The organism is Marinomonas profundimaris (genome assembly GCF_000508165.1).
Taxonomy (GTDB): Bacteria; Pseudomonadota; Gammaproteobacteria; order Pseudomonadales; family Marinomonadaceae; genus Marinomonas; species Marinomonas profundimaris.
Genome location: NZ_AYOZ01000007.1, coordinates 1 through 57,671, shown reverse-complemented (window position 1 = coordinate 57,671; position 57,671 = coordinate 1). Strand labels below are relative to the sequence as shown.

Sequence of the window (57,671 nt, the reverse complement as noted above, 5' to 3'; positions counted from 1 at the left end):
TACGGCGGCATTCAGCGCGTGTATTTTTTTACCGATTTACGTGGCATGTCTGGTAGTCAAGTGATTCACCGTTGGAAATTAGACGGTGAAGAGCAAGCGGACGTTTCCTTTGATATTGGTGGCGATCGCTGGCGTGTTTGGTCTAGTAAACGTTTATTACCAGGCTTTGATGGTAAATGGAGTGTGGATATCGTCCAAGATGGCGCTGTGATGGAAACACACTCATTTGATTATGTTGATGATTATTAACGCGTAAAATACGCGGGAAATAACGCTGTTTTAACAATAAAAGAAGGGTTTATATGCCTCATATACGCGTTAGAGGGTTGGCGTTTGACGAGCTAGAGTCTATTTCTGATATCTTGATTGAAAACCTTGCAGAGATAACGGACACACCGAATTCTCACTTTACACTTGAATACCAAGCGACCACGTACCTTGCTGTGGGTGGCGCTTCTCCAGCGTACCCCTTTTTTGATGTGCTGTGGTTTGATCGAGGAGACGAAGTAAAACGCAAAGTCGCCTTAATCATCGAAGAGTTAGTCAGACCTTTGGTGGACAGCGGGCAAGATATCACCGTTTTGTTTCATGATTTACAAGGCAAGGATTATTACGAGAATGGCGAGCATTTTTAAGCGATCTTTTCTCGACGACTGCGCTTGCTAACACTTTGTTAAAAATAGACTCGTTTTAGCTTCGCTCGTTACATCGAGAAACGATCTCTCATGCTATAAATAATTGTATTATGATTTGTCGGCAGTCTTTTGCATTAACTGTATCCTACCGCTGAAATTCGTAAACGCTTCCAAGATCCATTATCTGTGTCAGTTCATCCAGTGCGTTGCGGCTTTCGATCAGCAGTTGAGGATCCGCAAGATCCGCTTCGTGCAATTCATCGCGATAATGTGCATCGACCCATGTGTTCAAACGTTCAAACAAGACGTCATTCATTAGGGTTGATGGGTTAATCGCTTTTTGTTCTGCGTCGGTTAATGCGACTCGAAGTCGAAGGCAAGCAGGGCCGCCGCCGTTGCTCATGCTTTGTTTTAAATCAAATACTTTCACTTCATTGATGGGCGATTTACCTGCGACTAAGCTGTTCAAATAGGCCCAAACAGCCGAGTTATTTTCACATTCGCCAGGCACCACTAATACCATGTCGTTGTCGCCACGGCTTAATAGTTGGCTGTTGAACAGGTAAGACTGAATGCAATCTTGAACCGATACAGACGCTGTAGGCACTTCAATCAGGTGGAATTCAGATGCTCTGTCTCCCCACGCTGTTAGCAAGTCTTGTTTCATCTTAGCGGTGTCGAGAAATGCTTCTTGATGATAGAAGTGCGCGTTGCGATTCCCCACGGCGATCACGTCGTTGTGAAAAACACCGGCGTCGATAACCGCAGGGTTCTGCTGCGCGTAAACCACTTGATCGGGTGTTAATCCGTGACGACGAGCAACTGCTTGTGATGCTTCTAGTGTATGGCGAGCCGGAAATTTTTCTGGGCGAGGCGCATTCATGTTAAACGCTTCCATACCATAAACAAAAAACTCGATGCCTTTTTCACCATATCCATGGCAAAAACGTGTGTGGTTTGCAGCGCCTTCGTCACCAAAGTGATCAACACTTGGTAAAGCAGAATGATGCGCAAAATGTTTATCGTCTCGGAAAGTAGCTTGTAAAATCGCGCCCGTGGTTTCGTGCTCGATGGAGCGATGAAACTTATTTACGAGGTTTGCCGGTGAAAAGTGAACTCGACCGTCTTGGGTATCACCACTAGGGGAAACCGTTGCGGCGTTGGCTGTCCACATACAAGATGCTGAGCTTACAGCGGCCAGTAACTTTGGTGCTTGTTTGGCAACTTGTTGCAATACCTGAGCGTCCGTTCCGCTGAAACCGAGTTTACGCAGCGATGGAATATGTGGTCGTTCGTGTGGTGCTAATACGCCTTGCACAAAACCCATGTCCGCCAAGGCTTTCATCTTGGTTAAGCCTTGTTTCGCTGCGGCTTTTGGGTTGGATGGGCGCGCTGAATTATTTAACGAAGCGACATTACCAAATGAAAGGCCGCTGTAGTTGTGGGTTGGGCCCACTAAGCCATCAAAATTGGCTTCTGTCGCTGTGTTCATAATTACCTCAATGTTATCGGTTGTAAGACGCTAAAACGATGCTTTGCACTATAGCGTCAAGCCATGCCCCAATTTTTCTGGCATGGTCAAACTGTCTGCTTCAATACTGGATACTGGGTAAGCACAGTAGTCAGCCGCGTAGTAAGCGCTCGCTCTGTGGTTGCCACTTGCACCAGTTCCACCAAATGGTGCGCTGCTTGCTGCCCCTGTTGTTTGACGGTTCCAGTTGATAATGCCAGCACGACTGTGTTGTAAAAACCACTCGTATTCGCTCTTGTCATCGGACAATAATCCCGCAGACAAACCATATTGTGTATTGTTCGCAATGGTCATGGCGTGATCTAAAGAATCATAACGAATCACCGTCAACAGAGGACCGAAGTATTCTTGGTCTGGCAAGGTGTCGAGCATGTTGGTCGCATCGATAATGCCCGGCGTCACAAATCCTGTTTTACTGTCACCACGGGTCATTTCTAACACGGGCGTTGCTCCTAATGAGATCAATTTTTCATAGGCTTGCATCAAGCCGTCAGCGGCTTGAGCGGAAACAATCGGCCCCATAAAAGGTTGTTCTTCGGCATCGAAACGGTCAATTTTGAGTGCCTTTGTGGCGGTAACAAGGGATTGCAAAATAGCATCACCAAGTGGCCCCGTTGGCAGCAGCAAACGACGTGCGCAAGTACAGCGTTGGCCTGCTGAGATAAACGCCGACTGGATGATTTCATGTACAGCGGCGCGTTGATCTGCGATTTTTTCGGATACTAAAAGTGGGTTGTTGCCGCCCATTTCTAATGCCAAGATTTTCCCTGGATGACCGGCAAAATCCTTGTGCAGAATGTGTCCAACTTGTGGGCTGCCAGTGAAGAAAAGGCCATCGATACCTTGATGATTGGCCAAGGCAACGCCTGTGTCACGCTCGCCTTGAATCATGTTTAATACGCCTGCAGGCAAGCCGGCTTTTTCCCACAATTGCAGGATCAAATCGGACGTTGCAGGGGCTTGTTCGCTGGGTTTAAACACAACCGTATTGCCAGCAATCAGCGCTGGGACGATGTGACCGTTTGGCAAATGACCGGGGAAATTGTATGGGCCAAAAACCGCCACAACACCGTGTGGACGGTGGCGTAAGCGGGCCGTAGCACCCGGCATTGGCGTTGTTTTTTCGCCAGTTCTTTCGTGGTAAGCCTGCTTTGAAATGGCGACTTTACCAACCATCGCCGCGGCTTCGGTACGGGTTTCCCAAATTGGCTTGCCGGTTTCGCGGCTGATGACGGTCGCGATGTCTTCGCTGTGTTCTTTTACAAGGGCGGCAAACGCATCGATGATGCTCAGACGCTCCTCCAATGGACGATTTGCCCAAGTTGGGAAAGCGGTACGCGCGGCGTTAATAGCTTGGTCGACTTGATTCGCTGTCGCCGCATTGGCTTGCCATACTAGGCTGGCGTCCGCTGGGTCGATAGAGCGGAATGTTTGGCCTTCGCCTGCTAGCCATTGGCCATTGATGTAATGTAATTGTTTCATGGAGACTCCTTTTCTAAGACCCTTGCTTGTGACACTAGGGCAAGGGTTTTAGGGTGATGATAATGAGTGAATTAGTGTCTTGAATACGGCGACAATTCGACGATTCGTACCGGCTCTTTCGTCGTGATGCAAAGTGCATCGGCTTCTTCTTGCGTTAAGGTTAAGGCGCTGCCTGGTGGTACGGAACGTTGGATCAAAATACAACGGAAGTCAGTAACTTTTGCGTTAGACACTAAGTAATGGCTGCCTTCGCCAACGCCTTTTGGTTGGCCAATATTGGCAAGGCACAAGCGACTGTCGCGAACGGCTCTAATGTCTTGAACACGGGCTTCTAAACTAGGGCCGCCGTCAAAAATATCGACGTAGTTTTCGTAGCGGAAACCTTCTTGTTCCAACAGGCGGCGTGCTGGAACGGTGTTTGTGTGAACGTTACCTAATACGTCACGGGCTGCTTTTGGCAATAAGTTCACGTAAACCGGGTTGTTTGGCATCAATTCGGCAATGAATTGTTTGTTGCCTTGCGCAGTCAGTTCATCGGCTTCTTTAAAGTCGATAGAGAAAAAGTGACGGCCAAGGCTTTCCCATAAAGGAGAGACGCCATTTTCATCGCTCACACCGCGCATTTCTGCGAAGACTTTTTCGGTGAAGCGTTCTGGGAATTGTGCCATGAACATAAAGCGCGCTTTTGAAAGCAGCTGACCGTTTTTAGAATGACGGAAGTCTTCTTCTAAAAATAAGGTGCAAATTTCACTGCAACCAGTGAAGTCGTTGTTCAAAATAAGCGTTGGCACCGCGTTATGAACACCCAGCTCACGTGAGGCGTGTGTGATGGTGCCTAAATGGTAGCTGTAAAAAGGTTCATCTAAACCGACGGCCGCTAAAATGCCGCAAGTACCGACAATTTCACCTGTCGTGCTGTCTTCTAGCACCATTAGGTAGTCTTCATTGGTCGGTTTGGTGACGTTTTCTTTGGAAAAAGAGCGAACTGCGCCATCGATTTTCTTTTGAAGAATGGTTTCATCTGCAACCAGAGAGGTAAAACCCACTCCGGTTTTTTCTGCAAGTCGATAAAGTGACTTCAGGTCATTTTGACAGATTGGGCGTATGACCATCATGATAGTAATCCTCTCGTAGTAATATAATCCGTTTTGAAACGGTACAGAGCGCGTGAACGACAATGGCGTTTATGGCACTCTCTAAAAATGTTGTTTTACAGTTCGACCCACTGAATGCGGTGGCCTGCTGAAATAGCGAGCTGTTCTTGTGTTTCTTTCTCTACGGCCAACCCCGCAACTTGAGGTTCTGCCGGCGCCGCTGTAACGCGAAAATGCTCCAGATGCCCTGCCGATATAAGGTGCATTGCGCCTTTTGATTTTTCGGTCAGAGACAACGCCTTGCCTGTTTTTTGCTGAGTAATGGTGTGAAGACTTTCTGTTCTGGCTTCAATGGTTGGCCCTGCATCGAAAATGTCTACATAGCCTCTAAACTCGAAGCCTTCTTCCAATAAAATGTCTGCGCTTTGGCTGGAATCTTCATGAATGACGCCAATCACATCTTGCGCCGCTTCAGGTAATGTCGGTACATAAATCGGGTAACGAGGCATTAAATCTGCAATAAAATGTTTGTTGCTCACCGCTGAAAGGTAGTCGGCTTTTTGAAAGTCCATGGAAAAAAAGTGCTTTCCAAGAGCATCCCAAAAGGAAGAATAGCCGTGTTTGTCACTTTCACCACGAAGCTCTGCAAACAGACGCTTGGTGAAACGTTCTGGATAACGGGCAATAAAGAGCAATCTGGCTTTAGATAGCAAGGACATGGCAAGCGGGTTTTGATGCGCCTTATCGACGACCAACGCAATAAGTCGACTGGTGCCACTGTAGTCATGGCATAAATACAGGGCAGGAATTCGGTTATGAATTTGCAACTGCGGCGAAGCATGAACCACTTCATCAATGCGATAACTGTAAAAAGGCGCATCGGCTCCGACCATGGCATCGATGCCACAACAACCGACTATTTGTTCATTGCTGGTATCAACCAACACAAACAAGTAGGATTCATCGCCCGGTTGAACGACATCGGTTTGAAGCGATCTACGTGATGACGCAATTTTGTCGTTTAAGCGTTCTCGGTTGGCTGGAAAATTTGTAATGCCTATACCGGCTTGCTGAGCAAGGCGTTCCAGTGCGGGAAGATCTGCAAAATCTACTGGACGTACTAGATACATATACAATTCCTAAAAATTCGTTGTAAGCGTTTATGTGCTAAGTATTATCACTGAGTTCGATAAAGTGCGTAAGAGACACACTTTCTTATTAGCGACAGATTTTTCCGAATATTGGCTAATTGTGGTCGATTTTTTAAAAGTACAGAGGAATAAACCATGAAAACTGGCGTATACCAACATTATAAAGGCGCTGAATATTGGGTTGAGCGTGTGGTAAAACACAGTGAAACAGAAGAAAGTCTGGTTATTTATCAGGCTTTATACGGTGAGTTTGGTTGGTGGGCGAGGCCGTTGAGCATGTTCAAAGAATCGGTTGAGATCGATGGGGAAAGTATCCCGCGTTTCGACTGGGTAAGAGCCGAACGCGACGCAGGATAATGTTGTGTTGGTTTAATCGGGCAAGTGCATCCATGGGGATTCACGCATAAAGAACACAATTTGTTCTCTGAGCCAACGGTGAGCGAGGTCATTATTGAAACGCTCATGCCAAAATATATGAATGGGGTGGCGTCCATTGAAGTCGTCGATTTCCAATACTTGTTTGGGAATGGGGAGAAGCTTGACTGGGTAAAAGTTGGCTTTTTCACACATGACATTGATAAACAGGTCGCCAATAGAGCGGGATGTGACTAAGGCCATTCCGCGCTTTACTGCCTGCATGGCGACCATCAAACTGTCTGTTTCGAGCGTTGGGTTAATTACATAACCTTGTTGCTTCAGTTTTTGCTCTGTTTTGGAAAACGAGCTGCTGCGGTGGCTGCGTAAATGATGCGTCACCACCTTGTGCGAAAGCAGTTCATCGAGGCTGACTTCATCTTTGTGAAAGAGCGGGTGGGCTTCGCTCAATACAATACAGGCTTCCATATAGCCGATAAGCTTGCTACGCACATTGCTGGGCGTGTCGTTTATTCGCATAATGCCCAGATCAACATTGCCCGAAGTCAATTCGTCTAAATGAGTGTCTCCCCATGTACTGATAGACAGTCTCATTGCCGGCGCTTGGTATTGCAGTGACGCTAGGAGCGGCTCGATAAAGTTTTCAAGATCCCCTTCATCGACGCGCAATTTAAAGCGGCGGTCCAGATTTTTTAAATCCAAGGAATTCGGGCTCATCAATTCGGATAATGAGCTCAAAATCGGCTGAATCATATCTTGCAGTTCAGACGCTCTGGCTGTGGGCGTTAACCCATACGCTTGGCGAGTGAACAGTGAATCTTTAAACAACTCTCTGAGTCGCTGTAAACTTTTACTTAATGCAGGCTGCGTAACACCTAGCCGTTCAGCAGCACGCGATACGCTGCCTTCTTCCATGATGGTAACGAAAGCGACGAGTAACTTAATATCCAGTTTTAATACGTCGTCTAAATGCATAATTGTCTCAATAGAATAAAGGGGAAAACAGAGAGTCTTAGCACGCTAAGGTGTTAAGACTCTCTGTGGTACTGCGGCTTACAGATTAATGAAAGTCACGGTATGGGCGGTATTTTACACGGAACAAGAGTGTGTAAAACACTGGTACGGCAATTAACGTCAGTATAGTGGCAAACCCTAAACCGAAAGAAATAACCACGGCCATGCCTTCAAAGAACGCATCAAAAAGCAGAGGGATCATACCCAGTATGGTGGTGATCGCGGCCATACAAACAGGGCGTACACGACTCACGGCTGAGTTGAAAATCGCTTCGTATCTTTCGGTGCCTTGATCAAACTCGTAACTAATTTGATCGGCGAGGACGATACCGTTTTTGACGGTCATGCCTGACAAACTCAAGAAGCCTAACAATGCCATAAAGCTGAACGCGGAGTTCATGACAAGCAAACCGGTAGACACACCAATCAACGCCAATGGCACACAGAACCAAATGGTTAATGGCACACGAATCGAGTTGAATAGTAGAATCGTAATGATGAACATAAACAAATAACCCATAGGCAATGCCTTGAATATATTGGCTTGTGCATCGGTACTGCTTTCGTATTCGCCACCCCATTCTAGGCTATAGCCCGGTGGTAACGTGATGGCTTCAATTGCGCCTTTGGTGCGTCCAAAGATCGCCATTGCGGTTTCATCGCCCAAGATTTTTGGATCGGCCATGACGGTGATGGTACGTTTACGGTCGCGGCGTTCAATGATTGGATCTTCCCATACGGTTTCAAAACCAGATACCAAGGTCGATAGCGTGACATAAGAACCAGACGCTGGGCTGTAAATCTGCAAATCACGGATTTGGTCGATCGACACCCGCTCGCTGGCTGGGGCTTTTCGAACAATCGGAAGAAGATCTGTGCCTTCACGATACAAGCCAATTTGCGAGCCTGTGAAGTTAGTCAGCAGTACATCGTCTAGCTCGGTTTTGCTGATGCCTAAACGTCTCGCTTGTGCGTCATTAAAGATAGGGCGAAGCACCTTAACAGGCTGACGCCAGTTGTCTTTAATATTTTCTAGCCCACCATCTGAGCGATAAATCTCTTGGATTTTCGCGCTGAATTGACGCAACATTTTAGGATCCGGTCCGCTGATGCGTGTTTCAAGTTTCGCACCACTGGCTGGCCCTAACTGTAAACGCTGCAGTTTTACTTCTAACTCTGGGTAGTCTTCCTGCATTTTGAAATAAAGATCTTTCAATAAGTCAGGAATGGCTTCTTTTTCTTTTGTGCGAACAATGAACTGCGCGTAGCTTGAGTTTGCTTGTTCCGCGTTGTACGTCAGCATGAAGCGCAGTGCGCCTTGACCCGTAGTGGATGTCACATATTCAATACGGTCGTCATTCAGTAATTCTTTTTCAATCTCACTGACTTTTTCGTAGGTATCTTCAATGTGAGTGCCTTCAGGCATTTGGATGTCCATGTAGAACATCGGCGTAGTAGAAGGTGGGAAGAAAGCTTGCTTCACAAATTGGAACGCCCAGCCAGAAGTCACCAAACAACCGACCAACAACAGAACGGTGATCCATCTAAAGCGCATGGCTTTGTCTAATAACCATTTGTAGCCAGTGAAAATAAAGCCTTTGTAAGGGTCTTCAAGTTCTGCCACTTCACCGTCGTCATTCGCTTTCGCAATGCTGTCTTTGAAGAACAAGTCACAAAAGAAAGGCGTTAACGTAATGGCCGTGATCCAGCTTAATAAAAGCGAAATCAACAACACATAAAAGAGCGAGCCAACAAATTCACCCACCGCGTCTGGCGACAAACCGATCGGTGCAAACGCCGTAACCGCAATCACGGTCGCGCCCAATAATGGCCATTTTGTTTGTTTCACCACGGCGCTGGCCGCTTGCACTTTTGTCATGCCGCGTTGCAGACCGATCAAAACGCCTTCAGTGACCACAATGGCATTATCAACCAACATTCCCAAGGCAATAATCAAACCACCCAAGGAAATACGTTGTAGGTTAATTTTAAAATAATCCATGACAATAAAGGTGCCAAGAATCGTCAGCAATAGAACGATACCGATCAAGATACCAGAACGAATGCCCATGAAAACCAGCAACACAAGAATCACGATACCAACCGCTTCCACCAAGTTAAGCAGGAAGTTGGAAACGGAGCGGTCCACTTCTTTTGATTGGAAGTAGATCGGGTCCATGCTCAACCCAACAGGTTGTTGGTATTCTAATTCTGCGATTTTTTGTTCGAGCGTCGCACCAATTTTTACAACGTTCACACCAGAAGCAAACGACACACCAAGCAAAAGCGATTTCGCGCCGTTAAAATCCACCATGTGGGTTTTAGGTTCGACGTATTCACGTTTAATTGTTGCAACGTCTTTTAAGCGTATTAAGTTGCCGTCGATTGGCGTACCAACAATCAGGTTTTCAAGTTCAGAAATGTCCTTAAATTCGCCCGTTGGACTAATGCGAATGTATTCGCTGCCGACCTTGACTCGTCCCGCATTAGAGACGCCGTTTTGATTCTGCAATAGCGTTTCGAGTTGGCTTGGCGCAATGCCCATGTTGGCCAGTTTCGAACGGGAAATCTCGATCGTTACTTGCTCGTCTTGCTCGCCAGCCACGGTGACTTTTGCCACGCCGTCTACAAGCACCAGTTCACGCTTCACATAATCGACGTAGTTTTCTAGGTCTTTGTATGGGTAGCCTTCGCCGTGAATTGCCAGCATGACGCCATACACATCACCGAAATCGTCTAATACAATCGGCGTACCGACACCGGACGGAAAGGTGCCTGTGATATCGCGAATTTTCTTACGAACTTCGTCCCAAATTTGTTTGAGTTCTTTGGCGCGATAAGTGTCTTTAATCGTCAGTTGAACCTTCGAATAACCCGCTTTTGACGAAGAAGTAATCTTGTCAACGTACGGCAAATTCTGTAATTCACGTTCGATCGGGTATGTTACTTCTTCTTCTACTTGTTCAGGCGATGCGCCTGGGTAGTAAGTGATGATAAGAGAATCCTTGATGGTAAATTCAGGATCTTCTAATTGGCCAAGGTTGGTAAACGCAATGGTACCGCCGATCAATAAGATCAGTGTCAGCATCCAACTCGTGACTTTCCGGTTAATAAAATAGGCAGCAATATCCATTATAAGCCTCGCTCACGTGTCCAAGGGCGAACTTGCATCGCGTCGGTCAAGCTGTGAACGCCAGCCGCAACAATCTGATCCCCTGACGCCAAGCCAGATTTGATTTCAATCAAATTGCCTTGCAGTGACCCTAATTCAACCGAACGAGATTCGACTCGTTTGGTGCTTTTATTGAAGACCCAAACCGTGCTGTTTGATTTTCCAGTACTGGTGTCTTCATGGCGAAGCACTGCTTCAACTGGAATCACAACGTGTTTTTGCACGCCCAAAAGGGAATTAAGGTTGATGTCAATGTTCGCAGTCATGCCTGGCAATAAGGTATGAGATTGCGCGTCTTTTCTGATTAAGTGCAAAATCACATCATACGCCATTGTCGTTTCGTTTGGCGTTGTGTTGTGTTCTTTGTAAGTGCCGTAAAGCGCTTCATCGGGCGCAACATCAACGATGACTCTCGGCATGTAATCTGATTGCGTGCTTTTGATGCTAACCACTAGGCTTTCAGGCACTTGGAATTCAACGTCAAGATTGTCGATGTCTTGAATGTGCATAAGTGTCTGGGTCGCACTGACGTATTGGAAGTTTTCGGTTGCGACGGAAGAGATAACACCAGTGAACGGAGCGTAAACCTTGGTGTATTTAAGCTGATTTCTGGCCGTTTGCAACGCGTTGTTCGCTTGATCCAACGTGGCTTTTGTTGAATCGTATTGAGATTTCGTTGTCGCGTTTTGCTTCAACATGGTTTGAATACGTTTGAATTGCGCTTCCGCAAGGCGTTGGTTGGCTTCCGCCAGTTCAACTTGCAAGGTGAAATCGGTTGGGTCCAAGGACGCAAGAATATCGCCTTTGTTTACACGTTGTCCTGCAACCACGTGAAGCACTTTTAGTTGTCCACCCACACGAAACGCTAAGTCGGCTTCTTTGCTGGCTTTTAGTTCTGCAGGGAAGCGACGAATGTTGATGGCGTCCGTTGAATCGATCGTGATGAGTTTGACGGGTCGAATGATTTCTTTCTCTACAGAGACTTCAGCTTCATCTGACGAGCAGCCTGTTAGTAATAATGTAGCGGCAATTGTGGCGCCAGCTAGCATATTTATACGCTTTACGCGGTTCATTGATTACTCCGTAAATAATTTGAAAATAATTAGATGAAAGTATTTTATATCTCTTACCTAAGGATATGAATTTTTAAATATATATTAAAGATATGCTATTTGTGACTATCTCTTCTTGTTGTGGTCTTATTTTTAACATAGTTGTTATATTTACGGATCGAGTGTTGTTTGATTACTGTGTTTTTTCCAGTTCTTTTAAGAAGGTTTCTAAAATAAGATTGGCTCGCGCCCCTTTTCTAGTAATAGCGGAAAACTGAGTAATGTAACGACATTCATTCGGAAGAATTGCGCGCATTCGTCTATCTCGTATCCAATGTTCGGCAACATGATCGGGTAAAAAACCAATGTAGCGTCCGGTTAATATCAAAAAAGCGATGCCTTCTCGGTCGGTTGCGGTCGCACTCGCGGTTAAGGGTTGGTGCTGGGTTTTTATATCTGGTGTTTGTGCATACGCCGGTAGAACGGCATCAAACTCTTTGAGTTTGGCTTTGGTGATTTTTTTGTCATCCAGAGAAAACAAAGGGTGAGTGTCGCTGCAGTAGAGCTTGGACTCTTCTTGGTACAAATGGTGATATTCCAAACCGCTAAGAATCTTAAGATCCGGCACAATGCCGATTTGCAGTCCGCCATCTAAAACGCCTCTTTCTACATCGTTGGGTGGCGTCATTCTAATATTAATGGTGACTTGTGGTCCTTTGTCCTTCAAACCCGCTAATGCTCTGGTGATCCGAGTGTGAGGCAGTGTGACCAAATTGTCGGTAATGCCAATGTTGAACTCGCCTTTTAAATGCTGATGAAGCGCATTGATGTGCGTGCGAAAGTCTTCGATAGAAGACAGCAGTTGCAATGTGTAGTCATACACTTGGCTGCCTTCATTCGTTAATGAAAACCCAGATCGACCACGCTGACAAAGCCGAAATCCGAGGCGCGTTTCTAAATCTGAAATAGCAATACTAATCGCGGCTCGGCTAATGTTGAGCTCGACTTCTGCCGCGGAAAAACCACCGCATTCCACAACCGTTTTAAAAATACGCAAAATCCTAAGATCTGCATCGCTTACCTGACTTTTGAACTTCTTCATGGTTGGTCCTAATTAATAATAGACACAACAAGGTTATGCCATTGTTTACTGTGTCTGTGGTGGAGGATTCTTAATGATTTGTTTTTAGTTAAGTAAAAGATTAACTAAGCGTTAATAGATTCATCTTTTTATAATCTATTCCTCTTGGCATAGTAGTGTCAATGCGCAGTCGGTATTGTCGCCGAATCGGTCACCTCAACGTCGGTTGAGAAAATGATTTGGCCTAATGATTTAACTTAATAAATAGGGAACGCTCATGGAAATCATCGGACATTTGATCGACGGTAAACATTCACAGCAAGCCGCGCGTACTCAAGATGTGTTTAATCCCGCGACGGGAGAAGTGGCGAAGCAAGTGGCGATTGCCTCAAAAGAAACCGTAGAAGAGGCCATTTCAGCAGCGCAAGCCGCGTATCCAGAATGGCGAAATACGCCGGCATTAAAGCGCGCGCGTGTCATGTTTAATTACAAAGCATTATTGGAAAAACATTCAGATAAAATTTGTGAATTGATTGGCGCAGAGCACGGGAAAATTTGCCATGACGCTGCAGGCGAATTGCAACGTGGTATTGAAAATGTCGAATACGCGTGTGGCGCACCAGAACTATTAAAAGGCGAGTACAGCAAAAACGTTGGACCAAATATCGATTCGTGGAGCGAATTCCAACCGCTCGGTGTCGTGGCGGGCATTACGCCATTTAATTTCCCTGCCATGGTGCCGTTGTGGATGTTCCCAATGGCGATTGTGTGTGGCAACACGTTCATCTTGAAACCCTCAGAACGAGATCCGAGCACGGCGTTGTTTATCGCCGAACTATTGCATGAAGCCGGTTTGCCAGCGGGCGTTTTTAACGTGGTAAATGGCGATAAAGTCGCGGTTGATACCTTATTGGAAGACAAACGCGTCAAAGCCGTGAGCTTTGTTGGCTCCACGCCCATTGCGGAATACATTTATAGCAAAGCCAGTGCGAATGGCAAACGTTGTCAGGCATTAGGTGGCGCGAAAAACCACGCGATTGTGATGCCAGATGCCGACATGGATAACGTTGTCAGCCAGTTACTGGGCGCGGCATTTGGTTCCTCCGGTGAACGCTGTATGGCGCTGTCGGTAGCGGTTGCAGTGGGTAAAGCCGCTGGCGATGCGCTTGTCGGTAAAATGGCGGAAGCGATGAAGCCACTGAAAGTTGGTGAATGCTCAGACAAAACCAATGATTTTGGCCCTGTTATCACCAAAGAACACAAAGAAAAAGTGGTCGGCTTTATCAACAGTGCGGAATCACAAGGCGCAACGATTGTCGTCGATGGTCGTCATCCGAACGTCTCTGGTTATGAAAAAGGCTTTTTCGTGGGAGCCACACTGATTGATGGTGTTACGAAAGAGATGGAAAGCTATCAACAAGAGATTTTCGGTCCCGTTCTGCAAGTGGTTCGCGTGGATACCATGGAAGAGGCCATGACACTGATCAACGATCATGAATACGGCAACGGAACCTGTATTTTTACGCGCGATGGTGAAGCCGCGCGTTACTTCTCAGATCATATTGAAGTCGGCATGGTTGGTATTAATGTGCCTTTGCCGGTGCCCGTGGCGTATCACAGCTTTGGTGGCTGGAAACGGTCATTGTTTGGGGATTTGCATGCGTATGGCCCAGATGCGGTACGTTTTTACACCAAACGCAAAACCATTACCCAGCGCTGGCCATCGGCGGGCGTTCGAGAAGGAAAGAGTTTTTCTTTCCCGTCTTAGCGGGATGTAAATCGTTATCCCAGGCATTTCTATTTAGGTTGTTAGAAGTGTTTTTAATGGTCGCTTACCACTTGGTAGCGACCATTTTTTTTCGCTTGATAGAGAGCGGTATCGACACGCTGTAACGCGGCTTCCGAGGATTCGTTATTTTTTACTTGAACCAGACCAAAGCTACAACTAATAGAGTTGTCCCAGTTTTCTAGCACAACATGATTTGGCATGTCGTGGCAGATTTTTTCGATACGTTGCTGTATTTGGTTCAGTTCAACGTTCGGGAAAATGAACAAAAATTCTTCTCCACCCCAGCGGATAGATATGTCGGTTTCACGCATGGATTGAGATAGGTAGTTGGATATCTTGATCAGTGCTTCGTCGCCTTTGTTGTGCCCCAGTTGGTCGTTTACTCGCTTGAAAAAATCCACATCGACTAAACTGATGCAAAAAGGTGCTCCATTTTTTCCTTTTTGATTAACGTAATAGTTCAGTGCTTCAAGCCCAAAGCGTCGATTAAAGAGTTGCGTTAATTCGTCTTTTTCTGCAAGTTTTGCCATTAAAAAGTATTGGCGTGAATAGATTGAACGAGAAAACGCCGCGGTGATAAGGAAGGGAATGCTGGCACCCGCTAAATTGAGTAGAAACAGAGTGGAGTATGATGACTCTGATATATCCACGTGTGTTCGGCAAAATAGAGACAGTAATGTAAACGTGGTTAAATGGGCAAAGGCAAGGATGCTAGACCACGCTATATTGAGCGAAGGAATTGCCATAATGAGCAATGCCATTGGCCAAAGATAATACTGAAACCCTGCATCCGCACCCAATATACTGGTGGAAAATAGAGCATGGCCAAATACTTCTACACTCATGATGAAAATAGAAATGTCATGGCGTCGAATGCGATTAAACCAAAATGTCAGTAGCCATGCTGAGACACTTAAGGTATTAATCCAAGCAAGTGTTGTTTGCTCAAGATAGAAAAAAAGGAAGATAAAAATACAGTGGGCAATGGCGCCTGTACTGGACGCGATATTGAAAATGTAAGACGTTTGTTGAAGGCTATTGAAAACGTGATTGGACGTGTATGAAGTAGGTTGTTTTAATTGGCTATTGTCTAACACGGTCGATGCAATCCTTGACTGGTTGAATATATATAATAGGTTAAGAGTGGATAAAATGGGTTGTCGCCAAGGTGCAGGTTAAACACTATGAAATAAAATGCACTCAAACTCTGAGAAACGAACGTTCTTCTTTAAACTACCGGACGTAATATGGAAAAGAAAAAATGCAATGTGGCACCATTATCAAGATTTTCATGTTTAATCATAGCGATATTTTTAACTGCTTGTTCAGGAATGGTAGAAACCAAAAAAGCCGAAGCCGAAGCGTCGGAAGACTTAGTTGTTGATGTAGAGGGAAATTCTGCTTATTTGTCTGGTGTTTTAGGTAGCGATCTCGTTCAACAATTAAGCGATATAGTGCGTAAAAATCCGAACGTCACAGATTTAGTCTTGGTGGATGTTCCAGGCTCGACCGATCAGCAAGCGACGATGGATGGCGCACGTTTGATTCGCCGATTAGGACTAAATACGCGGATCGCGCCGACAGGCTATGTGCTTTCTGGCGGTGTTGACCTATTCTTAGGAGGAGCCGAAAGAACCATTGGCGCGGGTGCGGGCGTTGGAGTACATGCTTGGTCTGATGGCTCAAGAATGAAAGCGGTTAATAATAACGTCGCCGAGTCCGTTCATGCTTCGTATGTGAACTTTTATCTGGAAATGGGCGTGCCAGACCGTTTTTACTGGTTCTCGCTGGATGCGGCGCCCGCCGATAGAGTGTACTTTTTATCACCCGAAGAGGTGTACGATTACCAACTCGCGACACAATAAAATGTATTGTGATGCGTTCAAAAATAAAACAAACAAAAGCGAGGGACGATGGAACAAATTGAATTGTTCGCCATAGAAAGCCCTTGCCGAGGCGTGTGTGAAAACAGTGCGAAGGGCTTTTGCAAAGGCTGTTTACGCAGTCGAGAAGAGCGCTTCCATTGGTTTTCATTGTCCAATGAAGCGCGTCATCAAGTATTGGATCTGTGTAAACAGCGTCGAGTGCGTTTATTAAAAGCCCGTCAAGAGCGCCTAGAAGCAGACTCTGCGAGAGCGCTTCCCTACGGAATGGAAGACGAACTCATGACAGATTTGTTTGAATTAACCAATGACTAATACGCCATTTTGATGGTTAATCTTCAAAAATCGCATCCAGCGCTTCGGACAGTCGATCGACGCCAATCACCTTCATGCCTTCAATGGGCTTTTTCGGACAGTTGGCTTTTGGTACAACGGCTCTGGTAAAACCGTGTTTCGCCGCTTCACTGATGCGTTCTTGCCCAGACGGAACCGGACGAATTTCCCCCGACAAACCGACTTCACCCAGAACCACCAGATCATGAGGAAGCACTCTGTCGCGAAAGCTTGAGACAACGGCAGCAATAGCCGCTAAATCGGCGCTGGTTTCCAGTACTTTTACGCCGCCCACCACGTTCAAATACACATCTTGATCTGACGTTAATAAACCACCGTGTTTGTGCAAAACCGCCAGCAACATAGCGAGTCGATTGTGATCGAAACCGACCGTGACACGCCTTGGGTTGCCCAAGGCAGAATCGTCGACCAGTGCTTGAAGTTCAACCAATAGTGGACGTGTGCCTTCCCAGACCACCATCACAAGGCTGCCTGCAGCAGGGTGATTGCTTCGGTTCAAGAAGATCGAACTGGGGTTTTTGACTTCTTTCAGTCCGTTTTCGAGCATGGCAAACACGCCCAATTCATTGATCGCACCAAAACGGTTTTTCATGCCGCGCAGGGTGCGAAAGCGAGAATCTTCAGAACCTTCTAATAACACCGAACAGTCGACCATGTGCTCAAGCACTTTGGGACCAGCGAGGGTGCCGTCTTTTGTAACATGGCCAACAAGCAAAACAGCGGTTTGAGTTTGTTTGGCAAAACGGGTTAACACCGCGGCACTTTCACGAACCTGCGACACGCTGCCCGGTGCAGATTCGACACCATCCAAATGCATGACCTGAATGGAGTCAATCACCATGACTTTGGGTTTCACTTGCTGAGCGATGGTTAGAATCGCCTCGACGTTGGTTTCGGACAGCATCTTAAGGTTTTGCGTTGGCAACCCAAGACGTTGTGCGCGCATGGCAACTTGCTGAAGGGATTCTTCACCCGTTACATACAGAGCGCTTTGCTGTTCTGCTAGCCAGCACATGGTTTGGAGCAATAGGGTACTTTTACCTGCGCCAGGCGAACCGCCAATTAATACCACGCCGCCAGGCACTAAGCCGCCGCCTAGAACGCGATCAAACTCGTTCGCGCCAGAGCTGAAGCGAGGAACGTCGCCCAAATCAATGTCGGATAAATTTTGAATGCCGGTGATGGCGCCTGCATAACCTTGATAGCGAGGGTCTTGCGCCGCGGAAACACGAGCAGAGGTTTTTCCAGAGGTGAGGCGAATTTCAGAAAGGGAGTTCCACGCGTTGCAGGCTTGGCATTGTCCTTGCCATTTTGCGTAGTCGGCTCCGCATTCGTTGCATACAAAGGCGGTTTTAGCTTTGGCCATGAGGGTCTCTTTTTGGTAATCGAGTGATAACGTCCATGTTATCACAGGGTAACGCGTTACTTTTCTACTTTGTATTCTTGTCGCTCTTCCAGCTCACTGAATACAGATCAGTGCGTCGGTCTTTTAGATTATTTACGGAACCTTCACTGCGTGTGAACTTCAGCTTGTCCAGATCAAGATCCGAGAACATGATCATTTCTGTGTTTGGCGTGGTTTCTGCCATAACCGCATCGTGTGGGTACGAGAAGTCAGAAGGCGAAAATACCGAGCTTTGAGAATACTGAATGTCCAAGTTTTCAACCTGTGGAAGGTTGCCACAGCTTCCGCAAATAACCACGTAACATTCGTTTTCAATCGCACGGGCTTGAGCGCAGTGACGCACACGCAAATAGCCGTTTTTAGTGTCTGTCCAGAAAGGCACAAACAGAATGTCCATGTCTTGCTGGGCAAGCAAGCGGCCTAATTCTGGGAATTCCACATCGTAACAAATCAGAATACCAACGCGACCAGCGTCGGTATCAAAGACGCGTAATTCGTTACCACCTTGAATAACCCAATCACGGCGTTCATGCGGCGTAATGTGGATTTTTTTCTGTTCTTGTACGGTGCCATCACGACGGCATAAATAGCTGATGTTATAAACCACTTCGTCTTCAATGATTGGCATAGAGCCGGTGATCACGTTGATATTGTAGCTGACGGCCAACTGAGATATCTCGTTTTTAAAGCGCTCAGTAAAGCTGGCAAGAAAGCGAATGGCTTCGGTTTGATTGCTTTGGTCTGGGCTCAAGCCAATTAAAGGGGCATTAAAGAACTCAGGGAACAATACGAAGTCACTTTTGTAATTGGACACCGCGTCAATGAAGTATTCGACTTGTTTTAGTAGTTCGTCCGCGCTGGCGACTTCGCGCATTTGCCATTGAATCGCACCGATACGAACTTGTGTTTTACGCGATTGAATCACGGAAGTTTCTGGTTCGAAAAAGATGTTTTTCCATTCTAATAGCGTTGCGTAGCCTTGAGATTTTTCATCTTCTGGCAAGTAACGCTTTAGCAATCGAGTGACTTGGAAGTCGTTTGACAATTGGAACGACAGAATAGGGTCGTAGATTTTCTTTTCACGAACCGATTCCAGATACTCAGCAGGTGTTAGATTGTGAGCGTGTTCATGGTAATTCGGAATTCGACCGCCGGCCAAAATGGCGCGCAGGTTATGTTGGCGACACAGCTCTTTTCGAGCTTCGTAAAGACGACGGCCCAAACGATAACCACGATATTCTGGCGAGATAAGAACGTCCAGACCATACATTGCATCGCCTTTAGGGTCGTTCAGAATGTTTTCTTTCTGATCGACTAAATCGTCATAAGTATGTGGGTTACTAAAGCGTTGGTAATTCGCCTGAACGGACAGGGCGATGCCGACAATATTACCGTGATCTTCTAGGCAAATTTGCCCTTCTGGAAAATCACTAATTAATTGGTGGATTGTGTGTTTTGGCCAAGAGCCACCAATGTCATGGTAAACCTTATCCATGAGTATTTTGACTTGCTCATAATCGTTGTTGGTAAGGTTACGAATTTTTAAATGTAGATCTTCTAGCATGATGTCCTCGACTGAGCGCTCTATACGCTAAGTTACTTTAAGTACTCTGTTGGGTTAGTACCCAGTGGTTAAATAGTAATTTGTCTAAGCACGATATGTTCTAGGGGTGGGTGAAAGGTGAAAGGTTTTTTCGTTCACGTTTTTCTAGTGCTGCTCTATTTTAGATAGAAAGATAATAGCGTTTATTGTTGGGTGAGTATGTTAATTTTCGTATAAATAATAAGAAAAAGAAAACCCCCGCCGAAGCGAGGGTTTTGGTATTTAAACGTATGTATTATGAGAGTGTTTAGATTACTTTTTGCTGAACTCTGGGTACGCTTCCATACCACATTCAGAAAGGTCAACACCTTCGTATTCTTCTTCTTCAGTAACTCGAACACCCATAATAGCTTTGATAATTAACCAAACTACTAGGCTAGAAACGAAGACCCAAACGAAGATAGTCAATGCACCGGCGATTTGTCCGCCAAATGTTGTGCCGTCGTTTGTAAGAGGAACCGCTAGCAAGCCCCAAAGACCAACCACACCGTGAACAGAGATTGCGCCCACTGGATCATCGATTTTAAGCTTGTCTAGAGTAAGAATAGACACAACAACAATCACACCACCAACAAGGCCGATAAGCGTCGCACCCAAGGCAGACGGTGTATCAGGACCCGCAGTGATGGCAACCAGACCAGCCAATGCGCCGTTAAGAAGCATGGTTAGATCGGCTTTACCGAATAAGATACGCGCTAGGATAAGTGCGCCGATTGCGCCACCAGCAGCGGCTGCGTTTGTGTTTAAGAACACCATAGCAACCGAGTTAGCGCTGGCGATATCGCCAAGTTTCAATACAGAACCACCGTTGAAACCGAACCAACCCATCCAAAGGATAAATGTACCCAGTGTTGCAAGCGGTAAGTTAGCACCAGGAATGGCACGAACTTCACCATTAGGACCGTATTTCCCTTTACGAGCGCCAAGTACCAATACGCCAGCCAATGCAGCAGAAGCACCCGCCATGTGAACGATACCGGACCCTGCGAAGTCAGTGAAACCTAGATCGCCAAGGCTGAACATGCCAAATACAGAACCGCCGCCCCATGTCCAGTTGCCTTCCATTGGGTAGATGAACGCTGTCATTACAACCGCAAAGATAAGGAAAGACCAAAGCTTCATGCGCTCTGCAACCGCACCAGATACGATAGACATGGCTGTTGCAACGAACACAACTTGGAAGAAAAAGTCAGACGCGCCAGAGTATATTGAACCGCCTTCAAAGCCGCCTTCACGACCAGAGAAGTCTGTTAAAGTAGACGCTACGTCAACATCCTGAATACCTGTAAGGAACCACTCGCCACCGTACATGATGGAGTAACCGCAAACTAGGTACATGATGCAAGAAATGGCAAACAAGGCCACGTTCTTAGTCAGAATTTCTGTGGTGTTTTTAGCACGTACTAAACCTGCTTCCAACATGGCAAATCCCGCTGCCATCCACATAACCAGTGCGCCACACACCAAGAAGTAAAAGGTGTCCATGGCATATTGTAAGTGAAAAATTTGATCTTGCATGTTTCGCCCCCCTAAAGGCTTGTAAGATTTGAGCCGTAATTAAACCGCTTCAACCCCAGTCTCTCCGGTACGAATACGAACCGCTTGTTCTAGGTTAACGATAAAGATTTTACCGTCGCCAATTTTGCCAGTGTTCGCTGCGCCAGTAATGGCTTCAACAACTTGGTCTGTCATGTCGTCTGCAATAGCAAGTTCGATTTTTACCTTAGGTAAAAAATCCACTACGTATTCAGCGCCGCGGTATAATTCCGTGTGGCCTTTTTGACGTCCGAAACCTTTCACTTCTGTTACGGTGATACCTTGAACACCAATTTCAGAAAGTGCTTCTCGAACATCATCGAGTTTAAATGGCTTGATGATGGCAGTTATAAGCTTCATACCCACTGTCTCCTTTAAAAGTCAGTTTTATTGTCGTATCGCAGGTAGTTAGCTTTATTCAATATACGTGCCACATATTGGAAAGTGCTTGTTACATAGGCTTTGTAAGGATTTTGTCTGTTTTTAGAATTTAAAAAGCGTCACCGCTGTCTTTATTTAGTGCAGCATATTGGGGTGTCTTTATGGCGTGTTGCGTCAACTTGGTGCAATTGAAGGGTCTAAGAACGAGGTATTTACCGGTGGGCTCCCTATCTTATTGCTTCTGATCAGAAATAAAACGCACCTAAAAGGTGGTAATCGTGCGTTATTAAGAAAAATGGCATTTAAAAAGAGAGTGTTTTTGTGTTTTATGCACATAAAAGAGGCGAAGGCATAGGGCTTTATACGCAAGAAAAATGCAGATCGGTGTTTGATCGACGACTTGTTTGCACCTTCCTTAGGCATCTATACTAGACAACATTGTCAATACAAAGCATGAGAGCAAGATGATAGACCAATTTATAAAGCAATTAGGGACCGGATTAGAGCACGCCGCAGAGACATTGGGTAAGCTCCCGAAAGAAGAAATTCAGGCGCAACTGCATGAAGTCGCGCGCAATACGTTAAGTAAAATGGACCTAGTCACGCGAGAAGAGTTTGAAGTGCAAGAAGCCATGCTCGCGAAATACCGTGAAAAGTTGGCGTTATTAGAAGCCCGATTAAATGAGCTCGAAAAGTAAAGCGGAAAAGAGGCGAAAAGAAAACGCTCATAAGTGTGGATGAGCGCCTTTGAAAAGCGGGGAATGCGTCGATTTTATTTCCAGCCTTGCTGCCAGTTGTCCGATGATTGCAACGCCTGCCACGGCATGTGATATTGGTTTTTGTTGATCACGGCTTCAAGGATGCACTCGATCACTGTGCCTTCTTCGTCACGAATAAGCTTAGTAACGAGAAAATGCTTTTCTTTTTTCTGCGGTGATGTGGATGTCCATTTGGATAAGTGCAACTTCTTCGGGTTTATTTGATGCATTGGGATTGTGTCGCCTTCTCTTATTAAACATGAATTAAAGACAGATACGAAAAAAGTGAAAAGCCGGATTGCTTTTTACTCTAAAAATCATCAGATCAAGGAGTGATCATGAGTTTAGCAACCATATACAGCCGTGCCCGAGTGGGCGTGGCATCGCCTTTAGTTACCGTTGAAACACACATTTCCAATGGCTTGCCGTCGTTAAATATAGTCGGCCTTCCTGAAGCCGCTGTGCGTGAAGCAAAAGACCGCGTTCGTAGTGCGATTATTAACAGCCATTTCGAATTTCCCACCCGACGTGTCACCATCAATCTCGCGCCTGCGGATTTGCCCAAAGAAGGCGGTCGTTATGATCTAGCCATCGCAATCAGTGTGCTGGCGGCATCTGGGCAATTAGGCGAAGTGAATCTGCGTGATACCGAGTTTATTGGCGAGCTTGCCTTATCAGGCGACATTCGCGGCGTTCCTGGTTTATTGCCCTCAGCGATTGCTTGTCATCATGCGAATCGACAGCTCATCCTTCCAGAAGACAATCAGCAAGAAGCCGCCTTGGTCGAAAGTGATGCCGTATTTGCAAAACACCTTACCCAAGTCACCGCCCATCTACTAAAGTTAAGTCAGTTGCCCGCTTGTGTTTCTAAACCAAGTGAACCGTTGCCTCTGGATCACAAAGACATGCGCGATGTAAAAGGTCAATATCAAGCCAGACGTGCTTTAGAGGTCGCGGCGGCGGGCGGGCATAATCTCTTGTTTATTGGGCCTGCTGGCACAGGAAAAACCATGTTGGCGTCGCGTTTACCCAGCATCATGCCAGCCATGACCGAAGCCGAAGCGCTTGCCGTTGCGTCGGTGCAATCGGTCGCAGGGCGAAAAATGGGGCTGGATTGGCATTGGTCTGAACGACCGTTTCGTTCGCCACATCATTCTTGTTCAGCGGCGGCTCTGGTCGGAGGCGGTTCTATTCCTAAACCGGGTGAGGCGTCTTTGGCTCATTGCGGTGTGTTGTTCCTTGATGAGTTGCCAGAATTTGATCGGAAAGTATTAGAAGTGTTACGAGAGCCATTAGAAAACGGTGAAGTGCATATTTCACGGGCGCGAGGGCAAATGTCTTTCCCTGCGAGGTTCCAACTGGTCGCCGCGATGAACGCCAGCAACGAAGCGTATACCGGTGGACAAGATTACTATCAGTCCAGCGCCAGCCAAAAGTACTTAAAAAAACTCTCGGCGCCTTTTTTAGATCGGATCGATTTGCACGTAGAAGTGCCGCCTTTGCCGTCTAATGTTTTAGTGAACGCGCAAGAAGAAGGTGAATGCAGCGCCAGTGTTCGCGAACGAGTAGAGCGGGCTGTCGCACGACAAAGAGCGCGGCAAGGTGTGCAAAATGCGTTGTTAAGTGGTCGTCAGCTCGAAAGTATTTGTGCGTTAAGCGATGACGATAAACAGTTTATGCAGCAGGCGTTAGAAACATTGAAGTTGTCTGCTCGGGCTTATCATCGCGTCTTAAAGGTTGCACTGACCTTGGCGGACTTAAGTAACACGGACGTGACGAGAGCGCATCTAATGGAATCCTTAAGCTATCGTAAAATGGAAAAAACATTGTCGATGGCCGTGTCATCTTAGAAGAGGATTCGAGACGTAATGGCGAAGCATGCGTTGTTTCGCGAAGAAATAGGTCGTGTGTGCTATCTATGATAAAAATACGCATTAAGAGTAATAGAGACGTCATTTATGATTAAGCTGCTGTTTGCATTTTTTCTTTTTCTGTTTGGCACTGCCGCCTCGGCAGCGCCTCGTTTGTTTGATTTGGAATTAGGTCCCTATCTTTCTTCGATGGATTACACCGAATCAGGTGGTATCTCTCAAACAGGATCAATATCCGGGTTTAATGCGCGCTATTCTGCTTATTACCCCTTTTCTGTCATGTTAATTGATCTTTCTTATGCACACAGCAAACTCGTAACTGAAAGCGCAGGAAAGATAAAAAACGTCAGTAATGAAGTGTATGACATAAGAGGCATGATTGGCCGTGCTCTTTTTTTAAATGATGCTTATCGTATTACGCCTTATTTAGGGCTCGGCTTTCGTCGCTCCACGGCAGATTCGAGAGGGAAGGTGTCGTCTTCTTCCGTGGCGGGTTATAAAAGCCAGCAAACCTATATTTACAACCCAATCGGCATCGAAATCCAAGAATTAGCAGGTGAAAAAACGTGGGTGGTTGGTGGTCGATTTGAATATGACAGTTTACTGATAGCCGACAATGAAACGCGTTTGGATGCATCAAATTCTTATAAAAACGTAAAAGTGCAGGGGAAAAAGGGCTATGGCTATCATTTTTCTTTGGACTTTAGACACTTTCTAAACGCCAGTGGCGGTGCCATTGTGATTGAACCTTTCTATAAATATTGGCACTCATCAGGAAATAATAGCGCCAGTCTCCCTAGCTCTACAGGCAGTCATTCTTCCAATGAATGGGGCCTCGCCTTGATGGTGTCTTTCTGATCTTTTGAACGCAAATATAAACTCTGTTTTAACGCTTTTCATTTCGTTACAATCTTCCCCCCTTTATTGCTTATCTTCCCAACTGTTGTTTGTGGCATCGTTGTGTTCGGTAAGAGCAATTAAAGGTCCAAATAATAATGAATTGTGGTCGTCTATTCGCTTTTTCAGGTTTTCCTATGACAAAAGTGAATGGCATAAATGGAGTTATCCCTATGGTTATTCAGCTGTTTCCTCTTTGGGCATTATTGCTTTCAGTACTTGCCTTTTTCCAACCGGATTTATTTGTTGGTTTAAAAACTCAAATCGTGCCATTGCTTACAGTTATTATGTTGGCAATGGGATTGACACTCAGTCCAGCCGATTTCAAACAAGTGTTGAAAAACGGCAAAGCCGTTGGTGTTGGTGTGGTATTGCAGTTTCTAGTGATGCCGATTGCGGCGTTTGGCGTGGCCTTTGCATTTGGTTTTGATACGGAATTGACCGTTGGTATGTTGCTCGTGGGCAGTGTAGCGGGCGGTACGTCATCGAATGTGATGTGTTATTTGGCAAAAGGCGATACGGCGCTGTCTATTTCTATGACCGCTATTTCGACCTTGATCGGTGTGATTTTGACGCCTTTCCTTGTGTCTTTGATGATAGGTCAAAGCGTGGATGTGCCTGTGGCTGGCATGTTAATGAGTCTGTTGAAAATCGTTCTTCTTCCTGTTGCGGCGGGCGTTTTGATTAATACTTTCTTCTCAACATTTGTCCGCAAAGCCGAGCCGGTTTTTCCTTACATTTCGATGTTTGCCATTGTTTTGATCATTGCCATTGTTGTGGCATTGAGCGCGTCTAAGATTGTTCAAGTAGGGCTTGTTGTTGCAGCAGCCGTTATTATTCATAACGCGATTGGTTTGACTTTGGGTTACTGGGTAACGTACTTACTTGGCTTTGATGCACGCGTATGTCGTACGATTGCGTTCGAAGTAGGTTTGCAAAACTCCGGTTTAGCGGCTGCACTAGCGGTGAAGTTTTTCACTCCGATGGCAGCATTGCCAGGCACTATTTTCAGCGTTTGGCATAATATTTCGGGTTCATTGTTGGCGAGCTATTGGAGTCGTCGACCTGTTTTGGAAAATAACAGCGAAGACACGTCTAAATAAACGTTTACGCGCGCGATAATAAAAGGGGCGCCATTCTGGTGTCCCTTTTTTGTGTCTGTTAGACCGGTTATGACAGTGCGAGTCGATGCAATGTCGGGTACACTTAGCGCTGATTTTTAACCGTCGCGTAAGCCAGAGTTTTTCCATGAGTGAGTCCCTTCCATCCATCTCCCAACGTTTGAGAAATTTGAACGAACGCCAACTCGATGCCGTTAAAAAAATCGATGGGCCCTTGTTGGTATTGGCCGGTGCAGGTTCAGGAAAAACCAGTGTAATCACAACGAAAATCGCGTATTTGATCCAAACCTGTGGGTTTAAAGCGAGTAGCATCATCGCGGTAACCTTCACCAATAAAGCCGCTCGCGAGATGAAAGAGCGCGTAGTGAGCATGCTTTCTAAACAAGAAAGCCGCGGTTTGAGTATTTCTACTTTCCATAATTTGGGGTTAAGAATCCTGCGCAAAGAATACCGTCGCGCAGGCTTGAAAGAAGGCTTCACCTTATTTGATTCTCAGGATTCGCTCAGCCTGATCAAAGAAATTCTGGACAAAGAATTTAATGGGCAAACGGACTCTGCCGCGTACTGTCAGAATACCGTATCCAACTGGAAAAACGACCTCACCACACCGCAAGAAGCGATGACCAATGCAGACACGGAAGAATATCTGTTGGCGGCACAAGTGTATGCGCAGTATCAGCGCTATTTGCGCGCCTACAATGCGGTGGATTTTGATGACTTAATTTTATTGCCCGTTAGCTTGTTGATGGCCGACGAAGAATTGCGTGAACGCTGGCAGAAAAAAGTCCGTTATTTGCTGGTGGACGAGTGCCAAGACACCAACGGCAGCCAGTATGAATTGATTCGCTTGCTAGCGGGTTTTCGACGCTGTTTTACCTTGGTGGGCGACGATGACCAATCCATTTACGCGTGGCGTGGTGCACGCCCTGAAAACCTCGAAAGGCTGTCGGTCGATTATCCGAACTTAAAACTTGTCAAGTTGGAGCAAAATTACCGCTCGACGAAAATCATTTTGAAAGCCGCGAATACGCTCATCGCCAATAACCCGCACATATACGATAAAGCCTTATGGAGTGATCACGAGGAAGGCGACCCGATCCGTATTATGGTGACGCGCAATGAAGACGCGGAATCCGAGCGAGTTGCTGCTGAAATTCAATCTCGCCATTTGCGTCACGAAATACCCTATCGAGATTTTGCGATTTTGTATCGAGGCAATCATCAAGCTCGGTTGCTGGAGATCAAACTGCAAGCGTACCGAATTCCCTACAAAATGAACGGCGGTACGTCTTTTTTCTCGCGCGCGGAGATCAAAGACTTAATGAGTTACTTACGGCTTTTGGTCAATCCATCAGACGACAATGCGTTCTTGCGCATCGTGAATTTACCGCGTCGAGAGATTGGCCCAGCGACCTTAGAAAAAGTGGGTAACCTAGCGACAGAACGCAATGTGAGTTTGTTTGAAGCCTCTGGTTACAAAGAATTGGAAGACACCATCACCGGTCGTTCGTTGAAAAGTTTGCAAGACTTTGAACGCTGGATGTCGACCTTGCGCCAGCGCTTAGAAGGTGCATCGCCCGTGCCTGTGATCGAACAAATGATCCACGACATGGATTATTACGGTTGGATTCAGGAGCAAACGTCTTCCAACAAAGCCGGCGATCGTCGTATCGAGAACGTACGCTTCTTACTGGATTCTATTCAGCGGATGATGGAATCCGCATGGGAAGAAGACGAAACCGCAGGCTTGGATCAGGCGATTAGCAAACTATTACTGATCGACATGCTAGAGCGCCAAGAAGAAGAGGAAGACGAAGACAAGGTTCAACTCTTGACGCTTCATGCGTCCAAAGGACTAGAGTATCCACACGTTTTCTTGATTGGCTGCGAAGAAGAATTGTTGCCCCATAGAAACAGCATCGAAAACGACGACATAGAAGAAGAGCGCCGTTTGGCATACGTTGGTATCACGCGGGCGAAAAAAACTTTATGCATCACCATGGCCGCAAAACGTCGACAATACGGCGAAGAAATTGACTGCTTACCGAGCCGATTTTTAGACGAATTACCGGAAGAAGACTTGGTTTGGGAAGGGCGTGGCGATGAAGGAGAAAGTGCGAAAAAAGAACGTGGACAGGCTTCTTTATCGGCATTAAAAGCCATGTTAAATGGCTAACGTATCGCTTCAAAGTCTATTGTTGGCTGTTGTCTATCATGTATTCAATAGCGTGTTTCAGCTCATCATCACTGCAATCAAAGCATAAACCTTTTGGCGGCATGGCTCTAAAGCCGCTGATGGCATCTTTTAGTAGCGTATCTAAGCCTTTGTCGATTCGCGGTTGCCAATCTTCATGGTTACCAAATCGCGGCGCCCCGGCAACTCCGCTCATATGGCACGCAATGCAATACGTGTTGAAGGTTTGCTCACCAGAGCGTTCAGCGTTTGCGGCACTGCTTATGCTAAATAAAACGACAGCGGAAACAACACCAACAAGACGCACGAACAGAACGGATTTGAATGGCATCAGCACAGAGGTTCTCAATGAAAAGGGAATCGGAAAAAGCTGAACGGAATTATCCTCGACTTTATTCGTAAGGTAAATGCCAGTGATGGATAGAAAAACAGCGTTTATCTTATGCTTAGTGTGATTAAGCACTGGAATCCTGAGTGATTTCCTTTAGAATACGCATCACAAATTTGTGATGGCCTTGTTTGCACCCAGCAACAAAATTAGTGCCACACAAAGACAATGCGCCCGTAGCTCAGCTGGATAGAGCGTCGCCCTCCGGAGGCGAAGGTCGGAGGTTCAAATCCTCTCGGGCGTACCATTTTTTTATATCTTCTTATCAAAAAAACACTCTTCATTTGCAATGAAAAAGTCATTTTTTCTGGATTTTTTCAAAAAAACACACGGTAGTTTCTCTTTAATAAGCCCAAAAAAAAGAGCCAGAATGACGTGCATTTTGGCTCAAAAAAGGAGGAATTCTTTAGGCTTAATTTATCGGCATAAAGGCATGGATTACCAGCTGTGGTTTAACGTGACGGTAATGTTTCGCCCTGGGTTGTAGTAATCCGCTGTGCCTGATCCAACAATGTGTTGTTTATCCAGCAAATTGCTTACTTTCGCAGATAGGTTTGTGTCTTTTGTTATTTCGTAAGACAAAGAGGCATCAAAGATAACCGCAGCGTTACTTTTCTTGGTGTTGGCGGCATCGAAATAATAAGTGCCGATATAGCGAGCACCAAAACCAACGGTTACATCTTGTCTAGGCAGAATGTAATGGCTCCATAACGAAGCGGTATGATTTGGGGCTATGTTTATCTGATTTCCTTCATAGCTGTCATCTTCTACCACTTTTGAATCCATGTACGAGTAACCACCGGTGATGCTTAAACTGTCAGTTAATTCGGCTTTCACTTCTAAATCCACGCCTTTAACACGGTTTTCTCCGATGATTTCACGATCAATGGTTCCGTCGTTTTGTGCCACGGCGATGTCGACGTTGTTTTTAACCAGATCATAGACCGCAATGGAAAAAAGCGCATTCATATCGTTTGGCGAGTACTTCGCACCGATTTCAAGTTGTTCTCCGCGTACAATTTCTGTTCCAGCGGTAGGTGGGGAAATGGATTCCACTTGGCTAATATAAGCTGAGACTTCTTCGTTAAATTTATAAGTGAATGCGGAGCGGAAGGTGTTTTCAGAAAAATTGTTTTTGCTCTCAGTGTTGTTGAGATAATCAGACTCAGAGAGTTTGATGTCATCATGACGGGCGCCGAGCGTTAGAATGTATTTATCATCGAGCGAGAAATTTTGTTGTAAAAAGACCGCTTTCGTTGCGTAATCTGTTTTTTTATTTTCGTAAATAATCATGCTACTTGGAGCACCGGTATAGATGATATTTTCTACATCAATACTGGTTGCTGAGCCGTAACTACTGAGGCTAGTCGAGGATGAGTCCTGATATTCGATGCCAAATACGGAACTACTATCTAGACGGTCGACGCTAATATCATATTGCCCAATGAGGTTGCCATTGAATTGTTGGGCGTCTTTTGCTGATGCAAGGTAGCCTCGGCTTACCGTGCTGCCAGTTCTCGTTGCGCTATCAGAAATATAGGTATAACCATAATTGTCTGTTAAGTCACTGTATCTCAGGCTGGACCGCACTTTGAAACCATTGTCTAGGTCATGGCTAATTTGAGCGCTGATGTTGGTTCGCTCGACATCATGATAGTTAAAGTCTGGTTCACCAAAGAATGTACTGCGGTCGTATTCTTTATCAAAAGGGTAGCCGCCACTGTTCGGTGTGGAGTCCGTGTTTAAGTAGTCCACGATCAAGTTGGCTTTAGTGTCGTTATTTGGCTCCCAAGAAAGGCCGCCCATAATGAATTGAGAATCGTCTTTTGAATAATCGTATTCTCTATCGCTGTCTTTTACTTTTCCAGTTAATCGATACGCCAGTGTTTCGTCTTCATTTAATGTGTTGCCTACATCGATTCCGACTTCTTTATGATCATTGGAACCATAGGAAATGTAGGCATTTCCGAACTCATCAAATTTGGGTTGTTTACTAACAAAGTTGATGGACCCACCTGGGTCAGCAGGGCCAAACAAGGTAGAGTTTGCACCGCGAATGACTTCGACTCGTTCAAAGGCATAAGCGTCTTCACGCACACCTCGTAATGATCCAAGTGTTAGTCCATCTCGGTAAGTGGTGGCGTCAAAACCACGGATTTGGAAGTAGTCATTTCGGTCATCGGTACTGTAGTAACCCGTCACCGTGCCTGGTGTGTATTCAAGCACTTCTTCTGTGGTGCTGGCGTTGCGCTGTTGGATTTCCTTTTCTGTGATGACGGATACAGAAGCCGGTGTGTCCAGAATACTGGTGGCGACTTTTCCGCCAACCCACAGTTCTTTAGCAACAACAGACTCTGTATCATCGTCGGCTAGTACTTGATCATTAACAATAATAGGTGAAAGTCGAAAGGTTTCTTCCTCGTTTTCAGCGTGTCCAATTGAGGGTGCCATGATTGAGTAGCAGAAGAGAGTCGCGGCTGCGCATTGGCTTTGTTTGGGTTTTAACATCGTATTCTTCTCCGTCTTCTATTTTCCAATTAATCTAAGTAAAGATCTAGGCATTAATGATTATCAATTCATATTTTGGATTCTTAGTTGCCCTCATTCCAAATGCATCTTTGCTTTTTAGTTTGGGATATTGGGCAACCCGTTCAGCGATTTAAGGCTCAATATTGACAGTGGATCTCTCTCTTATGTCATGGCCAATACCGCACGATTGATGCTGACGACCAACCTTCATAAAAATGATCGAGATAAAAGTAATAATGATAACCATGTGTAATTTGGTTTTATGCTGAACAAGTTAGATATGATAAAAGTACGAGATTCACAGTTGTTCAAAATAAGGTTTTGTTTAACCGAAGCGAGGCCTAGAAAGTACAGTGCGCCGTGGCTTTTGATGAAAAGGGCTCTCGTAATTAGATATTAAGCGGAGGGGATGATAGGACTAATCGTCTGAATATAATTGTACAAATCGGTCGTTTTCGTCTTGAGCCAATTGTTTGGGTGTCAGGCGAGAGTATTTTTTAATCAGCTTGATGTAGTGGGATTGATCGTTAAAACCTTCTTCAGGGAAGAGTTCGCCCATTTTTAGCGTGTCGAAACTGTTACGAAAACGCAAAATGTCGCAGTAACTTTTTAAGGGTAGGCCAAGCCATTTAGTGAAATAACGATTGATTTGGCGACTGCTCCAATTGGCTGATTTTGCTATTTCGGTCACCGTAATCGCGCCATTCGTGCGATAAATAAGTTCGGACATTATTTTTTTTCTGGGGTCGATCGGTGTGATTAATTGTGAAGAAAAATAAAGGCTTAGCTTTTCATGAAATGTATCGAAGCACTGTAGATCATCTAGGTGAATGCCAGCAAAACCATTATCTAGTGTGATGCGATCATTGAGAATATCTGCGACGGGCATGCCTAATAAATATTCAGAGGCTAATATTTTTAATCGAACGCCAAGCAATCTTGAATGGCTGGGCATCGTACCGACTTTCGCGTCTGTTTCGAGCCCAACAAGTGAAATGTGAAGAGGGTATTCAGCGCTATGAAAAAAATACAGATCAATACCACCATCCGGGAAAGTCGACAGTTCTTCGTCTTCATCGCTCGGATTTTCAATCATCCAAAAGCTTTCAACGAAGTGGGATAGCTCTTCACTCGGTGCTGACGAAGTAAGTTGAATGGTGTCTTTCATCGCGTAATCACAATAGTCAGGTGAATGTTGGTTGTGCAGGATGTAATGCAGAGCGTCAAAAGCGAGCGAAATTGTTATTACCGTAATACTGAGCAAATAACCGTTTGTCATTGAAGCAGACATTATAACGATTACAAAAGGATGTTCTACCTTGAATCAAGTTAGGTTCTAGCGTTAATGGTTGTTTAGTAACGCTTGGGAAGTCCAAAATCCATATCGAGATAAGCCAGAGTATGAAACTTATTCTCGGCATGGTTTTTGGGTATTAGAGTGTTTGGTTGTCATCACTGATTTTTAGGTATCAGATATTGGTCTATTTTGATCATTTATTTCTTTCTATAAAACTATCTAAATCAGACGTGAATTTTTTGGGATTTTTGAACGCTAAGAAATGATCACCTTCTTCTTTCTTTGTATAAATATAGAGCTCCGAATTAGGGATCACCGAGTTGGCCCATTGCTGGCTGCGTATGTTGTGGCTGTAATCACCGCTAAAAATGGCCGTAGGCACGTCTATTTTCATCACGCCAATCATTCATCGCATGATCGAACAGTATTTGGCTCATAGAGTCGAAATTGTTCTTTATGGTAGCGGATGCAAAGGCTTCTGAGTTTTGGAAATACAAAGAATCATTTGCGATGTATCGAGCCATGACACTCATATCGACAATGTCTTCGCTCATTGGCGTACCTGAATAGGCGGCAATCATTTTTTCAGCAGAGGTGGTCATTCCACCGGCATTGAGTCGTTCTTCTTCTGACCAATTTGAGTGTGTGTAAATGGAAATAGGCTCATCAATTAATGACAGTGTTTTTATAGATTGTGTGCCAAACAAGTCAATATAACCCCATAAAACTGAGGCGCCCATAGACCAACCACTAACGTTTACTTTTGATAGATTTAGGTGATCGACAAACTGCTTTAGGTCCATGGAATATCGGCTAATGCGATTACCGAATTTCACTCTATCGGATAGACCTTGGTTTCTCGGGTCTAAAACGTAAACATGGTATTTTTTGCTCAGCAAATACATCACGTTTATGTATTCAGCGCCATTTGCAGACCAGCCTGGAATGAAAATTATTGGTTCCCCTTCACCCGCTTCCCAGTACGCTATTTTGACATCGTCGTTTGTCGTGAAATAATTAATTTTTAGGTCTTTGAAGTCTGAGAGTTTGGTCGGTAATCCTGTTATTTTATTTGGAAAAATAAAATCGTTTTGCAGTACTTCTACTGCGGGTTTTGCTCCAACGACAGGTGCAAAAGAGTAAAGAGAAGCCACAAAAAATAGAATTATTTTTTGACGAGTTTTCATGATGTGATTCCTTGGAAATGAAAAAGTTGTCTGCTGGGAGTGTTGATTTTTCTTGTGAGCCTTTTAGTGATTTGGTTAAAGAGAAGGCGGTTTCGAAAAATAGAAAGGTATCGATTTATAAGGGCACGAATGGCATTCCGAAACGGCCCTTATCCTTGTGTTTATATCGTGATTATAAATGTTTCCATATTGGTGCAATGTTGGTGCCTTGCCCGAGGAAGAAACCAAATTGAATGTTCATCGCGCCAATTGGCTCTAAAAACCGAGCGTTCTTTAACGGACCAGCATCAATGGCGGTAAAGCCTATCGATGAAGCAATCTCAGATATGATGGCTTTTGCCGGTTCATTATCAGACGCTAATAAAACTTGTAGATGTTGGTCATGATGAGCTTCTTCGGGGAGAAGTGGGGCAAAAATAGTATTGAATGCTTTGACGACATAAGCGTTTGGCACAATGGTCTGAATCTCTTCTGCGGCAGAGGTGGTATGTCCAAGAGAAAGCTGCTGGAAATCCTCTGTCACAGGGTTGTATATATCGATCAGTGTTTTTTTATCCATATTAGAAGCGGCACTTAACACGTCTTTGATGGCGGAGAAAGGCAGTGCAAGTAACACGAGATCCGATACCGCTATTGCGGCCGAAATACTCCCGCTTTCTACGTCATAGGCAGATTTTTCAGCGAGTGCCGCAGCTTTCGCCGGATCTCGAGCGCCTATTGTTACTTTATATTTAGGCGCAAGAGCGTCAACGAAGCCAGCGGCCATATTTCCTGTACCAAGAATGGCAATGTTCATCATTATTTTCTCGTTGTAAGTTAAAAATATACTGTACAACTTGAAATGTATGAGGATAAATGTCTTCTTTGTAGCTTTACTTGAAACAAGGTGTTTCAAATGGATCGTTTATTAAGTATTGAGATTTTTGTTAAGTCTGTTGAGCTGGGGTCATTCTCTGCCGTTGCTGAAGCAATGAATATGTCATCGCAGTTGATTGGTAAGCACATTCGGTTTCTTGAGCAAAGTTTGGGTGTGAAATTGATTAATCGAACAACTCGTAGTCAGCATTTAACGGATATTGGGATCAGTTTTTATGAGAGGTCAAAAAATATTTTGGCTGAAATGGAAGTTGCTAGTGGTCTTGTTCAGGAAGTGCGTGCGGTGCCAACTGGCAAATTGAGGGTGAGCGCTCCCGTTTCTTTTGGTGTGAATGCGCTTGCATCATTACTGCCAGAATATATGGCAATGTATCCAGATATAAAAGTGGAAATGGCTTTAACCAACCGAACGGTCGATTTAATTGATGAAGGTTTTGATGTGGCTTTTCGTGTTGGAAACCTGTCTGATAGTGGTTTAATTGCGCGTGCCCTGAGACCTTATAAGTTGGTTTTATGCGCGGCGCCACACTATATTCTTGAGCATCCGACGATTTCTGAACCCACAGATTTATTGGAGCATGAATGTTTAGGATTCTCTCATACTGAGTTACGTACCCATTGGACATTTTTGACTGAGTCTGGGCCGATGTCGGTGCCTGTCTCAGGTCGCTTAATGGTGGATAGCGGGGAGGCTTTAATGAAAGCCGCGATTGCTGGGTTGGGCGTGATGCTTCAACCGTTAGAGCTAGTTGAAAAGGAGATGGAAGCAGGCAGGTTAGTAGAAGTATTGGCGAATTACCCTGTTCCAACAAGACCTATGCACTTGCTGTACGCACCGGATCGTAGAATGACGCCCAAACTACGCAGTTTTATTGACTTTACTCTGAGCCACTTTGGGTCCTGATATAGCTTATATCAACGGGTTTTACACCATAGACTGAATGTTTATTATCAACCAATGAAAAGTCAATAGGGTTCTAAAATGACCAATATTCCGATAGTCGCCGATTCAATACGTTCCATTATTTACTTCGTCGCTGCGGCGAAAGCCGGCAGTTTCACAACAGCGGCAGATGAATTAGGCATTTCAAAATCTGCGTTAGGCAAAAGTATTGCAAAGCTAGAGTTGCATTTATCCACTAAATTATTTCATCGGACGACTCGCAAGCTGAGCTTAACAACCGAAGGTGAAGCGTACCTAGCAAGTTGTGAATCGGCGTTGACAATATTGGAAACGGCAGAGCTTAGCTTAAAAAACAAGCAACAGCGACCAAGTGGCAACGTACGTATTGATGTGCCTTCCGCTTTTGGAAGGCAGGTTGTCATGCCTCTACTATTGAAAATGGCCGCGCAATACCCAGAGTTGAAGCTGACGATTACCTTTAATGATAAGCTGATCGACCCATTAGATTCTGGGTTTGATTTGGCATTTCGTTTCGGCGCTTTAAAAGACAGCGGTGATCTAATTGCAAAGCAGCTGAACGAACAGCGTCTCATATTATGTGCTTCGCCTGATTATCTTGCACAGTACGGCCTGCCTGTTTCGTTAGAGGAATTAAACGCACACCGCTGCGTGATGGCTTGGCGAGGAGGGCGCCCGCTGCCATGGTTAGTGAAATCAGATTCAGGCGATGATGTGTACTGTCACGCCACACCGCATCATCAAATAAGTGATGGCGATGCCATGGTAGATGCCTGTGTTGCTGGGGCGGGCATCATACAATTTCCTGAGTCGTTATTGCGTCCTTTTATTGTGGCGGGAGAGCTGGTCCCCATTCTGCCCGCTCTTACACCGTCGTTGACGGGCTTGAACCTCATTTGGCCAAGCAATCGACATTTGATGCCAGGTGTTAGATTTATTATTGATGAGTTTGTCCGTATTTCAGCGGAAGGTAAGTTTGCTTAATGATTGTTGAATAATTCGCTACACAGAATGGAGTCAGAGCGTATTTATTCGCCAATGCTCCTCACGTTACTATGTTTTTCATCAAGTGCAGAGATGCAAAACTAAAATGTAGACCAATGAGGAGTTACCATGCCAGTTGTAAATATTCAGATGTTTGAAGGCCGTGATAGTGCGAAAGCTCAGATCGCTAAAGACGTTACAGAATCAATAGCAAAAAACGCAGGTGTTGATCCACAGTATGTTTATGTCATTTTTAATGATGTGAAAACGGAAGATTGGGCAATTTCCGGTGAACTGTTTTCTGAGACCGTCAAGAAATCTGGTTAGATCATCTATTATAGGTGCTGTTGTTTTTACAGCATCTATTCCTTCCCCGTGTTTTTCATACAATGTATCTAGCTTTAATGCTGTTATTTATGCGCATACAAGCTCACTCCTCATTCATTAATGCCGTCGAACTTTGTTAAACGTTGATCAAACATCTCTTCTTAGTGTCATCTTTTTTTCGCCAAATACCGTATAACTTGTAGTATATGAATTAACCGCATTCGTTCACTTGTTATAAGGCAATTTAAGGAGGCAATATGATTACTGTTCATCATTTAGAAAACTCTCGCTCTCAGCGTATTTTATGGTTATTGGAGGAGCTTGGGCTCGACTATGACATTGTCGAATATAAACGCGATCCTTTGACCGCGTCAGGTCCAGAATCTTTGAAAGCGATACACCCGTTGGGCAAGTCTCCTGTGATTACCGATGGTGAGTTAACCGTGGCGGAGTCTGGAGCGATAATTGAGTATTTGTTGGATCGATATGACACAGAGAAGCGTTTAAGACCGATAGACGGGCAAGCGTTATTAGATTACCGCTATTGGTTGCATTTCGCTGAAGGGTCTTTGATGCCCCTTTTGGTGATGAAGTTGGTGATGATGAAAGTGCCAAAGAACCCGATGCCATTTTTTGCAAAACCGATTGCAAAGATGTTAACGGATAAGGTTCAGGAAAAATTCATCATGCCGCGCATTAAACCGCAAATGTTGTTTATGGAAAAAACACTGGGTGAGCATACTTGGTTTGTTGGTGATGAGTTAACCGCAGCAGACATCCAAATGAGTTTTCCGATACAAGCGTCCAGTACCCGTATGGATTTGTCTGAATTCCCTAATATTGCGCGTTTTATCAAACAAGTTGAAGCACAGCCAGCGTATCAAAAAGCGATTGAAAAAGGCGGAAGCTTTACGACGTTATAATGTGTCTTTTGGTGTGATTTTTTACGTAAGATCGGTAGAGTGATTGGGGATTTTTATGGGATTTTATTGATATCGATTCTCATTTAGTGTATTTTGATCACACTTTAAACACATGTGAAGCAATGAGGTTTTCATCCGATGAATCCTGAACAGCGAGCGACGCAGGAAGTTGGTGATTTGTATGTAGAACATCACCAATGGTTAACAGGATGGATTCGTAAAAAATTAGGCTGTGATGAGTCAGCGGCGGACTTAACTCAAGACACTTTTGTTCGATTACTGAAAAAACCAAGCTCTTTTACGTGTATAGGGGAAGCGAGAGCGTTCCTGAGTACGATTGCAAAAGGTTTGTACATTGATCATTGGCGAAGACGACAAGTTGAGCAAGCATGGTTGGAATCTCTGGCGCTCCGAGAAGAAGACTATGCGCCTTCTGCGGAACACGCTGCATCCATGATTGAGCTACTGTGTGAGCTCGATGCGATGATCGCAAAACTCCCCAAAAAAGTCGCCAACACCCTCATTTTGTCTCAAATACATGGCTTAACCTATCGTGAAATCGCGGAGCGTTTGTCTGTTTCTGAGCGCATGATTAAGCGTTATATGGCGCAAGCCATGTTACAGTGTGTTTTACTTCAATCCGATCTATAGAACGTTTCCTTTATGACATCTCTGAAATCCCCTCATTTTATTCATTTAGAAGAAGCGTCTGAATGGTTTGCCATTTTGTCTGACGAGTCGGCTTCCAAAGCAGAGCGCGATGCTTGGCAGGTTTGGCTTGAAGCAAATATAGAACACCGCAAAGCATGGAAGCAGGTTGAATCGGTTGGTGCGATGTTTTCCTCTTTTCAGGGCAACTCTTTACAGCAATCCGCAGGGCGAGTTTTGGACGCCAGTGGTTCAAGAGACATCAGCCGTCGTCAAATGATGAAAGGCGTTATGAGTGTCGCCGGAGTGGTATCTTTAGGCTGGTTCGGTTGGGAGCAAACATCGCTGCCTTCGATGGTGGCGTCTTGGACGGCTGATTTTCATACCGCCGTAGGCGAGATGAGTCACTTTTCTTTGGCGGATGGCACAAAAGTTTGGCTCAATACGAACAGTGCGCTGAATCGTGCCGCTTCGTCCTCTGTTCGCCAGCTGGCGTTGGTGGAAGGGGAAGCCTTGTTTGAAGCCGATGATCGAATAGACGCTCGTCCATTCAGTGTCGCTTGCAAACAAGCGGTGATGACGTCAGTGACTGCCAAGGCTCGTTTTTGCTTGCGCCACCTTTCAAATCAGCAAGCCATTTTGGCGGTTTATGACGGGACCGTTACATTGACACCGCTTTCATCTGGCGCTCAGAGGAAAGTAAGCGCCGGTGAAGAAGTGGTATTTGATGAGCAATCTATTGGTCATAGTCAGCCAGCGTTAGCCATTCATGAATCTTGGACACGTGGTTTATTGATTGTTGATGATATGGCGTTATCGGACTTCATTGCAGAAGTAGGTCGTTATCGTCATGGCTACATAAACCTCGACCCCAGTATTGCTTCGCTTCGCGTGATTGGTACTTACCCAGCACAAGATGCCAATTTGGTGTTTGATATGCTTGAAAGTGCCTTTCCTATTCAGATTAAACGCGTTCTACCTTGGTGGACAAGCATCTCTGCCGTTTAAATTTTCAGATAAATGAAAATAATTCTTCTTTCCATGTCCCCTTTTGAGTGCCTCGCTCGGTAATAGTAGTAATAAGCATTATTATTACGGATTTTTTTATGACACATACCTCTTCTGTGCGATTTCTAAAACGCCGCAGCGCCTTAACGTTGTTAGCGGCGAGCATTGCTTTTGCAAGTGGCGTCACCACGCCTGTCGCCTACGCCGAATCGAGTTCGGTAAATGTTCGTTATTACGATGTACCTGCCGGTGCATTATCGCAAGCATTAAACACCTTTGCCGCCATGTCGGGTGTGTTCTTAGGTGGCAGCGGCGAGCTGCTTTCGGGTAAGCGTACACTGGGTTTTCAAGGTGAATATTCGACTTCGCAGGCTTTGGATTTACTGCTTTCTGGTACGGGGTTGTCTTACAAAACAGGCGAAGGAAATAGTATTGTTCTGATTGATCCCAATGCAGTTACTGAAGGGGAGGACGGCATTACGATGTCGCCTTTGTTGGTGGAGAGTGGCCGAAGCACGACGACGCTGGGTAAAAATGTGCTTAGCTCGAGTGAAATAGAAAGTATGGCGGGCGACACGTCCAATTTGACGGATTTATTGAAAGGCAATGGGGCTGTTCGATTCAGCCGATCTTCCAGTACGTCTGCTAATAGTGCAAGTATGCGGCCAGATGAAGTGTCTATTCACGGTCAATCTCATTATCAAAATGCATACGTAATCGACGGAATGTCCGCCAATAATGACTTGAACCCAGGGGACTCGGAAGACACTTACTCTAATCCAATTTCTCCGACAAATTTGAGTATGCTATCTGGTAGTTCCTCTCAAAGTTACTATGTGGATCCCGATGCACTTGAGTCTGTCACTGTTTACGACTCTAACGTGCCGGTTGAATTTGGTGGTTTTCTTGGCGGTGTCATTTCTTCCACTCTTAAACGGTACGATGGCGAAGATTATTTGTCTGTTAAGTACGCTATCTCAAAGGATGAATGGGATGAAATGCACGCAGATGAAGATTTGGCGGAAGATCTAGCGGATGGTGATTCGATCGAAGGCGAGTATACGCCAGAATATTTAAAGCAGCGCCTTACATTAACAGGTGCTCAGGGCATTACCGATAAGCTGGGGATGACATTTACCGCATCAAGGGCAACGTCAGCTTTTGATCAGAGTTATGTGAAAAACATCGGTAATACTGTCTATGGCAAACAAGGCGTGGAGTACGATGATACGGTCGATAATGCCATGGCCAGGTTTGATTACAAAGCCAGCCAAGATTTGGACGTTGGCGTGTCTATGCTTTATGCCAATCGATACCACGATGGTGTCACCAATGCGTCTTATGATTCGGCATTTGTGAAGTCTCACCAGGCAGCGGGCATAGGTTTTGATACGGTGTTACGGACGGATTCGGGTGTCTTGAAAACACTGCTTACCTACGATGAGGCAAAAGACACGTTAGACTCCGATGATTCAACTTATACCTACCATTACGTCGATTACTACAATGGAAATTGGCCGTATTCCGGTGGTTATGGCAACGTTAATCAACAGCAAAACAGTGCAAAGTTTACCGTTGAATGGCTACAAAATGCGTTTGATGTAGGGTCGTACAAGCATTCTTTACAGACAGGCTTAGAGCTGGGCTATAAAAAAATGTTCTACGAGGTTGAAGGGGATATCGTCAGTGAAAACTATCGGTGTATCAACAGTGGGTGTGCGGACAGTAACGGTGATGGCGTTATTGATTATGATGATGAGTACCTGCGTATTACCAACATCATTGCCGCAAACAAGTTAGAAAAAACCTATCACTCAGCCGCGGTGTATTTTTCAGACACCATAAAAAAAGGCGATTGGACGCATTATTTAGGCGTGCGGGCTGATTACAGCTCCACGTTAGGGAATGTGGACTTGTCTCCTCGAATCACCACACAGTGGGACGTTTTTAGTGATCAACAGACCACATTGTTAGCGGGGGCAAACCGCTATTACGGTCGAGATTTTTTCCAATACGAAGTGAACAGCACATTACGTTCGTGGCGCACCATGTATCGTTATAATTCGGATGGTAGCTTAAATCGTCAAACAAATTATTCCGACCAGTCTTTTCGCGATTATGACCTTGATACACCCTATTCGGATGAATGGAACATTGGCGTGATCCAGCGTTTTGGCGTTGTTGACGCGACGTTGCAGTTCGTGAACCGAGAAAGTCGTGACCTTGTCACCCGAACAGAAACAGAGGATGGCCTGGATTATTATACTAATTATGGCCGTAGTTCTACTGATACAGTGACATTAACGTTTGAAACGCGTAATCCATTTGAAGTCGGCGCAACAGATACCTATGGCAAACTGTCTATCAGCTATCAAGAAAGCGAGCGCAATACGATTAGTGACGTGTCTTATGAAGAAACGATTTCATCAGATGAAATTTATTATAAAGGCAGTGTGATTTACGAATCTCAGTTGCCTTCATTCGACTTTAATATTCCTGTCAGCATTAGTTTTTCAACACGCACAGAAATCCCAGATTGGCGTTTGATTGTGGCCAACAGCATTAACGTGCAATCAGGAGGCAAAGTCGCGCAAGACACGGGAGAAAATTACACCAACTCCACTGGAACCTACGACATCTATGACGACTTAAAATTTGATCAATTGATCACATTAGACACGTCTGTGGAGTGGAAACCTGAGTTATTTGCCGAGGTGGAAGGTTACATCAAGTTGTCGGTGAATAATGTGTTTGATGACTATATTGATAAATCAACCAGTTCAAGTAGTTACTCATACACCCTTGGGCGTTCTGGTAGTCTAGAAGTCGGTATGCGCTTCTAATTTCATGTCTTTTTTCTCTTTTTACTCTCTCAAAACAGGGGCTCTTTCGAGCGCCTGCTTTGCTGTGTTTTGACTTTTTTAAGTGATGGTTTGTATGTTGTTTCGTCGAAATTGGTTTAATGCGACTCATGTTGCGCTTCTGTTTTTATTGTCTGTTTTATCGTCGATAGCGAACGCACAAGGTGGCGTATTAGGTTGGGATAAGCGAGTGGTGCATGGCACGTTGGACAATGGTTTTCGTTATTACTTGTTTGATTCTCGACAAGAGAAAGACGCACCTGAAGGTCTAACCTTGGCGAATTTAGTGGTGCTGTCTGGTGCCATTGACGAAGAAAAAGACCAGTTAGGTGTGGCGCACATGGTGGAACACATGGTGTTTCATGAAAGTGATGGCCTGCCAAATGGGGTTCGAAAAGCCTTTACCGATATGGGGTTTCAACAAGGCCGTGATTTCAATGCCATGACCAACAGCGAAAACACCCGTTATATGGTGAACCTGAGAGACACCACGTCAAAGCGCTTAAACAGCGTGTTGGACGTTTATCAGCAGATTGCGTTCCACGCTCAAATCAAAGCGTCTTCTTTGGATAAGGAGCGCTTGATCATTCAAGAAGAGTGGCGCGGTAAGCTAAGCCATCGCTCACGCATTAACGAAGACAAGAAAGCCTTGTTACGAGTTGGCTCCTTGTACCCAGAGCGCCCTGTTATTGGCACACAAGCGTCGATTAAAAATACACCGGCGGATAAGCTGCAAGCTTTCTATAAAGATTGGTACGCACCGAATAATATGGCGTTGGTGCTGTTTGCACCGGTGGATATGAAAGCGTTAGAAACCCAAATTAAGCGTACTTTTGGAGACGAGCCTGCGCGTGCGTTACCGATCCGACATCCGAAAGACCCAGTATTGGACGATAAGCTGAAGATAGGTCAGCTGAATGATACTGGCAGTAAGGTGAATCGTGTTGCGTTCTTGTATCGGTTCAAGAGCGAATCGGATGGCTCTGATGAAAGTCGCCGAAGTGGTCTGATCGATTACATGACGCGCAATTTGTTGACACAGCAAATTCGCCGACAGCGCGATGTATTACCAGAACACGTTCGTGTGTTGTCGAGCACAAAAGGTACGGTGTCTCCCAATGTTGCAATCCTAGGCTTTTCGGTGAATGTGGATGACGGCTTTCATGCTGTAGGCTTGCAATCACTTATTCAAGAATTGGTGCGTATAAACACACACGGGTTTTCTCAGGCAGACTTCGATCGAGTGTATGACAAAGTGGTCGACACGGCGGAGCGAAATAAAACCGCTGCGAAAAGTCGTGGCACGATCTGGTCTGTGAAGATGGTGGAAGCGGTTACGTCAGACAAATCAGTGCATGACCCTGAAGAAAGCAACGATCGTATTTTACGTTTGGTGCAAAGCATTTCATTGGCGGATGTGAACGCTCGTTTAGATCAGTGGTTATCTTCTTCTGATCGTATTCTATACACGCAGGCCGTTGGCGGAAAAGGCGTTAATTTGGGGTCAATGAAAGACGTTGAAGCCATTTTTGACACGATGAAAAAGCGCCACCTAGCGCCGCTAGAAATAGAGCAAGAAGTAACAGAAAAGCGCTTGCCGAAAGTCACTCAAACTGGCTCGATTACCTTGATTAATAGGGAAAAAGAGCTGGGATTATCAAATTGGTCTTTGTCCAATGGTGATAAATTGACCTTATTAGACCCTCGCGTATTCGCGGAAAAATACCATTCTGTGTCGCCAGAAGAAACCGAACGCAGCAGTTATTTTTCTGCGGTGTCTGGTGCGGGTTACCATGTTGCCAAAGGCTCTCCTTGGGCGGAGCAAATTGCCGTGCAAATGTCTGAAGCAACGGGTATTTATGGCTGGACGGATGAGGAATTTCAAAAGTGGCGTCGAAAACATACTTTATCTTTGTCGTCTAAGCAGAAAGCGCAAAGTCTTGCTTACCGCGGTTCGATTGACGACGACAAGTTGGCTCAGCTACTTGCCGTATATCGAGTCAATCAAGTGACGCCTAAGATCAATTCGGATGTGTACGATAATGTGATGGCAAGTTTGAAAAGAAATGCCGGCATCAACGTAGAACGGCCAGTTGAAGTGTTTTCAAGACGTCTGGCGACCGCGCGTTTTGGTGACACTGATTTGGCACCTACATTGCCTATTCTAGAGTCCATGTCCCTTGAAACATTAGAAGCAACTCGTCAAAAGCAAGTGGCGTTACCCGTACATTACTTTATGGTGTCTCGTTTACCAGAAGGCAAAATTACGCGTTTAGCGTCACGTTATCTTGCGAGCATTCCACGTAACATTGCAGCATACAGTGAGTCTGATTATGAAACGACATCGGTTTTGCAGCGTGCTGGGGAATCAATCGTCGATGTGTCGTTGAACACAGAACCTAAAGCAGAGTATCGACTTTACGCGTATCAATCTTTGCCTTGGACGCCTATTACGGCGGTGCAATTGACGTATTTGGGTGAACGACTAGAGGCGCAATTAAAACAACGTTTACGCAGTGAAGTTCAGGGCGTTTATAGCGTTCGTGTGGGCCTTGAATTGAATAAAGACACCAACCGTGCCGAATTGAAAATCCAATACTCGAGTTCGCCAGCTCGGTTGGATGACCTCGCAAAAATGACCGAAACGGTGTTGGCTGAATTACCAGACATTGTTACACAGGATTGGGTGACGGATATCCATAAGGCGTTTACTGATATTGAAAAAAATCGCTTCAAAAACGCGTTAGATTCAACGCTATTGCATCGTTTAGAGTTGAGTGAAACCTTGTATGGCGATGCTCGGTATTTGCGTGAAATGGATGCGCTGACGTCCGGTCTGACTAAGAGTAAGCTAAAAGACGTTGCAATGACATTGATCTTTAAAGACCGTGTGACAGGGCTGTACCGTCCTTTAGCAGAGTGATTGCTTGTGATTTTCTCAGCCTGATGGAATGGGTCTGAAATGGTCGTTTTGAAATGGTCGGTTTGAAATGGTCGTTTTGAAATGGTCATTGTAGTGCCGATGGATCGGTTCTGATCGTCGTTGAAAAAGCACCTTAGTGTTCAGGCTAAGGTGCTTTTTTTGTTTCTACTGGTTGCTCGACTTATGTGCATGGCATGAATATGATGACGTCTTATGTTCTTTAATGATTTGACTTAGTTAGGGAAAATTTCATGTCGCGTCCTGTTAAATTACTCAGTTTCTCGATTGCTCTTGTGTGTCTTCTGCTGGCGTTGAACTTTGGTTTACGTTCCTCTATGGGCTTTTTTATGGCCCCTGTGTCGAATCAATTTGGTTACGGCCGTGAAGTGTTTGCGTTTGCGTTGGCATTGCAGAACTTATGGTGGGGATTGTCTCAACCCATAGCGGGCGCATTTGCTGACCGATTTGGTACCTTAAAAACAGTATGGATCGGTGCGATTTTGTATGCGCTGGGGTTGTACGTAACAGCAACGGCTGACGGTGTATTTGACCTAAACCTCGGTGCGGGTTTGTTGATGGGAATGGGGATTTCCGCTACGGGCTTTGGGGTTGTGTTACCGGCGATGGCGCGCATGGTGTCTCCTGAAAAACGTTCTTTTGCGTTAGGTTTGGGCAGTGCGGCGGGTTCCGCTGGACAGTTATTGGTGATTCCAGTTGCTCAAGGCTTTATTTCTGCTTACGGCTGGAGCACAGCGCTGATGCTGTTGGCGCTTTGTGCTTTGATGATGGTGTTGCTGTCTGGCCCTTTTCGTCAAACCGCCGACAGTTCAAATGGCACGGCTCAAGAAGCATCACAAACCATGAAAGAAGCGCTGCAGGAAGCCAGTGCGTATTCGCATTATTGGCTGCTCGTAGTGGGCTTTTTTGTGTGTGGCTTTCAGTTGGCCTTTATTACCGTTCACATGCCGCCTTTTTTGTCTGACCAAGGCTTTTCGTCAGACGTGGCGGTGGCCAGTTTGTCTCTGATTGGTCTGTTTAATATTTTTGGCTGTCTTTTGTCGGGATCGTGGTCTGGAAAATATTCGAAGAAAAAAATACTTACCATTATTTATACCTTAAGAGCGTTGTCGATCGCCGCGTTTATGTATTTCCCGATGACGACGTATTCTGTGTACGCCTTTTCCATCGTGACTGGCTTGCTTTGGTTGGCGACAGTGCCACCAACATCAGGCATCGTGGCGCAAATGTTTGGTTTGCGTTACATGGGCTTATTGTACGGCATCGTTTTCCTGGGTCATCAACTTGGTTCGTTTAGTGGGGTTTGGTTGGGTGGCTATTTGTATGACACAACTGGGTCGTACGACATCGTTTGGTGGGCCGCTTGTGTGATCGCATTGGTGACGGCTTTGCTTCATGTGTTGATTGATGATCGTCCAGTGGCACGACTTCGTGCCAACATGGCCTGATGCTCTGCATTTCCCCGCTTAATAAAGTCTTTAAGCGGGGAAATGTCTTTTTTTGGAAAGTATCCTTCTCTTATGTTGTCTCCTTTCGACGTGTATCAAGCTCGATTAGATTACCATGAAATAATCTACGATGAGCGCCAACAATCTGCGTTGCTTGAATTGGAACGTGTGTTTCAGCAATTATTCCAGACGCCAATAGACGAAAAGGTCAAAGGCGTTTATCTGTGGGGCGATGTGGGTCGCGGAAAAACTTTTTTGATGGATCTTTTCTTTGCCTGCTTACCCGATAAAGTCGCTTTAAGACTTCATTTTCACCATTTTATGGCGCGTTTACATCGCGAATTGAACTTGGCTTATGGGCAAAAGAATCCCTTGAAAGGCATTGCAAAACGTTTGGCGGCGGAATGTAAGGTGCTGTGTTTTGATGAGTTTTTTGTGTCGGATATTGCGGACGCTATGTTGCTGGGTGGTTTGACCGAAGCCTTGTTTGAGGAAGGCGTTGTGCTGGTGGTGACGTCGAATATTGCCATTGAAAACCTGTTTCAGAGTCAGCTGCAAAAAAAGCGTTTTGAACCGTCGATTGCGTTACTGCGCGCTCATTTAACCAGTGTCCACCTTTATGGTGAAGACGATCATCGTTTGCGCCATACCGCTGATAACCCTATTTATTTTGTCCAAGACGAGAAGAATATGTCGGCGTTGTTTGAGCAATGGTCAGACGGTAATGCGTCGTCGCGGCCGTTATTGGTTTGTCGTCGCGCCATTGATGTGATTCTGACTTCGGACAATATGGCGTGGTTTGATTTTTTTGCCTTGTGCGATGGACCGCGCTCGGCGTTGGATTACATCGAGTTAGCGCAGCGATTCCCTTTTATTATGGTGACAGGCATTCCTGAACTCAGCAGTGAACCGTTTGAGCACATCAAAGCGCGAGGCACTGAAGACGGTGCGATTGGGTCTGGCCAGACGGGTGAGCGGGCTGTTTCGTTAGGTCTTAATGACGATGCTGTACGGCGTTTTATCAGTCTTGTGGATGAATGTTACGACCATCAAGTGGTGTTGTTGTTAAACGCTGCTGTCCCTTTAGAGCGCTTGTATTTGAATGGGACGTTATTGTTTGAATTTCGCCGTACGCACAGTCGTTTAATTGAAATGAAATCAAACTATTATCAAGACTTACGACGTAGCGCTTCGCTCTAAATAATTGATTTAATTCCGACTATTAATGTGAAGTTTTCCGTAAAAGCTTGATAAAAGCGGTCTGCGCTACCACTATATTTAGATGACACTAATACAATGAAAGTAGAGGAGGGCGATCATGAAGTCAGAAGATCGCATTGACGCGTTAGTTGCACCCAAGGGTGCATTGGAAATGTTATCGCAAAATGAAATGGCTCGTTTATCAGAAGAATCTGGCCCATTTCATGATTTATTTCATCGTTGTGCTTTGGCCATTTTGAATTGCGGCAGTGATTCCGATGACCCACAAGCCGCGATGGAAGAATTTAAAGATTTTGAAATTCGCATCGTGCAACAAGAGCGCGGTGTGAAATTGCAGTTAAAAAATGCGCCAAGCGGCGCGTTTGTTGATGGAAAGATGATCAGCAGTGTTCGCGAAATGTTGTTCAGTGTGTTGCGCGATATCATTTTTACGCAGCATGAATACAACCTAGCAAGTGGGTTGGAAGGCGCTAGTTCTGAAAAACTCACCAATGTTGTGTTCGAATTGCTGCGCAATGCTGATGTGTTTCGCCGTATTCAAAACCCAGACATGATTGTTTGCTGGGGAGGGCACTCTATCGCTCGCCATGAGTACGATTACACCAAACACGTTGGACACGAACTGGGTTTGCGTGAGCTAAATATTTGCACCGGTTGTGGACCAGGTGCGATGAAAGGGCCGATGAAAGGCGCGGCCATTGCGCATGCGAAACAGCGAATTAAAGATGGCGTTTACCTTGGTTTGACCGAGCCGGGCATTATTGCTGCGGAATCACCAAACCCGATTGTAAACCAGCTGGTGATCATGCCAGACATCGAAAAACGCCTTGAGGCATTTGTTCGTGCGGGCCACGGCATTGTCGTATTTCCTGGTGGCGCGGGTACAGCAGAAGAAATTCTGTATATTTTGGGCATTCTGTTGCACCCCAAAAACGCCGATGTACCGTTTCCTCTGGTGTTTACTGGGCCAAAAGAAAGCGCGGATTATTTCGAACAGATTCACGCGTTCATCGGTGATGTGCTGGGCGCAGAAGCGCAAAGTAAATACCGCATTATTATTGAAGATGGTGCCGAAGTGGCGCGCGTCATGAAGCAGGGAATGGAAGAGGTTCGTCTGTATCGTAAAGCGCATCAAGACGCGTTTTACTATAACTGGAAGTTGCATATACCTGAAGAGTTCCAACACCCGTTTGAGCCTACCCACGAAAAAGTGCGCGAGTTGAATCTAAACTTTGGTCAAGAAACGCATTTGTTGGCGGCGGATTTACGTCGTGCTTTTTCGTCTATCGTGGCAGGTAACGTAAAAGCACAAGGTGTGGCGTACATCAAAGAGTTTGGCCCGTTTGAGATACATGGCGACAAAGCCTTGCTGGCGAAGCTGGACGCGTTGTTGCAAGCCTTTGTGTTGCAACAACGGATGAAACTTCCCGGCAGCGAGTATGTGCCGTGTTATAAGGTGATTACGGATTAATGTTTCCGTCTGTTCAATAAAAAGGGCTTCTCATGAAGCCCTTTTTTCTATGCCAAATCGCGGTAACTGTTGGGGTAATGATCAGAATACCGACCAGCCAATGCTTTCTGACAACGCTTCCAGCGCCGCCATGCCCGCTAAGGAATTGCCAGATTCATTCAATTCCGGCGACCAAACGCAAATCGAAAATCGATTTGGTACGATGGCGATAATGCCACCACCCACACCACTTTTTCCCGGTAAACCAACACGATAAGCAAAATTTCCTGCTTCATCATACAGTCCGCTGGTGGCGAGCAAGCCGTTTACCTGAGTCGTTTCGCGGCGAGTTAATACTTGCTCACCTGTGTGTCGACAGTAGCCTTTGTTCGCAAGGAAGCTAAAGGCTTTGGCGAGATCAATGCAGTTCATGCGCATGGCACAGTTATCAAAATAGTTGTGCAAAACGGCTTCAACATCGTTCTCAAAATTACCGAATGCTTTCATCAGGTACGCCATGGACGCGTTGCGAGCTCGAAATTCGTATTCCGAGTTCGACACCACTTTATCGGAACGTAATTTAGGATTTCCTGCCAAACGGCGAATAAACTCCCGCATGGCGTAATGTGGCGAAGCAAAACGAGAGTGGTTCATGTCGCTGACGACAAGTGCGCCTGCGTTGATGAAGGGGTTACGAGGAATACCGACTTCGTATTCTAGTTGCACCAATGAATTAAATGGATTGCCAGAGGGTTCCCTACCAACGCGTTGCCACATGTCTTCACCATAATGTTTCATCGCAAGGGTTAAGCTAAAGACCTTTGAGATGCTTTGAATGGAGAAGTTTTTCTTGGCTTGGCCAACGTGATAAAGAGCGCCGTCATTACTGTAGATGGCAATACCAAATTGATCAGGATTCACATTGGCCAGCGCGGGAATATAGTCCGCGACTTTCCCTTGACCAATCAGCGGCCTGACTTTTTCTTCTATTGATCTTAGTAATTCTTCCACACTCATCTCATTCTGTTGTACTTGGAAAGGAGGCTAGTATAGAGAAAAGGAAGGGGAAAGCCATAGCGCAGAGTGGTGTTTGGGAGGTCTTGTTAGATGAATGGACACAAGCCTTTATTCACAAGGCTTGTGTCTTTTTAAGGGGTTACTTTTCTTCTATGGTATAGACCGATGTCGTGCCGCTGACTTCGTTACCAACAATCAACAAGGCTTTTCCGTTCGGGCTGTCTTCTTTTGATACAAATGCCATGCCTTCCGGCCCAAGGTCTCCCGCGTCAGACGACGTTGGATCGGCCTTAAAATTACGGCTGGTTAGGTATTGAATAAAGTGGCTTTCTTGCGGATTTGTGATGTCGTACACCATAATGCCACCGACTCTTTCAAGGCCAATAAAGGCGTAAGTGTGGCCATTGATTTGACCAAGTGTTAGCGCTTCTGGTTCTGGGCCTTTGTCGTCGCTGCGGGCGTCGGATTTATTGTCATCGTTTGATGCGTTGAAACCGTCTTCACCTAATGCGTTTGCCGTAATGCGTTCGAAGTCGCTGCCGCTGTCGAAAATCTGCTGTCCTGTGTCACCACTCCAAATAGAGAAAGAACGCGCACCGTAACCATATATTGCAGTATATGTGCAGTTGTCAGGTGCACCTTTTGTGAGTTGGCAATCTTCCGCGCCTAATGTGCTGGTGAACTTCATACGTCCCAGATTGTTCTTATCGTCAATGTTGCCTTCTATTACGTGACGTAACGGGATTGTGAGTGCCAGTTTACTATTAAGTTCTTTGGACAAATCCGCGACTCGGTATTCTTCGCTAAAGCCTTTATAGTCTCGTGAATCGCCTTCGTTCGCGGTCACAAGGTAGGTTTTTCCATTGATAGAATAAGACGCAATGGTGTCTGGTTGGTATAAACCAAATACCGGCCAGTTTTGGAATTGGATGACGTTGTCTTTATCGCTGATGTCGAGTTCATTGCCCACTACGTTGTAATCTTTGACGCCAAGCGCCCAGAGAGCATCAACGTGCTTGTTAGACAGGTCGATTTTTGCAATGCCGTTATTTTCTTGTAGCGAAACATAAGCGTAGCGGCTGTCTTTTGATACTGTGATGTATTCGGGTTCTAGGTCTTGTGCCACGCTGGCGTTCGGACCAAAGATACGCAAACCTGCAGGGCGTTCCATTGCACGTGTGCCACCGTCGTTGAAGTCGCGAAAGGAAATTTGTGTAACGTCGCGTTGAGTCAGTGTGAAAATATCATTAGGGATATTGATAATGCTCACGCTGCCTTCGGGGTCGACTGTGTAATCGTCGTTTGGCTCGCCTTCATTCGCGACGACGACAAATTCTCCGTTCGGTGAAAACGTCACCATGTCGGGTAATGCTCCGACTTGAAGTGCGTTGATAAACGCGTGGTTGCCGACGTGATAAAAAGCGATGTAGCCAAAATCTTGTTTTGTTTTGGCTTCTATCGCCACCGCGATGACGCCATCATGAACGCTGACACTGTTTGCCGCGCCAAGTGGCAAGCCTGTTAACGCGGCCACATCAGCGCCAACGTCCAATGTTTTGATTTTTACTGGTGCGGCTGGGTTTGCCATAGACAACACGTCGATTTTTCCTGAGTTGGCATTTACGACGAAGGTTTCTTGCGTTTTGGCATCGTAGGTAACGATTTCAGCGGCACTGGCGTCAAATACGCCGGATTCATAGCGCCCAAGGAATTCTAAGTTAATGGACGATGTCGTTATTGGTGAGGTAGTTACTGGAATGGTAGTTGCGCAGCCGCCAAGAATGGCGACGCTTGTGCATAAAGGGATGATCTTAGGGAAGCGCATTGTTATTCTCCGAAATGAGTAATAAATATGCACTTACCTTAACGACTTATTGTGACAAAAAAATGGCACGCGCCATTAAGACGCCTTTATATCTGTTTGTTTTGATTTAATAATGGTTCCATTTCGCAAGGCATTGGTTAGCTTTTTATGTGTTTTATATGTTGCAAAATAAGTTGGCCAGATATGGTGGCGCTGTTGGGTATGTGCGGTAGGTCATCGATGTGATACCAATCAGCTTCGTCTATTTCTCCAGGCGCTGGAGCAATGTCGCCACTTGTGTAGTCTGCAAAAAATCCCACCATGAGCTGATGAGGAAAAGACCAAGGCTGGCTGTCGATATATTGAATATTCGAGACTTCAAGCCCGACTTCTTCTCGTACTTCGCGAGCCACGGCTTGTTCTAAGGTTTCCCCTGCTTCGACAAAGCCGGCAATGTTACTGAATTTGCCTTTTGGCGCGTGCAATCCACGGGCAAGCAAAATGTGATCACCTTTACGAATGGAGACAATGATGCACGGAGATATACGCGGATAGTGACGCAAAGTGCATTTAGGGCAAATTTTCGTGTGTTCGGTTGGGTGTTTTTCTCTCATTGCTGTGCCGCAACGTCCACAAAACTGATGGTCTTTATTCCACGTTGCCAGTTGGTGAGCCCGACTGAGCAACAGGTAGCTGTCATTGTCTTGCTGGAACAGCAGCTCTCTTAAGCCGATTTCATCAAACCCTTTCGGAATGGATTCGAAATTGCAAACAAAGATGTCTTTCTGTCGCCATTGGCCACAGTAAACCGCGCCCATTTTTGCATTGGGTTGGAAATGAGTGAATGGGATCAAAAACTGATTGTCTTGTTCAACCAAGACTTGGCTGCGATGTAGCAATATATAAAGCGCATCTTGATGAGGAAGCGGATGTGCTTGCGTGCCAATTTCCAACATGTTTTTACTCAGTTTGCGTCTAAAAGAATTACGCTAACGCGATCATCTTCTAGACGCAATAACCTAGTGCATTTAATTCCAGTCGAGAACGACTTTACCAGATTGACCAGACGCCATGGCGTCGAAGCCCTGTTGGAAGTTATCCACGGCAAAACGATGCGTAATAATCGGGCTAATGTCTAAACCTGATTGCAACATGGCGACCATTTTGTACCACGTCTCATACATTTCACGACCATAAATGCCTTTAATAATGAGACCTTTGAAAATGACTTGATTCCAGTCGATGGTCGTTTCTTTGCCAGGAATGCCCAGCATGGCGATTTTTCCACCGTGATTCATGTTCTCCAACATGGAGCGAAAGGCTTGATCGTTGCCGGACATTTCTAAGCCAACATCAAAGCCTTCGTGCATGTCCAGTTCAATCATCACGTCTTGCAGTGATTCTTTGCTGACGTTGACAGTACGTGTCGCGCCCAGTTTTTTGGCTAGATCCAGGCGGAAGTCGTTTACATCGGTAATGACCACGTTACGCGCGCCGACGTGCTTGGCAATAGCGGCCGCCATGGCGCCAATTGGGCCTGCCCCCGTGATTAAAACATCTTCACCAATGAGGTCAAACGACAGCGCTGTGTGTGTCGCATTGCCGAATGGGTCAAATATGGCGGCCATTTCATCGCTGATGTTATCTGGAATTTTAAAGGCATTGCTGGCGGGGATTACCAGATACTCAGCGAACGCGCCAGTACGGTTAACGCCCACGCCCATGGTTTTTCGACACAAGTGGCGGCGACCTGCATGACAGTTTCGACAATGACCGCAGGTAATGTGACCTTCACCGGACACGCGATCTCCAATGTTGAACCCGACGACTTCTGGTCCTATTTCTGCGATTTCGCCGACAAATTCATGGCCGACGGTCATTGGTACTGGAATCGTACTCTGAGCCCAGTCATCCCAATGATAAATGTGCATGTCGGTTCCGCAAATTGCCGTTTTTCGTATTTTGATAACAACATCATTGTGCCCGCATTCTGGGTGGGCAACATCGTTCATCCAAATGCCTTTCTCGGCATGAAGCTTAGCAAGCGTTTTCATTATTTGATTCCTTAAATAATATCCATTTCACGGCCGACTTTCGCAAAGGCGGCAATGGCTTGATCGAGCTGTTCCGTGGTCAGTGATGCCGACATTTGCGTGCGGATTCTGGCTTTTCCCATTGGGACAACAGGATAGGCGAATCCAGTTACAAATATCCCTTCTTTATATAGCGCATTCGCGACCGCTTGTGCGAGTGTTGCTTCACCTAAAATTACCGGAATGATGGGATGGTCGCCAGGAACGAGATGGAAGCCGAGCTCTGTCATCTTGGTGCGAAAATACAGACTATTGGCTTTGAGCTTCTGGCGAGCCGCGTTACCTGTTTTAAGAGACTCAAGAATTTTGATGCTGGTGGCGGTAATAACCGGTGCAAGAGAGTTTGAGAACAAATACGGGCGAGAGCGCTGACGCAGCCAGTCGACAATGTTTTTCGATGCGCTGGTGTAACCGCCAGACGCACCGCCCAGTGCTTTGCCTAATGTGCCGGTAATAATGTCTACTCTTCCTAAGACATCGCAATATTCGTGGCTGCCTCGCCCGTTCTCGCCAAGGAAACCTACGGCGTGAGAGTCGTCCACCATCACAAGAGCATCGTATTTATCGGCTAGGTCGCAGATGGATTTAAGGTCGGCAATAATGCCATCCATGGAAAACACACCATCGGTGACAATGAGCTTGGTTTTTGCGCCGTCTTTATCTGCTTGCTGAAGGTTGGCTTCGAGCTCTTTCATGTCATTGTTGGCGTAGCGATAACGCGCGGCTTTGCACAGGCGGATGCCGTCGATAATACTGGCATGATTTAACGCATCGCTGATGATCGCGTCTTCTTTACCAAGTAGGGTTTCAAAAAGACCGGCATTGGCATCAAAGCAGGAGGAATACAGAATCGTGTCTTCCATTTTGAGAAAGTCGCTCAGCTTTCTTTCGAGTTCGGTATGAATGTTTTGTGTACCGCAGATAAAGCGCACAGACGCCATGCCATAACCATAATCGTCTAGTGCCTTGTGTGCCGCTTCGGTCACATCGCTATCGTTAGCCAGCCCAAGGTAGTTATTCGCGCATAGGTTAATTAAAGGACGATTGTCGGCGGTGGTTATCTGGCTAGATTGAGGGGTAATAAGAGGGCGCTCTTGTTTATAGAGACCTTGCTCTTTGAGTGCTTGGAGTTGCGTGTTTAGTTGAGTGTAAAATGCTTTTTTGCTCATGGTCTTGCCCTTCAAGGATCTGGTCGTAATGCGTGGTTCGTGTTTATTGAGTGTAGGTTGGGCACCAAAATAAAAGTAGATGCAGTGATGTTAGAAATTGGCCATAACAGTTTGTGATCATCTTTGGTGGCTGTGCTGGTCTTTCGGTTGGTTCGTCGCGTAGAATGAGGACAAATTTTAAACAAAGAGGAAATGGCATGTTGTCAAAGGTTCACTGTGGCATCTTGTTGGGAGCATTAAGCGTCAGTATGGTGGCTCAGGCTCAGGATTATTTACCCGTTCTTCAATATCATCATGTGAGTACCAGTTCACCAAAATCGACATCGGTGACGCCAGAGCAGTTCACCGAGCACATGGATTATTTGAAAACGGCGGGGTTCCAGGTCGTTGACCTTCGCTCTGCATTAGACGATTTAAGAGCGCATAAGCCTTTGCCCGAGAAAGCCGTCGCCATTTCTTTTGATGATGCGTATCGCAACATTTATCAAGGTGGCTTTCCTATCCTGAAAGAAAGAAATTTCCCTTTTACGGTATTTATCAATACGGAACCTGTTGAGCGTCAGAGCCGCAGCTTTTTAACGTGGCAACAAATGAAAGAGATGGAAGCGTCTGGTGGTGTGTTTGCGAACCATACGATTCGTCATCCTTATATGTTACGTAAAGAAAAGGGTGAGTCTGACGAAGCTTGGTTATCGCGTATGACGGAAGAAGTTGATACGGTCGAGAATCTGCTACTCGAAAACTTAGGGCATTCGCCTAAAATGCTGGCTTATCCTTATGGTGAATCCAATATTACGATTCGAACGATGATGAAAGAGAGAGGCATCATGGCATTCGGGCAACAATCTGGTGTGGTGAGTGCAGACTCTGATTTTGAGAACCTTCCGCGTTTTCCAGCATCCGGTGCGTACTCTAAGTTATCAACGCTGAAAACCAAGTTGAATGCAAAGCCCATGCCTTTGCTAGCGGAACAAACTGGCGGCGACTTTGCGACCGATCAATCTGTATCAATTCGCTTAACCTTTAAGGAAGGTAAGTACCGCCTTAAAGACCTAGCGTGCTATGTGGCAGGGCAGGGTAAGGCGTCATTGAATTGGGTGTCAAAGAGTGAAGTGATAGCCACAGCGAATAAGCCTTTCGGCGTTGGCCGTGGTCGAATCAACTGCACTATGCCAGATAATACGGGCAAGCATTATTACTGGTATTCGAACGTTTGGATTCGGTCCGCTCCTGAGCAAGGCTACGTGAGCGAAAAAAGTTAAAGTTTTTTCAAAAAGAGGTTGCACTGAAATTTCAAATCAGTATTATACACCTCGCTCGCAACGGAGGGGTGGCAGAGCGGTTTAATGCACCAGTCTTGAAAACTGGCGTAGGTTAATAGCCTACCGAGAGTTCGAATCTCTCCTCCTCCGCCATCTTCCTAATAGGAAGTTGTTGCAAGCAAAGATAAAATTAGTTCCTCGATAGCTCAGTTGGTAGAGCAAATGACTGTTAATCATTGGGTCACTGGTTCGAGTCCAGTTCGAGGAGCCATTTCGGAGTATAGCGCAGTCTGGTAGCGCGCCTGCTTTGGGAGCAGGATGTCGGGAGTTCGAATCTCTCTACTCCGACCATTAATTTTATCATCACCTAGTAATGGTGGGCGTAGCTCAGTCGGTAGAGCTCCGGATTGTGATTCCGGCGGTCGTGGGTTCAAGCCCCATCGTCCACCCCATTACTCTGATAGTCGGGCCGTTAGCTCAGTTGGTAGAGCAGTTGACTTTTAATCAATTGGTCACTGGTTCGAATCCAGTACGGCCCACCACTATCCCAATGCTTAACCTTGCATTACCTGATTAATTCCTCGATAGCTCAGTTGGTAGAGCAAATGACTGTTAATCATTGGGTCACTGGTTCGAGTCCAGTTCGAGGAGCCATTTCGGAGTATAGCGCAGTCTGGTAGCGCGCCTGCTTTGGGAGCAGGATGTCGGGAGTTCGAATCTCTCTACTCCGACCATTAGGTTATTTTGTATATAAGTTTATGAGCGGGCCGTTAGCTCAGTTGGTAGAGCAGTTGACTTTTAATCAATTGGTCACTGGTTCGAATCCAGTACGGCCCACCATTCTTCTCATAAATGATTTCTTCTCTTCTTTGTTTTATTTCTTGTTTTTCTCTAGATCGCAATTCAAAATCGTCTATCGTCTATCGTCTATCGTCTA

At 45.6% G+C, this 57,671-nt stretch carries 47 protein-coding genes and 9 tRNA genes (1 of these 56 running past the window's edge); 32 read left to right on the top strand and 24 right to left on the bottom strand.

Going from position 1 to position 57,671, the window contains the following annotated elements:
- Positions 1-249, top strand: partial view of a DUF2914 domain-containing protein gene (locus tag D104_RS24510; protein WP_024023288.1) — the 3' portion only. Its footprint begins 159 nt before the window's first position; the window shows 249 of its 408 coding nt (coding positions 160-408); the start codon falls outside the window, past its left edge; it ends in the stop codon at positions 247-249.
- A 53-nt stretch (positions 250-302) separates the two neighbouring features.
- Positions 303-635 carry a DUF1904 family protein gene (locus D104_RS24505; RefSeq protein ID WP_024023287.1) on the top strand — a complete coding sequence of 111 codons (333 nt, stop codon included), beginning with the start codon at positions 303-305 and terminating at the stop codon, positions 633-635.
- 145 nt (positions 636-780) lie between these two features.
- Here the strand turns inward: D104_RS24505 and astB are convergent, their stop codons facing one another.
- The 4 genes from astB to D104_RS24485 form a co-directional block, all read right to left on the bottom strand.
- A complete protein-coding gene (gene astB, locus D104_RS24500) occupies positions 781-2,127 on the bottom strand; it encodes an N-succinylarginine dihydrolase (protein ID WP_024023286.1) in 1,347 nt (448 codons plus the stop codon).
- 48 nt (positions 2,128-2,175) lie between these two features.
- Entirely contained in the window at positions 2,176-3,648 is a 1,473-nt protein-coding gene (gene astD, locus D104_RS24495; protein ID WP_024023285.1) for a succinylglutamate-semialdehyde dehydrogenase, read from the bottom strand.
- A 71-nt stretch (positions 3,649-3,719) separates the two neighbouring features.
- On the bottom strand, positions 3,720-4,763 hold the full coding sequence (gene astA / locus D104_RS24490; RefSeq protein ID WP_024023284.1) for an arginine N-succinyltransferase: 1,044 nt from the start codon (positions 4,761-4,763) through the stop codon (positions 3,720-3,722).
- A gap of 95 nt (positions 4,764-4,858) precedes the next feature.
- Positions 4,859-5,872 carry an arginine N-succinyltransferase gene (locus D104_RS24485; protein WP_024023283.1) on the bottom strand — a complete coding sequence of 338 codons (1,014 nt, stop codon included), beginning with the start codon at positions 5,870-5,872 and terminating at the stop codon, positions 4,859-4,861.
- A 156-nt stretch (positions 5,873-6,028) separates the two neighbouring features.
- On the opposite strand from D104_RS24485, the gene D104_RS24480 reads away from it, so the two are divergent.
- A complete protein-coding gene (locus D104_RS24480) occupies positions 6,029-6,250 on the top strand; it encodes a DUF1653 domain-containing protein (protein ID WP_024023282.1) in 222 nt (73 codons plus the stop codon).
- 12 nt (positions 6,251-6,262) lie between these two features.
- Here the strand turns inward: D104_RS24480 and D104_RS24475 are convergent, their stop codons facing one another.
- The 4 genes from D104_RS24475 to D104_RS24460 all read right to left on the bottom strand — a co-directional run bounded on the left by D104_RS24475 (position 6,263) and on the right by D104_RS24460 (position 12,608).
- Positions 6,263-7,243: a LysR family transcriptional regulator gene (locus D104_RS24475; protein ID WP_024023281.1), complete on the bottom strand. Its 981-nt coding sequence runs from the start codon at positions 7,241-7,243 to the stop codon at positions 6,263-6,265.
- An 85-nt stretch (positions 7,244-7,328) separates the two neighbouring features.
- Positions 7,329-10,415: an efflux RND transporter permease subunit gene (locus tag D104_RS24470; protein ID WP_024023280.1), complete on the bottom strand. Its 3,087-nt coding sequence runs from the start codon at positions 10,413-10,415 to the stop codon at positions 7,329-7,331.
- The gene (locus D104_RS24465) at positions 10,415-11,527 is read right to left on the bottom strand and encodes an efflux RND transporter periplasmic adaptor subunit (RefSeq protein WP_024023279.1); all 1,113 of its coding nucleotides are present in this window, start codon (positions 11,525-11,527) and stop codon (positions 10,415-10,417) included. The genes D104_RS24470 and D104_RS24465 overlap by 1 nt, the downstream gene beginning before the upstream one ends.
- A 172-nt stretch (positions 11,528-11,699) precedes the next feature.
- Positions 11,700-12,608: a LysR family transcriptional regulator gene (locus D104_RS24460; protein ID WP_024023278.1), complete on the bottom strand. Its 909-nt coding sequence runs from the start codon at positions 12,606-12,608 to the stop codon at positions 11,700-11,702.
- 256 nt (positions 12,609-12,864) lie between these two features.
- On the opposite strand from D104_RS24460, the gene D104_RS24455 reads away from it, so the two are divergent.
- Positions 12,865-14,355, top strand: a complete 1,491-nt coding sequence (locus D104_RS24455) for a CoA-acylating methylmalonate-semialdehyde dehydrogenase (protein ID WP_024023277.1) — start codon at positions 12,865-12,867, stop codon at positions 14,353-14,355.
- Between the two features lie 53 nt (positions 14,356-14,408).
- On the opposite strand, the gene D104_RS24450 is transcribed toward D104_RS24455, so the two are convergent.
- The gene (locus tag D104_RS24450) at positions 14,409-15,473 is read right to left on the bottom strand and encodes a GGDEF domain-containing protein (RefSeq protein ID WP_024023276.1); all 1,065 of its coding nucleotides are present in this window, start codon (positions 15,471-15,473) and stop codon (positions 14,409-14,411) included.
- Positions 15,474-15,707: 234 nt separating this feature from the next.
- On the opposite strand from D104_RS24450, the gene D104_RS24445 reads away from it, so the two are divergent.
- Positions 15,708-16,241, top strand: coding sequence for a COG3904 family protein (locus D104_RS24445; protein WP_235075902.1), 534 nt, complete (start codon positions 15,708-15,710; stop codon positions 16,239-16,241).
- A gap of 48 nt (positions 16,242-16,289) precedes the next feature.
- On the top strand, positions 16,290-16,574 hold the full coding sequence (locus D104_RS24440) for a DUF1289 domain-containing protein (RefSeq protein ID WP_024023274.1): 285 nt from the start codon (positions 16,290-16,292) through the stop codon (positions 16,572-16,574).
- 16 nt (positions 16,575-16,590) lie between these two features.
- Here D104_RS24440 and radA read toward each other — a convergent pair whose 3' ends face one another.
- From radA to glnK, 4 genes are all read right to left on the bottom strand, one after another.
- Entirely contained in the window at positions 16,591-17,979 is a 1,389-nt protein-coding gene (gene radA / locus D104_RS24435; RefSeq protein ID WP_024023273.1) for a DNA repair protein RadA, read from the bottom strand.
- A gap of 64 nt (positions 17,980-18,043) precedes the next feature.
- A complete protein-coding gene (locus tag D104_RS24430) occupies positions 18,044-19,585 on the bottom strand; it encodes a carbon-nitrogen hydrolase family protein (RefSeq protein WP_152531141.1) in 1,542 nt (513 codons plus the stop codon).
- Between the two features lie 288 nt (positions 19,586-19,873).
- A complete protein-coding gene (locus D104_RS24425) occupies positions 19,874-21,139 on the bottom strand; it encodes an ammonium transporter (protein WP_024023271.1) in 1,266 nt (421 codons plus the stop codon).
- Between the two features lie 39 nt (positions 21,140-21,178).
- The gene (gene glnK, locus D104_RS24420) at positions 21,179-21,517 is read right to left on the bottom strand and encodes a P-II family nitrogen regulator (protein WP_024023270.1); all 339 of its coding nucleotides are present in this window, start codon (positions 21,515-21,517) and stop codon (positions 21,179-21,181) included.
- A 485-nt stretch (positions 21,518-22,002) separates the two neighbouring features.
- Here glnK and D104_RS24410 point away from each other — a divergent pair, with 485 nt between their 5' ends.
- On the top strand, positions 22,003-22,236 hold the full coding sequence (locus tag D104_RS24410; protein ID WP_024023268.1) for an accessory factor UbiK family protein: 234 nt from the start codon (positions 22,003-22,005) through the stop codon (positions 22,234-22,236).
- 74 nt (positions 22,237-22,310) lie between these two features.
- Here D104_RS24410 and D104_RS24405 read toward each other — a convergent pair whose 3' ends face one another.
- Complete coding sequence (locus D104_RS24405; protein WP_024023267.1) at positions 22,311-22,526, bottom strand: TIGR02450 family Trp-rich protein; 216 nt, start codon at positions 22,524-22,526, stop codon at positions 22,311-22,313.
- Positions 22,527-22,634: 108 nt separating this feature from the next.
- On the opposite strand from D104_RS24405, the gene D104_RS24400 reads away from it, so the two are divergent.
- From D104_RS24400 to rep, 4 genes are all read left to right on the top strand, one after another.
- On the top strand, positions 22,635-24,146 hold the full coding sequence (locus tag D104_RS24400) for a YifB family Mg chelatase-like AAA ATPase (RefSeq protein WP_024023266.1): 1,512 nt from the start codon (positions 22,635-22,637) through the stop codon (positions 24,144-24,146).
- Positions 24,147-24,254: 108 nt separating this feature from the next.
- Positions 24,255-25,025 carry a hypothetical protein gene (locus D104_RS24395; protein WP_024023265.1) on the top strand — a complete coding sequence of 257 codons (771 nt, stop codon included), beginning with the start codon at positions 24,255-24,257 and terminating at the stop codon, positions 25,023-25,025.
- Between the two features lie 212 nt (positions 25,026-25,237).
- Entirely contained in the window at positions 25,238-26,167 is a 930-nt protein-coding gene (locus tag D104_RS24390; RefSeq protein WP_024023264.1) for a bile acid:sodium symporter family protein, read from the top strand.
- 145 nt (positions 26,168-26,312) lie between these two features.
- Complete coding sequence (gene rep, locus D104_RS24385) at positions 26,313-28,361, top strand: DNA helicase Rep (protein ID WP_024023263.1); 2,049 nt, start codon at positions 26,313-26,315, stop codon at positions 28,359-28,361.
- Between the two features lie 16 nt (positions 28,362-28,377).
- On the opposite strand, the gene D104_RS24380 is transcribed toward rep, so the two are convergent.
- On the bottom strand, positions 28,378-28,842 hold the full coding sequence (locus D104_RS24380) for a c-type cytochrome (protein WP_235075901.1): 465 nt from the start codon (positions 28,840-28,842) through the stop codon (positions 28,378-28,380).
- Positions 28,843-28,937: 95 nt separating this feature from the next.
- Between D104_RS24380 and D104_RS24375 the strand changes: the two genes are divergently transcribed.
- Positions 28,938-29,014: transfer RNA gene (locus D104_RS24375), tRNA-Arg, on the top strand.
- Positions 29,015-29,205: 191 nt separating this feature from the next.
- On the opposite strand, the gene D104_RS24370 is transcribed toward D104_RS24375, so the two are convergent.
- The 4 genes from D104_RS24370 to D104_RS24355 all read right to left on the bottom strand — a co-directional run bounded on the left by D104_RS24370 (position 29,206) and on the right by D104_RS24355 (position 34,579).
- On the bottom strand, positions 29,206-31,275 hold the full coding sequence (locus D104_RS24370; protein WP_024023260.1) for a TonB-dependent siderophore receptor: 2,070 nt from the start codon (positions 31,273-31,275) through the stop codon (positions 29,206-29,208).
- Between the two features lie 439 nt (positions 31,276-31,714).
- Positions 31,715-32,575 carry a DUF6597 domain-containing transcriptional factor gene (locus D104_RS24365; RefSeq protein WP_235075900.1) on the bottom strand — a complete coding sequence of 287 codons (861 nt, stop codon included), beginning with the start codon at positions 32,573-32,575 and terminating at the stop codon, positions 31,715-31,717.
- 380 nt (positions 32,576-32,955) lie between these two features.
- A complete protein-coding gene (locus D104_RS24360; RefSeq protein ID WP_200866744.1) occupies positions 32,956-33,780 on the bottom strand; it encodes an alpha/beta fold hydrolase in 825 nt (274 codons plus the stop codon).
- 172 nt (positions 33,781-33,952) lie between these two features.
- Positions 33,953-34,579 (bottom strand): NADPH-dependent F420 reductase, encoded by a 627-nt coding sequence (locus tag D104_RS24355; RefSeq protein ID WP_024023258.1) that lies wholly within the window; start codon positions 34,577-34,579, stop codon positions 33,953-33,955.
- Positions 34,580-34,675: 96 nt separating this feature from the next.
- On the opposite strand from D104_RS24355, the gene D104_RS24350 reads away from it, so the two are divergent.
- From D104_RS24350 to ppnN, 11 genes are all read left to right on the top strand, one after another.
- Positions 34,676-35,560 carry a LysR family transcriptional regulator gene (locus tag D104_RS24350; RefSeq protein WP_024023257.1) on the top strand — a complete coding sequence of 295 codons (885 nt, stop codon included), beginning with the start codon at positions 34,676-34,678 and terminating at the stop codon, positions 35,558-35,560.
- Between the two features lie 78 nt (positions 35,561-35,638).
- Entirely contained in the window at positions 35,639-36,562 is a 924-nt protein-coding gene (locus D104_RS24345; RefSeq protein WP_024023256.1) for a LysR family transcriptional regulator, read from the top strand.
- A gap of 129 nt (positions 36,563-36,691) precedes the next feature.
- Entirely contained in the window at positions 36,692-36,889 is a 198-nt protein-coding gene (locus tag D104_RS24340; protein WP_024023255.1) for a tautomerase family protein, read from the top strand.
- Positions 36,890-37,146: 257 nt separating this feature from the next.
- A complete protein-coding gene (locus D104_RS24335; RefSeq protein WP_024023254.1) occupies positions 37,147-37,812 on the top strand; it encodes a glutathione S-transferase family protein in 666 nt (221 codons plus the stop codon).
- 138 nt (positions 37,813-37,950) lie between these two features.
- A complete protein-coding gene (locus D104_RS24330; protein ID WP_024023253.1) occupies positions 37,951-38,463 on the top strand; it encodes a sigma-70 family RNA polymerase sigma factor in 513 nt (170 codons plus the stop codon).
- 12 nt (positions 38,464-38,475) lie between these two features.
- Complete coding sequence (locus tag D104_RS24325) at positions 38,476-39,468, top strand: FecR domain-containing protein (RefSeq protein WP_024023252.1); 993 nt, start codon at positions 38,476-38,478, stop codon at positions 39,466-39,468.
- Between the two features lie 98 nt (positions 39,469-39,566).
- A complete protein-coding gene (locus tag D104_RS24320) occupies positions 39,567-42,311 on the top strand; it encodes a TonB-dependent receptor (protein ID WP_024023251.1) in 2,745 nt (914 codons plus the stop codon).
- A gap of 94 nt (positions 42,312-42,405) precedes the next feature.
- Positions 42,406-45,252: a M16 family metallopeptidase gene (locus tag D104_RS24315; RefSeq protein ID WP_024023250.1), complete on the top strand. Its 2,847-nt coding sequence runs from the start codon at positions 42,406-42,408 to the stop codon at positions 45,250-45,252.
- Between the two features lie 251 nt (positions 45,253-45,503).
- The gene (locus D104_RS24310) at positions 45,504-46,718 is read left to right on the top strand and encodes an MFS transporter (RefSeq protein ID WP_024023249.1); all 1,215 of its coding nucleotides are present in this window, start codon (positions 45,504-45,506) and stop codon (positions 46,716-46,718) included.
- A gap of 42 nt (positions 46,719-46,760) precedes the next feature.
- Positions 46,761-47,918, top strand: coding sequence for a cell division protein ZapE (gene zapE, locus D104_RS24305; protein WP_024023248.1), 1,158 nt, complete (start codon positions 46,761-46,763; stop codon positions 47,916-47,918).
- A gap of 118 nt (positions 47,919-48,036) precedes the next feature.
- Positions 48,037-49,410, top strand: a complete 1,374-nt coding sequence (gene ppnN, locus D104_RS24300) for a nucleotide 5'-monophosphate nucleosidase PpnN (RefSeq protein ID WP_024023247.1) — start codon at positions 48,037-48,039, stop codon at positions 49,408-49,410.
- Between the two features lie 81 nt (positions 49,411-49,491).
- Here the strand turns inward: ppnN and glsB are convergent, their stop codons facing one another.
- The 5 genes from glsB to D104_RS24275 form a co-directional block, all read right to left on the bottom strand.
- A complete protein-coding gene (glsB, locus tag D104_RS24295; protein ID WP_024023246.1) occupies positions 49,492-50,400 on the bottom strand; it encodes a glutaminase B in 909 nt (302 codons plus the stop codon).
- Positions 50,401-50,545: 145 nt separating this feature from the next.
- Positions 50,546-52,231 carry a choice-of-anchor I family protein gene (locus D104_RS24290; RefSeq protein WP_024023245.1) on the bottom strand — a complete coding sequence of 562 codons (1,686 nt, stop codon included), beginning with the start codon at positions 52,229-52,231 and terminating at the stop codon, positions 50,546-50,548.
- 137 nt (positions 52,232-52,368) lie between these two features.
- A complete protein-coding gene (gene nudC, locus D104_RS24285) occupies positions 52,369-53,166 on the bottom strand; it encodes an NAD(+) diphosphatase (RefSeq protein ID WP_024023244.1) in 798 nt (265 codons plus the stop codon).
- Between the two features lie 72 nt (positions 53,167-53,238).
- Complete coding sequence (gene tdh / locus D104_RS24280) at positions 53,239-54,264, bottom strand: L-threonine 3-dehydrogenase (RefSeq protein WP_024023243.1); 1,026 nt, start codon at positions 54,262-54,264, stop codon at positions 53,239-53,241.
- 11 nt (positions 54,265-54,275) lie between these two features.
- Complete coding sequence (locus D104_RS24275; protein WP_024023242.1) at positions 54,276-55,472, bottom strand: glycine C-acetyltransferase; 1,197 nt, start codon at positions 55,470-55,472, stop codon at positions 54,276-54,278.
- A gap of 197 nt (positions 55,473-55,669) precedes the next feature.
- Here D104_RS24275 and D104_RS24270 point away from each other — a divergent pair, with 197 nt between their 5' ends.
- The 9 genes from D104_RS24270 (at position 55,670) to D104_RS24230 (ending at position 57,574) form a co-directional block, all read left to right on the top strand.
- A complete protein-coding gene (locus tag D104_RS24270; RefSeq protein WP_024023241.1) occupies positions 55,670-56,734 on the top strand; it encodes a polysaccharide deacetylase family protein in 1,065 nt (354 codons plus the stop codon).
- 62 nt (positions 56,735-56,796) lie between these two features.
- Positions 56,797-56,887: transfer RNA gene (locus D104_RS24265), tRNA-Ser, on the top strand.
- 42 nt (positions 56,888-56,929) lie between these two features.
- Positions 56,930-57,005 (top strand) — tRNA-Asn (locus tag D104_RS24260).
- Positions 57,006-57,008: 3 nt separating this feature from the next.
- Positions 57,009-57,085, top strand: a tRNA-Pro gene (locus D104_RS24255).
- Positions 57,086-57,110: 25 nt separating this feature from the next.
- Positions 57,111-57,186, top strand: a tRNA-His gene (locus D104_RS24250).
- A 14-nt stretch (positions 57,187-57,200) separates the two neighbouring features.
- Positions 57,201-57,276 (top strand) — tRNA-Lys (locus D104_RS24245).
- A 36-nt stretch (positions 57,277-57,312) separates the two neighbouring features.
- A tRNA-Asn gene (locus D104_RS24240) sits at positions 57,313-57,388 on the top strand.
- Between the two features lie 3 nt (positions 57,389-57,391).
- Positions 57,392-57,468, top strand: a tRNA-Pro gene (locus D104_RS24235).
- Positions 57,469-57,498: 30 nt separating this feature from the next.
- A tRNA-Lys gene (locus D104_RS24230) sits at positions 57,499-57,574 on the top strand.
- The last annotated feature ends 97 nt before the right edge of the window (positions 57,575-57,671 follow it).

Excerpts from the sequence above, each read along its gene's own strand:
- D104_RS24505 (WP_024023287.1), top strand. The coding sequence starts at position 303 with ATGCCTCATATACGCGTTAGAGGGTTGGCGTTTGACGAGCTAGAGTCT.
- astB (WP_024023286.1), bottom strand. The coding sequence starts at position 2,127 with ATGAACACAGCGACAGAAGCCAATTTTGATGGCTTAGTGGGCCCAACC.
- astD (WP_024023285.1), bottom strand. The coding sequence starts at position 3,648 with ATGAAACAATTACATTACATCAATGGCCAATGGCTAGCAGGCGAAGGC.
- astA (WP_024023284.1), bottom strand. The coding sequence starts at position 4,763 with ATGATGGTCATACGCCCAATCTGTCAAAATGACCTGAAGTCACTTTAT.
- D104_RS24485 (WP_024023283.1), bottom strand. The coding sequence starts at position 5,872 with ATGTATCTAGTACGTCCAGTAGATTTTGCAGATCTTCCCGCACTGGAA.
- D104_RS24480 (WP_024023282.1), top strand. The coding sequence starts at position 6,029 with ATGAAAACTGGCGTATACCAACATTATAAAGGCGCTGAATATTGGGTT.
- D104_RS24475 (WP_024023281.1), bottom strand. The coding sequence starts at position 7,243 with ATGCATTTAGACGACGTATTAAAACTGGATATTAAGTTACTCGTCGCT.
- D104_RS24470 (WP_024023280.1), bottom strand. The coding sequence starts at position 10,415 with ATGGATATTGCTGCCTATTTTATTAACCGGAAAGTCACGAGTTGGATG.
- D104_RS24465 (WP_024023279.1), bottom strand. The coding sequence starts at position 11,527 with ATGAACCGCGTAAAGCGTATAAATATGCTAGCTGGCGCCACAATTGCC.
- D104_RS24460 (WP_024023278.1), bottom strand. The coding sequence starts at position 12,608 with ATGAAGAAGTTCAAAAGTCAGGTAAGCGATGCAGATCTTAGGATTTTG.
- D104_RS24455 (WP_024023277.1), top strand. The coding sequence starts at position 12,865 with ATGGAAATCATCGGACATTTGATCGACGGTAAACATTCACAGCAAGCC.
- D104_RS24445 (WP_235075902.1), top strand. The coding sequence starts at position 15,708 with ATGGTAGAAACCAAAAAAGCCGAAGCCGAAGCGTCGGAAGACTTAGTT.
- D104_RS24440 (WP_024023274.1), top strand. The coding sequence starts at position 16,290 with ATGGAACAAATTGAATTGTTCGCCATAGAAAGCCCTTGCCGAGGCGTG.
- radA (WP_024023273.1), bottom strand. The coding sequence starts at position 17,979 with ATGGCCAAAGCTAAAACCGCCTTTGTATGCAACGAATGCGGAGCCGAC.
- D104_RS24425 (WP_024023271.1), bottom strand. The coding sequence starts at position 21,139 with ATGCAAGATCAAATTTTTCACTTACAATATGCCATGGACACCTTTTAC.
- glnK (WP_024023270.1), bottom strand. The coding sequence starts at position 21,517 with ATGAAGCTTATAACTGCCATCATCAAGCCATTTAAACTCGATGATGTT.
- D104_RS24410 (WP_024023268.1), top strand. The coding sequence starts at position 22,003 with ATGATAGACCAATTTATAAAGCAATTAGGGACCGGATTAGAGCACGCC.
- D104_RS24405 (WP_024023267.1), bottom strand. The coding sequence starts at position 22,526 with ATGCATCAAATAAACCCGAAGAAGTTGCACTTATCCAAATGGACATCC.
- D104_RS24400 (WP_024023266.1), top strand. The coding sequence starts at position 22,635 with ATGAGTTTAGCAACCATATACAGCCGTGCCCGAGTGGGCGTGGCATCG.
- D104_RS24395 (WP_024023265.1), top strand. The coding sequence starts at position 24,255 with ATGATTAAGCTGCTGTTTGCATTTTTTCTTTTTCTGTTTGGCACTGCC.
- D104_RS24390 (WP_024023264.1), top strand. The coding sequence starts at position 25,238 with ATGGTTATTCAGCTGTTTCCTCTTTGGGCATTATTGCTTTCAGTACTT.
- rep (WP_024023263.1), top strand. The coding sequence starts at position 26,313 with ATGAGTGAGTCCCTTCCATCCATCTCCCAACGTTTGAGAAATTTGAAC.
- D104_RS24370 (WP_024023260.1), bottom strand. The coding sequence starts at position 31,275 with ATGTTAAAACCCAAACAAAGCCAATGCGCAGCCGCGACTCTCTTCTGC.
- D104_RS24365 (WP_235075900.1), bottom strand. The coding sequence starts at position 32,575 with ATGACAAACGGTTATTTGCTCAGTATTACGGTAATAACAATTTCGCTC.
- D104_RS24360 (WP_200866744.1), bottom strand. The coding sequence starts at position 33,780 with ATGAAAACTCGTCAAAAAATAATTCTATTTTTTGTGGCTTCTCTTTAC.
- D104_RS24355 (WP_024023258.1), bottom strand. The coding sequence starts at position 34,579 with ATGATGAACATTGCCATTCTTGGTACAGGAAATATGGCCGCTGGCTTC.
- D104_RS24350 (WP_024023257.1), top strand. The coding sequence starts at position 34,676 with ATGGATCGTTTATTAAGTATTGAGATTTTTGTTAAGTCTGTTGAGCTG.
- D104_RS24345 (WP_024023256.1), top strand. The coding sequence starts at position 35,639 with ATGACCAATATTCCGATAGTCGCCGATTCAATACGTTCCATTATTTAC.
- D104_RS24340 (WP_024023255.1), top strand. The coding sequence starts at position 36,692 with ATGCCAGTTGTAAATATTCAGATGTTTGAAGGCCGTGATAGTGCGAAA.
- D104_RS24335 (WP_024023254.1), top strand. The coding sequence starts at position 37,147 with ATGATTACTGTTCATCATTTAGAAAACTCTCGCTCTCAGCGTATTTTA.
- D104_RS24330 (WP_024023253.1), top strand. The coding sequence starts at position 37,951 with ATGAATCCTGAACAGCGAGCGACGCAGGAAGTTGGTGATTTGTATGTA.
- D104_RS24325 (WP_024023252.1), top strand. The coding sequence starts at position 38,476 with ATGACATCTCTGAAATCCCCTCATTTTATTCATTTAGAAGAAGCGTCT.
- D104_RS24320 (WP_024023251.1), top strand. The coding sequence starts at position 39,567 with ATGACACATACCTCTTCTGTGCGATTTCTAAAACGCCGCAGCGCCTTA.
- D104_RS24315 (WP_024023250.1), top strand. The coding sequence starts at position 42,406 with ATGTTGTTTCGTCGAAATTGGTTTAATGCGACTCATGTTGCGCTTCTG.
- D104_RS24310 (WP_024023249.1), top strand. The coding sequence starts at position 45,504 with ATGTCGCGTCCTGTTAAATTACTCAGTTTCTCGATTGCTCTTGTGTGT.
- zapE (WP_024023248.1), top strand. The coding sequence starts at position 46,761 with ATGTCTTTTTTTGGAAAGTATCCTTCTCTTATGTTGTCTCCTTTCGAC.
- ppnN (WP_024023247.1), top strand. The coding sequence starts at position 48,037 with ATGAAGTCAGAAGATCGCATTGACGCGTTAGTTGCACCCAAGGGTGCA.
- D104_RS24290 (WP_024023245.1), bottom strand. The coding sequence starts at position 52,231 with ATGCGCTTCCCTAAGATCATCCCTTTATGCACAAGCGTCGCCATTCTT.
- nudC (WP_024023244.1), bottom strand. The coding sequence starts at position 53,166 with ATGTTGGAAATTGGCACGCAAGCACATCCGCTTCCTCATCAAGATGCG.
- tdh (WP_024023243.1), bottom strand. The coding sequence starts at position 54,264 with ATGAAAACGCTTGCTAAGCTTCATGCCGAGAAAGGCATTTGGATGAAC.
- D104_RS24275 (WP_024023242.1), bottom strand. The coding sequence starts at position 55,472 with ATGAGCAAAAAAGCATTTTACACTCAACTAAACACGCAACTCCAAGCA.
- D104_RS24270 (WP_024023241.1), top strand. The coding sequence starts at position 55,670 with ATGTTGTCAAAGGTTCACTGTGGCATCTTGTTGGGAGCATTAAGCGTC.